Source organism: Streptomyces sp. NPDC029674 (genome assembly GCF_044903205.1).
Lineage (GTDB): Bacteria > Actinomycetota > Actinomycetes > Streptomycetales > Streptomycetaceae > Streptomyces.
Window position 1 is genome coordinate 1 of record NZ_JBJDPY010000006.1, and the last position, 55949, is coordinate 55949.

The following is a 55949-nucleotide window of genomic DNA, read 5'->3' on the forward strand; positions in this document are numbered from 1 at the left end:
CCGGGCGCGGTCACGTCGGGCTTGATCGCACCGTCGCCGACCCGCGGGCCCTGGCTGGAGAAGTCCGCCAGCTTGTCGTTGTCGTCGACCGCGCCCACGGTCAACGCCGCGTCCGCGCTGCCCGGCGAACCGACGGAGCCGGGCGATCCTGCGTTGCCCGCCGAGATGGCGAAGAGGATGCCCTTCTCCGCGGAGAGCTTGTCGACCTGCGCTTCGAGGGGGTCGACACCGGGGGTGTCGCCGCCGCCGAGGCTGAGGTTGACGACGTCGGCGCCCTCGGCGGCCGCCCAGTCCATGCCGGCGATGATCCCGGAGTCGTCTCCGTAGCCCTCGTCGTCGAGGACCTTGCCGTTGAGGAGCTTGGCGCCGGGTGCGACGCCCTTGAGCTTCCCGCCGGACTTGGCGCCCGTGCCCGCCGCGGTGGAGGCGACGTGCGTGCCGTGGCCGTAGCGGTCCTTGGCGTCCGCCGACTGCGTGAAGTTCTTCTCGCCGATCACCTGGTCCTTGAGGTCCGGGTGCGTGGCGTCGACACCGGTGTCCAGGACGGCGATCTTGACGCCCTTGCCGTCGTAGCCGGCGGCCCAGGCCTTGTCGGCGCCGATCTGCTTGACGCTCTTGTCGAGGGTCGCCTTGCGGATGCCGTCCAGCCAGACGTGGCTGATGCCGGAGGCCGCGGTGCGGGCGCCGTCCTTGCCGCTGGTGAGGGCGGCCCACAGGTCGACCGCGTCCTGCTTGGGCGTGCTGACGGCGTCGGCGTTCAGCGACTTCAGCGTCCTGCGGACGGTGGTGTCACCGGCGCCGCGGACCTCCGCCTTGGCGGCGGAGGCGGCTCCCTTGTAGCCGACGATGACCTTGAGGGCCTTCTTCTGCGCCGCGCGGTTGCGCTTCTTGTTCAGCTCCGTGACGTCGAACAGCCGCCTATCGACGGTGCCGTCGGCTATCAGGCGCTGGGCGTCGGCGGGTATCAGCAGGGTGTGCCCGCCGCTGCGCCGCACCTGTACGGGTATGTGCTCACGGCCCTTGGCGCGTTCGACTCCGACGACGCGGCCCTCGGCGTCGAGGACGGCGCGGTCACCGGTGATCAGGGTGACGCGGTCCTTGCCGACGCCCTTGACGAGTGCGCCCTCCGCCCCGGCCGACTGTCCCGCGGGTACTGGTGCCGCGGCCGCGGGGCTGGTCATGCCCGCCGCGAGAGCCACGGCGACCGCCGCGGCGACACTGGCCCCGCACGCTCTTTTCACTTGTCTGTGCAAGTCTCCCCCTGGAGGTTAAGGGGCTGCCGCCCCTCGGAGGTCGAAGTATGCCGAGGGGCGAACACCTGCTCAATAGTGGGGCGGGAGCGCAGAGTTGAGGCTGTCCGAAATTCATGCACCTTGACGGCAATTGGCCGGAACAAGGCAATTCGGGGATGGTCCGGCGGCCGGACCGGCGGCCGCCGCCGTGTGAGTGCCGGCGGCGCGCGCTCGGGTGACGCGATCAAGGTCGCGGTTGCCGCACACCCCCGCAGTGGAACCACAAGCGCCATGATCCCGACGCGACCCTTGCGCCCCCGTGGCGCGATCCGGCTGGCCTGTCTCTCCGCCGTCCTCTCCCTCACCACGGCCGCGTCGTCCGACCCGCACCCCTCGCAGTCCCGTCCCTCCGCGCACGGGAAGGGCGTGCTGAGGCAACGTACCGTCGGCCTCGACATCGCCGACCACCGCTGGCTGTGCGCCTCCGGCGGCTTCGGCCGGCCCTCCGAGCACCGCATCGATCTCTTCCCCGGCGTACGGGCCACCGTCGTCCAGGACGGCCGCGAGGTGAACGGGAACACCGTCACGTGGACCGGCCACGTCAAGGGCGCCCCGGACCGGCGGGCGGTGATCGCGGCGAGCCGGGTGTGCGGGCCTGCCGAGGAGACCCGGCCCGCCGTCGACGCCCTGGTCGACCTCGGGACGCGCACGTACCACGTCACGACCCTGCCGGGAGAGCGCCCGCGGCTACGGTTCACGGAGCAGGACCCGGGCGCGCACCACCGCCCCCGGCCCGACCGCACCGCCCTCGACGAGCGGGCCGCCCGCGCACCGCACGCTTCACTCCGGGACCTCGCCCCGGCCGATCCCGCCGCCCCCGTCGTCATCGACGTCCTGGCAGGACACACGCCCGCCGCGGTGCGGCGCGTGGGCGGCGAGGAGGCGATGGCGGCCCGCCTCGGGGTGGCCGAGTCCTATATGAACCAGGCCCTGGCCGACAGCGGCGTGGCCGCCAGCATCGACCTCGTCGCCCGTTACGACACCGGCTACCGGGGCGACCAGACGGCCGACCTCATGCTCGAGAAGCTCTCCGACGCCGGGGACCGCGACCTGGGGGCGGCCGCGCACCACCACCGGGAGCGGCTGGGCGTCGACCTGGTCACCGTCGTCAACGACGTGCCCGTCGGCTCGTCGGGCCAGGCCAGCCTGCCCACCGGGGGCCGCCTGGACAGCGAACTCGCCTATTCCGCCGTCGATGTCCAGTCCCTGGTCACGTGGTACAACCTCGGGCACGAACTCGGCCACAACCTCGGCCTGTTCCACGACCGCACCACCCTCGCCGAGCACCACGCCGGCGGCTCCTACGACCGGCTGCTCAACTCGCCCAGCGGCACCGGGTGGATCACCCCGCGCCGCGACCACTACTCCCTGATGGCCTACGGACAGAGCTGCGGCGCCCCCTGCGGCCCCGTCAACCAGTACTCGAACACCAGGAACACGATCGACGGCCAGCCGCTCGGCGACGAGAACAACGACAACGCGGCGCTGGCCCGCAGGACCGCGCCCGTCGTGGCGGGTTACCGCTCGCTGAAGGTCGCCCGTGTCCGGCACCCCCTCACACTGGAAACGAGCCCGAACGGCACGGTCCGGCCCGCCGTCCACGGCCCCTACACCCCCGGGACCACCGTCGGCCTCACGGCGGAACCGGCCGCCGGGTACCGCGTCGCCGCCTGGATCGTCGACGGCCGGCGCCACGACATCACCGAGGAGAACGTGACGCTGACGATGGACCGCCCGTACACGGTGAGCGCGGTCTTCGCCCCGGCGGCCGGGACGTGAGAGCGGCCCGCACCCGGTGGGGGTGCGGGCCGCTCGGGGACCGTGGAGTGACGAGGGATCAGACGGCGGAGCCGGCCTTCCACTGCGCCCAGTTCATGTTCCAGCCGTTCAGGCCGTTGTCCGGGGCGATGGTCTTGTCGCCGGTGTTGCGGACGTCGACGACGTCACCGGTGATCGAGTTCTCGTAGAACCAGGAGCCCGGGGTGCTCTTGTCGTTGGCGCCCTTGGCGTCCTGCAGACCGATGCAGCCGTGGCTGGTGTTGGCGCCGCCGAAGATGGAGGGCGAGCCCCAGTAGTTGCCGTGGATGAAGGTGCCGGAGCTCGACAGGCGCATGGCGTGCGGCACGTCCTTGATGTCGTACTCGCCCTTGCCGTCGCCGTCCTTGAAGCCGACGGTCGCGCCGTCCATGCGGGTCTCCTTGAACTTCTCGGAGATCACCATCTTGCCGTTGTACGTCTTGTTCTCGGGCGAGCCCGCGGAGATCGGGATGGACTTCACGACCTTGCCGTCTCGCGTGACCTTCATCGTCTTGGTCTTGGCGTCGACGATGGAGACCTGGTTGCGCCCGATCTTGAACTGGACGGTCTTCTGCTGCACTCCGTAGACACCGTCGGCACCCTCGACACCGTCGAGGTTCAGCTTCAGGGTGACGGTGGAGTTGCCCTTCCAGTAGTCCTGGGGGCGGAAGTCCAGACGGTTGTTGCCGAACCAGTGGCCGACGATCTCCTGGCCGCTGTCGGACGACACCTTGACCGCGGACTGCACTTCCTTCTTGTTCGTGATGCCCTTGTCGAAGTTGATCGACACGGGCATGCCGACGCCGACCGTGGAGCCGTCCTCGGGCGTGAAGTTCCCGATGAAGCTGTTGGCCTTAGAGACGGTCGTGAACGACGAGTTCTCGTGCGCCTTGCGGCCCTCCGAGTCCTTGGCGGTCGCCGAGATCTTGTACTTCGTGGCGCGCTCGAGCTGGCCGCTGGGCTTCCAGCTCTTCTTGTCCGCGGATATCTGGCCCTCGACGGCGGCGCCGCCGTCGGCCGGCTTCATCGTCACGTCCGTGAGCGTGCCCTCGCTGACGGTGACCTTGGCGGCGCTGTTGATGCTTGCGTTGTCGGAGCCGTTCTTCGGCGCGATCTTGATCTGGGCGGCGGAGGACTTCTTGGCCGCCGCCTCGTCGACCTGGTTCTGCGACTCCTTGCCGCCCGAGGCCTTGTCGCCGTCGTCGCCGCTGCACGCCGAGAGCACGAGCACGCCGCCCACCAGAGCGGACACGGCCGCGACGCTCCTGCGTCCGCGCCCGAGCCTGCGAGGCCTACTGTCCGTCATCACACGCATCTCCATAGTTGCCGAATCCCCGAAGTCATCCCCGGGACATCCCCGAGGGTCCCGGGATTCCCCCACAACCCCGCATAACGTCCTGCCCGGTTCGTCCCGTTCCACATCCGCGGAGAGTGTGGGGAACACCACGTCCGCGCTGCTGGACTGCCGCTGCCGGATTCCTCCGTGCCGATCACCGCGTCGATCATCGCGCTGGCTGAGACGACGGAACCCCGGGCGGCGGTTGCTGCCCGGGGTTCCCGATTCCGGTTTCTTCAACCCGAATCCGGGCTACCGCACATCGCCGTCTTCGCCATCCTCATCATCCTCGTCGTCCGCACCGTCGTAGTCCTCGTCCCCGTCCAGGTCCCAGTCCGGCGTATCGGGGTCGTAGTCGACCGGCTCGCTGCTCCACGAGGCCTGGCTGAGCTCGGTCCCCGGCACCTGGCTGACCAGGTCGAACGGGTCCACGAGGTAGGCGAGCGCCTCGGCGACGTCCTCCTGGACCGCGCTCTCCGCGTGCGCCCGCTCCTCGCCGGGCATCTGCTCGTCCTCGGCGATGCGGCCCAGGGCGGCGCCGGTCAGCTTCTCGGCGTCACCCACCTCGACCACCATTTCGACCCGCAGCCGTACAAACCGTGATGTCTCGTCTCCACTCATACGACGGAGCGTACGGCCCCCGCACCTCGCGACTTTCCCGCGACCCGCACCTTTCATTAGCATCGCCCCACACGGCCAATTCGCCAGCGCCACAAGGGGGATCCGATTCCGTGTCCGCACGCCGATCGTTGCTGACCACCGCCGCCGCGGGAGCCCTCCTCGGCGCCCTGTGCTTCGTCCCCTCCGCGAACGCGACGTCCCCCGCGACGCCCGACGCCCCCCACGAGAACCCGCCCACGCATTCGACCTCGACCTCGGCTTCCGCTGCTTCCGCTGCTTCCGCTGCTTCCGCGCATCACACGACCACGGCGTCGGCCCCCCGCCTGGCGGAGACGGGCGGCGGCTTCGACACGACCCCGTACGTCGTCGGCGGCACGGCGTTCCTGAGCCTGGGCGCGGGTTTCGTGGTCTTCTCGGTGCGCAGGGAACGGGACGGGCACTCCCTGACATGAGCGCCTCGGGCACGGGGTGGGACGACGCCGCGGTGGCGGCGGCCGGGGCGCGGGCCGGCGCGGACGTGGTCCGGGAGATGTACGGGCAGCGGCTCGACCGTTTCGACAAGGGGGCCGGGGACTTCGCCACCGCCGCCGACGTGGCCGCCGAGCAGGCGATCCTCGACGTCCTGCGTGCCGCGCGGCCGCGGGACTCGGTGCTCGGTGAGGAAGGCGGGCAGCGGGGTGCCGCCGATGCCGCGCGCCAGTGGCTGGTCGACCCGCTGTGCGGGACGTTGAACTACGCCGTCGGCACCATGCTCGTGGCCGTCAACGTCGCGCTGCGCGGCGGGGCGGCGGCGGTCGCCGACCCGTTCAGCGGCGAGGTCTTCCTCACCGACGGGGTGACGGCCCGAGTGCGGCGGGACGGGGCCGACGACGCCCCCTTGTCCCCCACGTCCGCCACCCGCCTCGTGGACGTCAACCTGGACCCGCCGTTCCCGAGCGCCCCCGGGTTCCGCGGCGTGGACCTGCTGGCCCACCCCGACTTCGTCGCACGGTTCAGGCCCCGGGCCGTGTCCTCGACGCTGGCCCTGGCCTGGGTCGCGGCCGGCAAGCGCGCCGCGTACGTCACCGACGGCGGCGACCTGTCCGAGAGCGTGCACTTCGCCGCCGGCATCGCCCTGTGCCGGGCCGCGGGCTGCGTGGTCACGGGGATCGACGGCGCGCCGCTCAGGGCCGGGGGCCGCGGACTCGTGGCGGCGGCGGACGGGGAGACGCACGGGTTGCTGATGGGGATGATGGGCGGCCGGGGTTAGAGCCTGTCTTTGAACCCCGTCGTTCGCGCTGAGCGCGGGCGCAGCGGCGGTCCGGGCGTGCGAGCGTGCGTGCCGGGCGTCGGGGCGCAGGCGGGGGTTCAAAGACAGGCTCTTAGCGGGGGCGGGGTCGCCCCGCACGACCGGGTTAGCGCGGACGAGGTCGCCCCGCACGACCGGGGCCAGCGAGGTCGAGGCCGCCCCGGACCCCTGACGCATAGGCGGACCATCCCGTCGGCGTCACGCGGACCGGCGACGGCGACGGCGACCCACGCCAGCCGCGCGACGCCCCGGTGCCGGGCACGCATCGGGCTGCGCCCGGGCCGCCCCCGTCGAGGGCACGCGAGCCGACGACGGGAAGCCACGCTGGGAGGGGGCGGGTGGGCGGGAAAGGGCCGCAACGACTCGGCGCGGGGCACGGATCGCACTGCGCCGGGCCACCCCGTCGAGGGCACACGAGCCGACGACAGCAAGCCACGCTCGGAGGGGGCGGGCGGGCGGGAAAAGGCCGTGACCACCCGGCGCGGGGCACAGATCGGGCTGCGCCACGCCGTCCGGCGCAAGGCACGGATCAACTGCGCCAGGTAGCCCCCCTCAACAGCAGGCAAGCCGGGAACGGCAAGCCCCGCTGGGAGGGGGCGGGCGGGCGGGAAAGGGCCGCAACGACTCGGTGCGGGGCACGGATCGCACTGCGCCGGGCCACCCCGTCGAGGGCACGCGAGCCGACGACAGCAAGCCACGTTGGGAGGGGGCGGGCGGGAAAAGGCCGTGACCACCCGGCGCGGGGCACGGGGGCGGGAGGGCAGGCCGTCCCGGCCGGGGCGAGAAGTCAGGCGGGCCCGGGAGGCTCCGGCCCGCCCCGCCCCCGCTAACGCCAGCGCCAGCACCCCGCTTACGCCAGCGCCCCCGTGACCGGCTCCACCGCCGCCACGAGCGCGCCCGTGCGCACGAACTCGTCCGCCGCCGCGAGGTCCGGGGCGAGGAAGCGGTCCGGGCCCGGGCCCTCGACGCCCGCCTTGCGGACCGCCTCGATGACCGCCTGCGTCGCGGGCGCCGGGGTGAGGCCCTCGCGGAGTTCGACGGCGCGCGTGGCGGCGTACAGCTCGACCGCGACGATGCGGGTCAGGTTGTCGACGGCCGTGCGGAGCTTGCGCGCCGCCGACCAGCCCATCGACACGTGGTCCTCCTGCATCGCGGAGGAGGGGATGGAGTCGGCCGACGCCGGGACGGCGAGGCGCTTCATCTCACTGACCAGCGCCGCCTGCGTGTACTGGGCGATCATCAGGCCGGAGTCGACGCCCGCGTCGTCCGCGAGGAACGGCGGCAGGCCGTGCGAGCGGTTTTTGTCGAGGAGGCGGTCGGTGCGCCGCTCGGCGATGGAGCCGAGGTCGGCCGCGGCGATGGCGAGGAAGTCCAGGACGTACGCGACCGGGGCGCCGTGGAAGTTGCCGTTCGACTCGACGCGCCCGTCGGGCAGTACGACGGGGTTGTCGACGGCGGCCGCCAGCTCGCGCTCGGCGACGAGCCGCGCGTGCGCCATCGTGTCCCGGCCCGCGCCCGCGACCTGCGGGGCACACCGCACCGAGTACGCGTCCTGCACGCGCGGAGCGTCGTCCTGGTGATGACCAGTGAGGCCCGAACCTGCCAGCACCGCAAGCATGTTGGCGGCGGAGGCGGCCTGGCCCGGGTGCGGGCGGATGGCGTGCAGCTCGGGCGCGAGGACCTTCTCCGTGCCGAGCAGCGCCTCCAGGGTGAGGGCGGCCGTGATGTCCGCCGACTTGTAGAGGTTCTCCAGGTCGGCCAGGGCCATGATCAGCATGCCGAGCATGCCGTCGGTGCCGTTGAGGAGGGCCAGGCCCTCCTTCTCGCGGAGCTCGACCGGCGCGATCCCGTGCGCGGCGAGCAGCTCGCCCGCGGGCTTCAGCTCGCCGTCGGGGCCCTCCGCGTCGCCCTCGCCCATCAGCGTCAGCGCGCAGTGGCTGAGCGGCGCGAGGTCGCCGGAGCAGCCGAGCGAGCCGTACTCGTGGACGACGGGCGTGATCCCCGCGTTCAGGACGTCGGCCATCGTCTGCGCGACTTCGGGGCGCACGCCCGTGTGGCCCGAGCAGACCGTCTTGAGGCGCAGGAACATCAGCGCGCGGACGACCTCGCGCTCCACGCGCGGGCCCATGCCGGCCGCGTGCGAGCGGACGATGTTGCGCTGGAGCTGCGCGCGGAGGTCGGGGCCGATGTGGCGGCTGGCCAGGGCGCCGAAGCCGGTCGAGACGCCGTACACGGGCTCGGGCTTCGCCGCGAGCGCGTCGACGATCTCCCGGGACCTGGCGAGCGCCGCCAGCGCCTCGGCGGTGAGTTCGATCCGTGCGTTCCCGCGCGCGACGGCGATGACGTCCGCCGCGGTCGTCCCGGAGGTCCCAAGGGCCACGGTGCCCACGCTGTGCATATCCATATTCAGCAGCGTACGGACTGAATCGCCGAGTGTCACGGGTGGGTTCCGCAGGAGCCACTTACCGCGAGGTCAGCCGCGTCCGAGCGCCCCGCGGAACGTCATCCCGTAGCGCCCCCGCAGCCTGCGGATCTCCCACACGGACAGCGCGGTCACCGAGACCGGCGCCCCCAGCATGAACGCGTAGAGCACCACGGGCGGCGCGGCCACCACCGCGTCGTCGAAGAACTGCAGGACCGCGAGGCCCCACAGCAGCACGGGCGACAGGACCGGCGGCAGGAGCTCGTGGATCGCCCCGGCGCGGAAGCAGCTGTTCACCGCGAACACGAGGAGGGCGACCGTGTAGACGAGGCCGACCAGGACGCCGACGAGGGCCGCGGCACCGGCGGCGAAGGAGAGCAGGTAGTAGAACAGGACCACCAGGAACGAGCCCTGGTTGTCGGTGAGCCCGATGCCCTCGCGCAGCACGTACAAGCAGAGCCAGACCACGCCGGCGCCCACCGCGAGTGCCGCCAGCGTGCCGAGCGGCTGGACGGACCGGCGCAGGTAGACGCGGCGCAGCGAGGCGTCGGCGAGGCCGATGAAGAGGCCGGCGGCGACGAGGATCGCGACCACCGCGAACCCCGCGGCGACCACCAGGTCCTCGATCTTCCCCACCACGAATTCCTCCCGCCCCTGCCGCAGCGGATAGGCGAAGACGAGCCACACGGTGGCGCCGAGCCCGAGCAGCGTCCGGCCGGACTGGAGCGCGGTGATGGTGCGGTCCTCGACGGCGCCGGGCCGGTCGGGGGTGCCGAAGCGGCGGGCGAGGTTCAGGGGCCGCGCGGCGACCCCGCGAACGCTTCGCGCCGGGGGCTGGGGAGCGGTTGGGGCGCGCCGGCCGGTGCCATACGCCGCCGAGCTCCCGCCGTACGTCCCGTACTGCCCGTCGTACGTCGCCGAGTTCCCGTCGTACGTCCTGCGTTGCCCGTCGTACGTCCCGTACTGCCCGTCGTACTGGCCGTACCCGTTCCTCTGATCGCTCAACGCCCGCTCCCCCGCGCGGTCTTGTGCGGTCCCGCGTACCGCGCGTCCCGGCTCCCGGGCGCGGGACACCCTAACTGATCATGCTCATGCTGCCGGGAGCCCGCACGGGTCTAGCCGGGGGAGCGCCGTCCCCTGAACCGCCGCCGCTCCCCCGCTCGGGGCGCACCCGGGGGCGAGTCGGCGAGCCGGACGACCGGGTCGTCCGCGCCCTCGCGCCCGGCCACTACCGGCTTCGCCGCGCGCGCGGCCTTCGCGCGGTACTGCGCCGCGTCGGCGAGGCGGAAGAGGCGGCGGGCCGAGCGCACCGGGCCGATCGGGTCCCCGGTCGACGCGACACCGCAGGCGACCCCGTCGCCCAGCTCCAACTCGGCCGCGCGCACACAGAGTTCGTCGGCGGCCCGCACCACCTCGTCGGCCGTGGGCCCGACCGAGAGGAGGCAGAACTCGTCGCCGCCGAGGCGCGCCGCGAGCGTTCCCGGCAGCATCGCGCCGCAGAGGGAGAGGACGGAGCCGAAGCGCTCCAGGAGACGGTCGCCGACCGCGTGCCCCTGGGTGTCGTTGACCCGCTTGAGCCCGTTCAGGTCGCAGACGACCAGGCTCACCACGGCACCGTCGGTGAGGTGCCGCTCCACCGCCTGGTCGAGCCGCAGGTCGACCGCGCGGCGGTTGGCGAGGCCCGTCAGCGCGTCCGTGTAGGCCAGCCGGCGCGCCTCCTCCAGGCGCTCGGTCTGGGCGATCCCGGCGGCCACCACGGCGGCGAGGACCGTCGCGAAGTCGGCGTCGGCGCGGCCGAAGACGGGTGCACCGGGCGGGCGCGCCACGTACAGCTCGCCCCACGCCCGCCCGTGCAGCACGACCGGCGCGACGACGCAGCAGCCGCGGCCCCTGCGGCGCAGCGCGGCGACACGCTGGTGGCAGTAGCCGGGCGCGCGGGAGTCCGCGGGGCCCTCGGCCGTCTCGACCCAGGCGTGCGGTTCGCCGCCGCCCGCCCAGTGCTCGTGCAGGAACTCGGTGATCTCCGGGAACCGGTTCACGGGGTACGCCTCGTTCTCCGGGAACTCGACCTCGCCCTGGACGCGCTGCCCGGCGTTCACCAGGACCCGCAGCCGGCCCAGTTCCCGCTCCCAGACGGACAGCGCGGCGAAGCTTCCGTTCAGCGCGCGGCAGGCGCCGGCGGCGGCCGCCCGCCAGGACTCACGCGGAGTCTGCGCGGCGGCCATTCCCTGCGCCAGCTCCACCACGGCCCGCAGCCGGACGTCCTCTCCCATTTCCCCAGGTTAGGAGGTTTAGGGCATTTTGGAACTTTGGGGCAGTTCACTCCCCGGGCCACTCCGGCTTCCGCTTCTCGTTGAACGCCGCGACGCCCTCCGCCCGGTCCCCCGAGAACGCCACCGTGCGCCAGGCCGCGTCCTCGACCTCCAGGCCCGCCCGCAGGTCGAGGCCGTGCCCGAGCCGCAGGGCGCGCTTGGCCGCGCGCAGGCCGACGGGCGAGTTGGCGGCGATGCGGGCGCCGAGCGCCAGCGCCTCCGTACGGGCCTCGCCCTCCGCCACCAACAGGTCGACCAGGCCCAACTCCCGTGCCTCGGCGGCCTCCACGCGGCGCGCCGAGAAGATCAGTTCGGCGGCTCGGGCGGCGCCGACGCGGCGCGGCAGGAGCTGGGTGCCGCCGCCGCCCGGGATGACGCCGACGGACACCTCGGGGAGCCCGACGACCGCGGTCGGGTCGGCGACGATCATGTCGCAGGAGAGCGCGAGCTCGAACCCGCCGCCGAGCGCGAAGCCGTGCACGGCGGCGACGGTGGGCATGGGCAGCTCCAGTACGCCGGTGTAGGAGGCCCGGGTCGTGGGGCGCTGGCGGCGCAACTCGGCGTCGCTGAACGAGTTCCGCTCCTTCAGGTCGGCGCCCACGCAGAAGGCGCGCTCGTGCGTGGAGGTCAGGACGACGACGCGGGCGTCCGGGTCGTCGCAGAGCGCGGCGCAGGCGGCGGCGATGGAGCGGGCCATCTCCGAGGAGACGGCGTTCATCGCCTTGGGGCGGTCCAGGACGAGCTCGACGACGTGGCCGTGCCGCCTGACCGCCACGTACTCCCCGTACCGCTGCTCGTCACCCATGACGCCTCCTCCACCTCCGGTTAACGACCGTTACCCGGGGATCATGTCAGGCGGGGGCGGCTCCGGAAAGGGGTGGGCGGACGCCCTAGGAGCCGCGGCGGGCCAGCAGCCACGGTTCGACGATGCCGAGGCCGCGGACGGGCCGCTGCCACATCGGCTGGAGCGCGAAACGGTAGGTGGGCGGCTCCTCGCCCTCCTTCTCGGCCACGGCCGCCGCCTCCGCGGCCTCCGTCTCGGAGGCGGGCGCGTCGCCCGTCCGCGTCAGCTCCTCCGCGAGCGCGCCGTCCACGAGGACCGCGTCGCGAGGCGCTATCGACGTCAGCCTGCTCGCGAGGTTCACGGTCGTGCCGAAGACGTCGCCCATGCGGGTCGTCACGGTGCCGAAGGCGATGCCGACGCGCAGCTCCGGCATCGTCTCGTCGTTGGCCATGGTCTCGATGAGCCGCAGCGCGATCTCCGCGGCGACGCCCGCGTCGTCGGCGGCGTACAGCACCTCGTCGCCGAGGGTCTTGATGAGCCGTCCGCCGTGCGCGGCGACGAGGTCCGCCGCGGTGGTCTCGAAGGCCTCGACGAGCTCGCCGAGCTCCTCCTCCTCCATGCGGCGGGTCAGCCGGGTGAAGCCGACGAGGTCGGCGAAGCCGACGGCGAGCCTGCGGTCGACCATCTCCTCGTCGTCCGCGGCCTGCACGACGCGTCCCGTGGCCGCGGCGAGCTGCCTGCGCCACACGTAGACGAGGAACTCCTCCAGCTCGGGCAGGAGCAGCTCGACCAGCGGATACGTGACTTCCGTACGCGTCATTCCGGGCTCGGGCGGCTCCGTCAGGCCCTCCAGGAAGGAGTCGATCTGCCACTCCGCGAGCCGGGCCGTGGTCTGGCCCGTCGACCTGGCCACCTGTACGGCCATGGCCTCGCTGAGCAGCCCGGCCTCGACCAGACCGGCGAGCCGCCGCAGGGCGAGGACGTCCGCCTCGGTCAGCGCCTTGGCCTGGCCGATGTCGGGAAAGCCCATGGCCCGCCAGAAGCGGGACGCCAGCTCCATCGAGACGCCCGCGCTGCGCGCCGCCTGGAAGGGCGTGTAGCGGCGGTCGGCGCCGAGGATCAGCTGCTCGAGGCGGAGCGCGAGCGGGTCCCGCTCGGCGTCGTCCTCGCTCTTCCCGTCCACCTCGGGGACTCCAGAGACGTCTCTCGCACCGTCCGGCACCGCACCCTCCGCCCCGCCGTCACGGGCGGCCACGGAGCCGGGGGTACGGCCGGACCCGTCGTCGGGGGCGGGGTGCACGCCCTCGCCGAAGCCCGTGTCGTCGCCGGTCACGCCTGCTGCCCTTCCGATCTGCCGCGGTCAGGTATCGACCGGCGTCAACTTTACGGCAGGTGTGCCGCAGCTCACTCCCGACTCCCGGGACCGGCGCCTTGACGCCGACGATCCCATCCCCGCGCCCCCCTGAGCACCGCCACCCGTCCGGCGCCCCGGCCCCGCGCCGTCCGGCCCCCGCACGCCCGCCGTGGCTGGTCGCGCAGTTCCCCCGCGCCCCTGGAAAGCGTGCCGTCACCCGCCCGGCGCTGTGTCGCGTATGCCGCGCCATGCCGGTTAGCCCGTGCACGCCCGCCGTGGCCCGGTCGCGCAGTTCCCCGCGCCCCTGGCAAGCGTGCCGTCACCCGCCAAGCGCTGCACCGCGTGTGCCGCGCCGTGCCGGTTGGCCCCTGCACGCCCGTCGTGGCCCGGTCGCGCAGTTCCCCGCGCCCCTGGAAAGCGTGCCGTCACCCGCCAAGCGCTGCACCGCGTGTGCCGCGCCATGCCGGTTGGCCCCCGCACGCCCGTCGTGGCCGATCGCGCAGTTCCCCGCGCCCCTACAAAGCGCCGTCACCCGCCCAGCGCCCCGCACCCCGCACCACCTGCAAAGCACCGTCACCCGCCCAGCGCCCCGCACCCCGCACCCCGCACCACCTGCAAAGCGTGCCGCCGCCCGCCCTACCCCGCCGGGCGCAGATGCACGATGTCCCCCGCTCCCACCGGCTGCTGTACGCCCTCCTCCGTGGCCAGGACCAGGCGGCCGTCGCCGTCTACGGCTACTGCCTCGCCCAGGATGGAGCGGTCGCCGGGGAGTTCCGCGCGGACTCGGCGGCCGAGGGTCGCGCAGCCGGCGGCGTAGGTTTCCTGGAGGCGGGAGGCGGCCGGGTCGCCTCCCGCGGCGCGCCAGTCGCCGTACCACTGTTCCAGGGAGCGCAGCACGGCCCGCAGCAGCGGGTCGCGGTCCGTGGCCTTCGCGCCGGCCAGGGCGAGCGAGCCCGCCGTCGGCACGGGCAGCTCGTCCTCGTGGAGGGTGACGTTGAGGCCTACGCCGATGACGATGCCGCCGCCAGAGGCGGAGCCGGCCCGCTCCGCGAGGATGCCGCCGGCCTTGCGCTCCTGGTCGCCGACAGTCACCAGGAGGTCGTTGGGCCACTTGAGTGCCGTGTCGACGCCTGCTGCCCGCGAGACGCCCGTGGCGACCGCGACCCCGGTGAGCAGCGGCAGCCAGCCCCACCGTTCGACCGGCACGTCGGCGGGCTTGAGCAGCACGGAGAAGAACAGGCCCGAGCGGGCGGGCGCGGACCAGCGGCGGTCGAGGCGGCCGCGGGCCGCGCTCTGCTCCTCGGCGACGAGGACGGCCCCCTCGGGGAGCTCGTCCGCGCGGGCCGCGAGGTCGGAGTTGGTGGAGCCGGTGGAGGGGACGACCTCCAGGGAGGTCCACAGGGCGCCGTCCCGCACCAGGGCGCGCCGCAGCGAGGCGGCGTTCAGGGGCGGCCGGTCGAGGTCGGACCAGCGGTTGTCTTCAGCATCTGGCGGCGTCATGCAAGCCACCTTAGGTGTGGTAAACGCCGCACTGCCGAACCGTATCCGCGCCGATACGCTACGGGTCAGTAGCCAGCCGCACAGCCGTAGACAAGCACCTTTGAGCAGGCAGGGAGCCGCATCCCGATGTCCGAGCCGGAACAGCCCAACGTGCCCGCGTCAGACCGCACCGCCGAAGACGGCGCCACCGACATCCATACGACCGCGGGAAAACTTGCCGACCTGCAGCGCCGCATCGAGGAGGCCAAGCACGCGGGCTCGGCCCGCGCGGTCGAGAAGCAGCACGCCAAGGGGAAGCTGACGGCGCGCGAGCGCGTGGAACTCCTGCTCGACGAGGGCTCCTTCGTCGAGCTCGACGAGTTCGCGCAGCACCGGTCGACCAACTTCGGCCTGGAGAAGAACCGGCCGTACGGCGACGGCGTGGTGACCGGTTACGGCACCGTCGACGGCCGCCCGGTCGCCGTGTTCTCGCAGGACTTCACCGTCTTCGGCGGCGCGCTCGGCGAGGTCTTCGGGCAGAAGATCGTCAAGGTCATGGACTTCGCGCTGAAGACCGGCTGCCCGGTCATCGGCATCAACGACTCCGGTGGCGCCCGCATCCAGGAGGGCGTCATGGCCCTCGGGATGTACGGCGAGATCTTCCGCAGGAACACGCACGCGTCCGGCGTCATCCCGCAGATCTCCCTGGTCGTCGGGCCGTGCGCGGGCGGCGCCGTCTACTCGCCCGCCATCACCGACTTCACGGTCATGGTCGACCAGACCTCGCACATGTTCATCACCGGGCCCGACGTCATCAAGACCGTCACCGGTGAGGACGTCGGCTTCGAGGAGCTGGGCGGCGCCCGCACGCACAACTCGACGTCGGGCGTGGCCCACCACATGGCGGGCGACGAGAAGGACGCCATCGAGTACGTCAAGTCCCTGCTGTCCTACCTGCCGTCCAACAACCTCAGCGAGCCGCCCGCCTTCCCCGAGGAGGCCGACCTGGCGCCCACGGACGAGGACCTGGCGCTGGACACGCTGATCCCGGACAGCGCCAACCAGCCGTACGACATGCACGGCGTGATCGAACACGTCCTGGACGACGGCGAGTTCTTCGAGACGCAGCCGCTGTTCGCGCCGAACATCCTCACCGGCTTCGGCCGCGTCGAGGGCCACCCGGTGGGCATCGTCGCCAACCAGCCGATGCAGTTCGCGGGCTGTCTCGACATCGACGCCTCCGAGAAGGCCGCGCGGTTCGTGCGCACCTGCGACGCGTTCAACGTGCCGGTCCTGACCTTCGTGGACGTGCCGGGCTTCCTGCCGGGCGTCGAGCAGGAGCACACGGGCATCATCCGGCGCGGCGCGAAGCTCATCTACGCGTACGCGGAGGCCACCGTCCCGCTGATCACGATCATCACGCGCAAGGCCTTCGGCGGCGCGTACGACGTGATGGGCTCCAAGCACCTGGGCGCCGACCTGAACCTCGCGTGGCCGACCGCGCAGATCGCGGTGATGGGCGCGCAGGGCGCGGTGAACGTGCTACACCGCCGCACCATCGCCGCCGCCGGTGACGAGGCGGCCCAGGAGGCGGCCCGCGCCCGGCTCATCCAGGAGTACGAGGACGCGCTGCTCAACCCGTACACGGCGGCCGAGCGCGGCTACGTGGACGCGGTGATCATGCCGTCGGAGACCCGGTCCCATCTCGTACGCGGTCTGCGTCAGCTGCGCACGAAGCGGGAATCCCTCCCTCCGAAGAAGCACGGCAACATCCCCCTGTAGGACGCGATCAGTAAGGAGCCCTCGTGATCAAGGTCGTACGGGGCAACCCCACCCCGGAGGAGCTCGCGGCCGCCCTGGCGGTCGTCCAGGTGCGCGCCGCGGCGGTCGCCGGTCAGCCGTCCGGCGCGCCCGCGCTGCCCGACTCCTGGGCCGACCCCGCGCGCGTGGCCCGGCACCGGCTGCCCGCCCCGTCCCCGACGGCGTGGGGCCGTACCTACTGGCCCGGATAGCCGCCGGACGGGTACCTCGGGCCGGGAACCTGAGTATGCGTACTCAGGCGTCCCGGCCCGCCCGGTCGCACTATCGACTGCATGCTGTGGTCGGATCCGGAGGACAACCCTCCGAAGGACATGCGGGACCTTCAGGCGAGGATGCGCCGCACGGGACTGGTCCTCGCCCTCGCGATGGTGATCGCGATGTTCGTCCTCGGCATCCACTGAGTGCGCTCGGCATCTACTGAGTGCGCTCGCCATCCGCTGAGTGCGTTCGTCCGCACGCGCTCGCTACGCTGACCGCATGAGTGATCAGCCCCGCCGTCTCGTCCTCGCCTCCCAGTCGCCCGCCCGGCTCGGCCTGCTCCGCCAGGCGGGGCTCGCCCCCGAGGTGATCGTCAGCGGCGTCGACGAGGACAAGGTGTCCGCGCCCACCCCCGCCGAGCTCGCGCTCGCCCTGGCCGAGGCCAAGGCGTCCGTGGTCGCCGCGCGGCCCGAGGCGAAGGGCGCGCTGGTCGTCGGCTGCGACTCGGTCCTCGAGCTGGACGGCGAGGCGCTCGGCAAGCCCGCCGACGCCGAGGAGGCCACCGCCCGCTGGAAGTCCATGCGCGGCCGCGCGGGCGTGCTCCAGACCGGCCACTGCGTGTACGACACCGCCTCCGGCCGGTACGCGTCGGCGACGGCGTCGACCGTGGTCCGCTTCGGCGAGCCCTCCGACGACGAGATCGCCGCCTACGTGGCGACCGGCGAACCGCTGCACGTGGCGGGCGCGTTCACCCTGGACGGGCGCTCGGCGCCGTTCGTCGACGGCATCGAGGGCGACCACGGGAACGTCATCGGCCTCTCGCTGCCGCTGCTGCGCCGCCTGCTCGCGGAACTGGGCGTCGGGATCACGGAGTTGTGGCGGAAGTAGACAGCAGGGGCTGGGACTGCGACTGCTGCGCCTTCCTCTCGTACGCCACGAGCGGCAGGACGATCAGGCCGAGCACGACCATCATGAAGGCGAACGCGGCCCAGCCGACCAGGCCGACGGTGAGGGCGCCGAGCACGCCGTGCACGACGGCGCAGCTGATCAGGAGCGTCCGCCCGAAGGTGCCCGGCGCGCGGTCGCGCACGGCGGTGCGGGCCAGGGTGAGGGCGCACAGCGCCAGATAGCCGCCGAAGAGGGCGCCGGCGATCCAGGTCGACACGGACATCGCGTGCGGGTCGAGGCCCGCCAGGGACATGTCCTGGTTGTCGACGACGAGGCCGAGGAACCAGTTGAGGAGCGCGATGCCGACCGCCTCCGCGAGGAGAACGATCGCGCCAACCCAGGCCATCGGTCTGCGCGCCACGGCGCCCACCCTCTTCCGCTTGCTGTTACCGCCAGTACGTCCGAGCCATCGCGAACGCTACTAACCGGTAGAACGGGGGACAAGAGCCGTGCCGCAGGCAAAGAATCATTGGGCCATTCGTAGGGACTCCACAAAGAAAGCCCCGCCTCCGCAGCGCTGACTCACAGAGACCTTGGCCACATCGGAGGGCTACGCTGCCGGGGAGGGACCCTGCGTACCGCGGTACGACAAGGGATTTCACGAACCTAGCCGGTCTCGAGTCACACTCCGTGTGGGCAAGCTCACCATTGGGGACGGGTCGTAAGCCCGTGTCGGCAGTCCCTAAACTCGGCTTGTTTCAAGGAGGGAGCCATCGTGCGCAAGGTGCTCATCGCCAACCGTGGCGAAATCGCTGTCCGCGTTGCCCGGGCATGCCGGGATGCGGGGATCGCGAGCGTAGCCGTCTACGCAGACCCTGACCGGGACGCGCTGCATGTACGGGCAGCCGATGAGGCGTTCGCGCTGGGCGGTGACACTCCGGCCACCAGCTACCTGGACATCTCCAAGGTGCTGGCCGCGGCCAAGGACGCGGGGGCGGATGCCATCCACCCCGGCTACGGCTTCCTTTCGGAGAACGCCGACTTCGCGCAGGCCGTCATCGACGCGGGCCTGAACTGGATCGGCCCCCCGCCGCAGGCCATCCGTGACCTGGGCGACAAGGTCGCCGCGCGGCACATCGCGCAGCGCGCGGGTGCCCCGCTGGTCGCGGGCACCCCCGACCCGGTCTCCGGCGCCGAGGAGGTCGTGGCGTTCGCGGAGGAGAACGGCCTGCCGATCGCGATCAAGGCGGCGTTCGGCGGTGGCGGGCGCGGGCTGAAGGTGGCCCGCACCCTGGAAGAGGTCCCGGAGCTGTATGACTCCGCGGTGCGCGAGGCGGTGGCCGCCTTCGGCCGCGGCGAGTGCTTCGTGGAGCGCTACCTGGACAAGCCGCGGCACGTGGAGACCCAGTGCCTCGCGGACAAGCACGGCAACGTGGTGGTCGTCTCCACCCGTGACTGCTCGCTGCAGCGCCGCCACCAGAAGCTCGTCGAGGAGGCGCCCGCGCCGTTCCTGACCCCCGAGCAGAACGAGCAGCTGTACGCGGCCTCCAAGGCGATCCTGCGCGAGGCGGGCTACGTCGGCGCGGGCACCGTGGAGTTCCTCGTCGGTGTGGACGGCACGATCTCCTTCCTGGAGGTCAACACCCGTCTGCAGGTGGAGCACCCGGTCACCGAGGAGGTCGCCGGCATCGACCTGGTCCGTGAGATGTTCCGCATCGCCGACGGCGAGGAGCTCGGCTACGGCGATCCCGAACTGCGCGGTCATTCCTTCGAGTTCCGCATCAACGGTGAGGACCCGGGCCGCAACTTCCTGCCCGCGCCGGGCACCGTCACCACGTTCGCGCCGCCCTCGGGCCCCGGTGTCCGCCTGGACGCGGGCGTGGAGTCCGGCTCGGTCATCGGCCCGGCCTGGGACTCGCTGCTGGCCAAGCTGATCGTCACCGGTGCCACCCGTGAGCAGGCGCTGCAGCGTGCCGCCCGCGCACTGGAGGAGTTCACCGTGGAAGGCATGGCCACCGCCATCCCCTTCCACCGTGCCGTGGTCAAGGACCCGGCGTTCGCGCCCGAACTGACCGGCTCCACCGGCCCGTTCACGGTCCACACCCGCTGGATCGAGACGGAGTTCGTCAACGAGATCAAGCCGTTCACCGCGGCCGCGGACACCGAGACGGACGAGGAACCGGGCCGCGAGACGGTCGTCGTCGAGGTCGGCGGCAAGCGCCTGGAGGTCTCGCTGCCCTCCTCCCTGGGGATGACCATCGCGCGCACCGCGGCGGCGGGCGGCGCCCGCCCCAAGCGGCGCGCGGCCAAGAAGTCCGGCCCGGCCGCCTCCGGTGACACCCTCGCCTCGCCCATGCAGGGCACGATCGTCAAGGTCGCGGTCGAGGAGGGCCAGGAGGTCAACGAGGGCGACCTGATCGTCGTCCTGGAGGCCATGAAGATGGAACAGCCCCTCAACGCGCACCGCTCGGGCACCATCAAGGGCCTCACCGCGGAGGTCGGCGCCAGCCTCACCTCCGGCGCGGTCATCTGCGAGATCAAGGACTGACCCCGTTCCTCGATCGCCGGACGGGCTGGATTTCAAGCCCGTCCGGCGATTGAGGACGAACTCGGCGGAGCCGGTGACCGACGGTGCTCCGGTGCGGAGCCGTCGCCCCCGCAACCGCCCCCGCCCGCCCCGCGTCCTTTCCCCCGTAGAACCGAAGACCACGGGGGGACTTCAGTGACACGTACGGGGGACGTACTGTGCCTGCTGGCCGCGGCAGGCGTCAGCGCAGGCACCGGCTGGCTCGCGGCCACCGCCGACACCGGGCAGCGCTACGAGGCGGGACTCGTCCTGGGCCTCGCCGTCGGCCTCTCCGTGGCGCTCCTGCGCCGCTTCACCGAGCTGCCGCTGGGCAGACGCCGCCCCTACGCCTTCGCCCTGCCGCTGCCCGCGCCCGACTGGCGCGCCCCGCTGCCGGACCCGCACGGCGATCCCGAGGCCCTGCTCCCGCACGCCGAGCAGCGGGCCGAGCTGCTCAGCGACGCGTCCGCGCTCGGCGACACGCTCTGCCACACCTGCTCGCTCGCACCGGAACTCCACGCCGAGCTCGGCTCCTTCGCCGTCACGGCGGCCATCCAGGCGAGCAACTCGGTGATCCTCCCCATCGGCGACGGACCGCGGTCCCCGGACCCGGCGTACGACGCCGCGCACGCGCTCGGGGAGCTCGTGGCGGGCATCGAGTTCAGCCGCATCGGGATGCGCGCCCTGGAGGCGCTGGTGACGGAAGAGCCGCTGCGGCCGGACCCGCCCTGCTACTTCAACCCGCTGCACGAGCGCGGCCACGCGCGCGTGAAGCTGCCCATCGCTCCGGAGGGCACCGAGGAGGTCGCCGCCTGCCACGGCTGCGCGCGCGAGCCCGCGCCGCTCCTCGTGCCGTCGGCGGCGGGCCCGGTGCCGTACTACGAAAGCGACGCCGTCGACCCGCGCTGGCGGCTGCTCGGCTACGGCGCGGCGACGCCGGACAACGGCGCCACGATGATCGCCGCGGCCCGCGACGGCTTCCGCCCCAGCCCCGCCGGCTACCGCACGAAGGTGAGTTGATGATCATGGGTGACCTGGTCGCGGGGGTGCTGACCGGACTCGCCGTGGGCAGCGGCGTCACGTATCCGCTGGTGCTCTGGCTGGTACGGAATCTGCGCGGCGGCGCCCTGCCGCCGCACCGGCGCGAGCGCAGGGCCAGGGCGGAGCTGGACGCCTTCTTCGCCCGCCGGTAACCCCGACCGGCCGATCGCGCTCCGCGGGCAGTGGCATCCTTGAGGGACGCGTACGTTCACGAAGGGTGCGGGGATGACGACCGGCATGAGCCAGCACGCGAGAGCGCCGCGGCAGGCGGCACAGTCGGCGCGCACCATGCGGGCCGACGCCCGCCGCAACTACGACCGGCTGCTCGCCGAGGGCCGCGCCGCCTTCGCCGAGCACGGCACGGGCGCCTCCCTGGAGGACGTGGCACGCCGCGCGGGCGTCGGCATCGGCACGCTCTACCGGCACTTCCCCAACCGGCACGCGCTGATGAGCGCCGTCTGGGAGGACGCGGTGAGCGACCTCCTCGCGCGCTCGCACGCCCTGCTCGACGACCCGCAGCCTTGTTCGGCACTGGTGGCGTGGCTGCGCGCCATCATCACTCATGCGGGTGAGTACCGCGGCCTGTCGAGCGCCCTCATGTCGGCGTCGCACGACGACACTTCGGCGCTCGCACGGTGCAGCAAGCCGATGCGCGAGGCGGGCGCGGCGCTGCTCGCCCGCGCCCAGGAGGCAGGGGCGGTGCGCCCCGACGTCTCCATCTCCGACCTGCTCCAGCTGACCAACGCGATCTCACTGGCGGCCGAGGAGACCCCGGACGACCCGGAGCTCGCCGACCGCCTGCTCACGCTGACCCTGCGGGGCCTGAAGGCCGACGGGCAGGCCACGGCGTAACACCGTGCCCCCGTCCGCTCCCGGCCCCGCCCGGTTCAGCGGCGGCGCAGGTCCGCGACGCGCGCGGCCCGCTCCCCGGGCGGCTGCTCCCCGAGGATCGCACTGCGCAACTGCTGGCCCGGGCCCGCCCCGTGGGTGCGACGCTGCCCCGGCAGGGGCATGTCCCGGCGCGGCTGGCGCCCCGCAGGGACGGAATCGACACCCGGCCCGGCGTTAGGGCCGGCGGCACCGCCGGCCACCGCGATCTGCACACCCTGGTCGGCCAGGGCCTGCAGTTCCGTGGCGGCACGGTCGTCGTGCCCCGGTGGTTCGTCCGTGACCAGGCGGGTGATGACGTCCGTCGGCACCGTCTGGAACATCGTGTCGGTGCCGAGCTTGGTGTGGTCGGCGAGGACCACGACCTCGGCCGCCGCCTGGACCAGCGCACGGTCCACGCTCGCGGAGAGCATGTTGGACGTGGAGAGGCCGCGCTCGGCGGTCAGACCACTGCCCGAGAGGAACGCGCGGGACACCCGCAGCCCCTGGAGGGACTGCTCGGCCCCGCTGCCCACGAGGGCGTAGTTCGAACCGCGCAGGGTGCCGCCGGTCATGACGACCTCCACCCGGTTGGCGTGGGCCAACGCCTGTGCCACCAGAAGGGAGTTGGTGACGACGGTCAGACCGGGCACCCGCGCGAGCCGTCGGGCCAGCTCCTGCGTGGTCGTACCCGCCCCGACGACGATGGCTTCGCCTTCTTCGACGAGACCCGCCGCGAGATCGGCGATTGCCGTCTTCTCGGCGGTCGCGAGATGTGATTTCTGCGGAAAGCCGGACTCCCGCGTGAATCCGCCCGGCAATACCGCACCGCCATGTCGGCGGTCGAGGAGTCCTTCTGCCTCCAGCGCGCGCACGTCCCGCCGTACGGTCACTTCGGAGGTCTGGACGACGCGGGCGAGCTCACGGAGCGATACCGCCCCGTTGGCCCGCACCATTTCGAGGATCAATTGGCGACGTTCTGCAGCGAACACGAAACTGACAGTAACCCCAACGACCGTCTGCTTTCAGCAGTTTGCGCCGAATTACAGAAGTTGTTCGCACAGCAGGACAGGAAGTGGTATAGGTGCTTACTCGCTGTGCCTATGCCGCGCGAATGGGCGACAACAGTGCGTGACCTGCGAGGAGTTGATTCAGGCCGCCGTCCCGATCAGCCCTCGCCCGCCGTCTTCCGGGTGTGGAGCTGACGTGCCACCTCGGCGATCGACCCCGAAAGCGACGGGTACACGGTGAACGCATTCGCGATCTGCTCGACCGTCAGATTGTTGTCGACCGCGATCGAGATGGGATGGATCAGTTCCGAAGCGCGCGGCGCGACGACCACACCGCCGACCACGATCCCCGTTCCCGGCCGGCAGAAGATCTTGACGAAACCGTCGCGGATGCCCTGCATCTTCGCGCGCGGATTGCGCAGCAGCGGGAGTTTGACGACGCGTGCGTCGATCTTTCCGCCGTCGACGTCGGCCTGGCTGTAGCCGACGGTGGCGATCTCCGGGTCGGTGAAGACGTTCGCCGACACGGCCTTCAGGTTCAGCGGCTGCACCGCGTCGCCCAGGAAGTGGTACATCGCGATGCGCCCCTGCATGGCGGCGACGGAGGCCAGCGCGAAGATCCCGGTCACGTCACCGGCCGCGTACACGCCCGGCGCCGACGTCCGCGACACCTTGTCGGTCCAGATGTGCCCGGACTCCTTCAGCTTGACCCCGGCCTCCTCCAGGCCCATGCCGCTGCTGTTCGGGATGGCGCCGACGGCCATCAGGCAGTGCGTGCCGGAGATGACGCGCCCGTCGGCGAGCATGACCTCGACCCGGTCCCCGACCCGCTTGGCGGAGGCGGCACGCGAACGGGACATCACGTTCATCCCGCGGCGCCGGAAGACGTCCTCCAGGACGGCGGCGGCGTCCGGGTCCTCACCGGGCAGCACGCGGTCACGGCTGGACACAAGCGTGACGTTCGACCCGAGAGCCTGATAGGCACCGGCGAACTCGGCACCGGTGACACCCGACCCGACCACGATGAGCTCCTCGGGCAGCTCGTCGAGGTCGTACACCTGCGTCCAGTTCAGGATCCGCTCGCCGTCGGGCTGCGCGTCGGGCACCTCGCGCGGGTGACCGCCGGTCGCGATCAGCACGGCGTCGGCGACGAGGGTCTCCTCGCTCCCGTCGGCGGCCCGCACCACGACCTTCCGCGACCCGTCGGTGTCCTGCTGCCCTTCGAGCCGCCCACGGCCGCGCATCACACGCGCACCGGCCCTCGTCACCGACGCGGTGATGTCGTGGGACTGCGCGAGCGCGAGACGCTTCACACGGCGGTTGACCTTGCCCAGGTCCACACCCACCACGCGCGCGGGGCTGTCGATGTGCGGGGTGTCGTCCGCGACGATGATCCCCAGCTCCTCGTACGAGGAGTCGAAGGTGGTCATCACCTCGGCCGTGGCGATCAGAGTCTTGGACGGCACGCAGTCGGTGAGCACCGACGCCCCGCCCAGACCGTCGCAGTCGACGACGGTCACCTCCGCGCCGAGCTGGGCGGCCACGAGCGCCGCCTCATATCCGCCGGGTCCGCCGCCAATGATCACGATCCGAGTCACGTACTCCATTGTCCCGCACGCTTCAAGGTGATCACGCGCCGGGGCCCTCCGTCCGTGCGAGGACCCCCCGTCCGGGCGGTCCTTCCTCTTCAGGAGGGGCGTACTTGATTGCTGCCGTACCCTCGACGTCATGTCGCTCTACGCCGCGTACGCCGGCAATCTGGATCCGCGGCTCATGTCACGCCGCGCCCCGCACTCACCGCTGCGCGCGACCGGCTGGCTGAACGGCTGGCGGCTCACCTTCGGCGGGGAGCACATGGGCTGGGAAGGCGCGCTCGCCACCCTCGTGGAGGCCCCGCGCTCCCAGGTCTTCGTCACGCTCTACGACATCGCCCCCATGGACGAGGACTCCATGGACCGCTGGGAAGGCGTCGGGCTCGACATCTACCGGCGCATGCGGGTCCGCGTCCACACGCTGGAGGCAGAGGAACCGGCCTGGGTGTACGTACTCAACGGTTACGAGGGCGGGCTCCCCTCGGCGCGCTACCTGGGCGAGCTCGCGGACGCCGCCGAATCGGCCGGAGCCCCCCACGACTACGTGATGGAACTCCGCAAACGCCCCTGCTGACGTCACCGGTCACCCTTCTCGTCGGAAACGACAAGACAACGATCGGAATCCCGTGAGCATCGTCATCTACGCGCGTAGGCCATAAACGGCTACTCTCGTCCGCGTGAACGCTTCAGTTATTCCGGACGACATCCAGGGCGACCCCTACGCCTCCGCCGACGCCGCCGCCGCGCGCCTGCGCGAGCTGACGGGCGCCGAGACCCACGACGTCGCGCTCGTGATGGGCTCCGGCTGGGCGCCGGCCGTCGACGCGCTGGGCGAGCCCGAGGCCGACTTCGCCGTCACCGAGCTGCCCGGCTTCCCGCCGCCGGCGGTCGAGGGGCACGGCGGCCGCATCCGCTCCTTCAAGATCGGCGACAAGCGCGTCCTGGTCTTCCTGGGCCGCACCCACTACTACGAGGGCCGTGGCGTCGCCGCCGTCTCGCACGGCGTCCGCACCGCCGTGGCCGCCGGCTGCAAGACCATCGTGCTCACCAACGGCTGCGGTGGCCTCCGCGAGGGCATGCGCCCCGGTCAGCCGGTGCTGATCAGCGACCACCTCAACCTGACGGCGACGTCCCCGATCGTCGGCGCGAACTTCGTCGACCTCACGGACCTGTACTCGCCGCGTCTGCGCGCCCTCTGCAAGGAGATCGACCCCTCCCTCGAAGAGGGCGTCTACGCGCAGTTCCCCGGCCCGCACTACGAGACCCCCGCGGAGATCCGCATGGCCCGCACGATCGGTGCGGACCTGGTCGGCATGTCCACCGTCCTCGAGGCCATCGCGGCCCGCGAGGCGGGCGCGGAGGTCCTCGGCATCTCCCTCGTCACGAACCTCGCCGCGGGCATGACGGGCGAGCCCCTGAACCACGAGGAGGTCCTCCAGGCGGGCCGCGACAGCGCCACCCGCATGGGCGAGCTCCTCGGCAAGGTGCTGGGCCGCATCTGACGGGCGGGGGCGCCTGGCTGGGGCGGGTACCGCCTGCGCCGTCCCGCTGGGGTAGGAGCACCAAGCCCGCCGCTCCGCGGCGGATGCATCCCACCCACCCACCCGTTTGCCCCGCGACGTCCTGCGGGGGTAGGGGCGGGTGGGCCGGGGTGCTCCGCGCCGTTCTGCGGGGGTAGGGGCAGGTGGGTGGGGGTGGCCCTGCGCTTGCTGACGGCGGGTGGGCGAGGCTGCTCCGCGCCCTCCTGCGGGAGTTGCGGACGGATGGACCGGGATGCTCCGCGCCGTCCTGCGGAAGTTGCGGACGGCGGGTGGGCAGGGATGCTCCGCGCCGTCCTACCGGAGTTGCGGACGGCGGGTGGGCGGAGATGCTCTGCGCCGTCCTGCCGGAGTTGCGGACGACGGGTGGACGGGGCGGCTCCGCGCCGTCCTACCGGAGTTGCGGACGGCGGGTGGGCGGAGATGCTCCGCGCCGTCCTGCCGGAGTTGCGGACGCCGGGTGGACGGGGCGGCTCCGCGCCGTCCTACCGGAGTTGCGGACGGCGGGTGGGCAGGGATGCTCTGCGCCGTCCTGGGGAGTCGCGGACGGTAGGCGGGCGGGCGGGGCGTTTAATGCCGGCCCTCCGGTGGGACCAGAGGAGGCGGCGGACAGTGGTTCTGCCGTACTGACCAGGCCAGCGAGTCGCAGCGCCGGGGCACCACGGGCGACCGACCGGCCCGTAGTGCAGGAGGGCCGCCCCCACCGGACCGCAGGCGCAAGCGCGCCGGAGGGGGTGGGGGGGTATGTGCGAACGGAGCACCGAGCACACTGTGGCGTCTTTGGACTTGAGGCGCGACGCAGGGATAGCGAGTACGCACATACCCCCGCGCCCCCGCCCCCGAGCCGGACAATAGGCGCGACCCGCACGCGCCCAAGGCGCCCCACCCACAACCGACCCACCGCGCAAACCCCGCCCAAGGCCCCCGGCCCCCGCCAGACGACCCGTACACCAGCGACATGAGCGACATGAGCGACAGCAGCGACACGAGAGGCTGAAGAAATCGTGCAGGACACCTCTGAACTCATCGCGCGGGCCCAGGCCTGGCTGGCCGAGGACCCGGACCCCGAGACCCGCGAGGAGCTCGGCAAGCTCATCGACGCGGAGGACGTCGACGAGCTGACCGCACGCTTCGCCGGCACCCTCCAGTTCGGCACCGCAGGCCTCCGCGGCGAACTCGGCGCGGGCCCCATGCGGATGAACCGCTCCGTGGTGATCCGCGCCGCCGCCGGCCTCGCCGCGTACCTGAAGGCCAAGGGAGAGACCGACGGCCTCGTCGTCATCGGCTACGACGCCCGCCACAAGTCCGCCGACTTCGCCCGCGACACCGCCGCCGTGATGACGGGCGCGGGCCTCAGGGCCGCCGTCCTGCCCCGCCCCCTCCCCACCCCCGTCCTCGCCTTCGCCATAAGGCACCTGGGCGCGGTCGCGGGCGTCGAGGTCACCGCCAGCCACAACCCGCCGCGCGACAACGGCTACAAGGTGTACCTCGGCGACGGCTCCCAGATCGTGCCGCCCGCCGACGCGGAGATCGCGGCGCAGATCGACGCCGTCGCGAGCCTCCACGACGTCCCCCGCCCCGAGACCGGCTGGGAGACCCTCGACGAAGCCGTCCTGGAGGCCTACCTGGCCCGCACGGACGCCGTCCTGTCCCCGGAGTCCCCCCGCACCGCCCGCGTCGTCTACACGGCGATGCACGGCGTCGGCAAGGACACCCTCCTCGCCGCCTTCGCCCGCGCCGGTTTCCCGGCCCCCACCCTCGTCGCCGAGCAGGCCGAGCCGGACCCGGACTTCCCCACGGTCGCGTTCCCGAACCCGGAGGAGCCGGGCGCGATGGACCTGGCCTTCGCGACGGCGGCCCGCACCACCCCCGCCCCCGACCTGATCATCGCCAACGACCCGGACGCGGACCGCTGCGCCGCCGCCGTCAAGGACGGCCCGGGCGACGCGGACTGGCGGATGCTCCGGGGCGACGAGGTGGGCGCCCTCCTCGCCACCCACCTCGTCGACCGCGGAGCGCGGGGCACGTTCGCCGAGTCGATCGTCTCCTCCTCGCTGCTCGGCCGGATCGCCGAGAAGGCGGGACTCCCGTACGAGGAGACCCTGACGGGCTTCAAGTGGATCGCCCGCGTCGAGGGCCTGCGCTACGGCTACGAGGAGGCGCTCGGCTACTGCGTCGACCCCGAGGGCGTACGCGACAAGGACGGCATCACGGCGGCGCTCCTCCTCACTGAGCTGGCCTCCGAACTCAAGGAGCGGGGCCGCACGTTCCGCGACCTCCTCGACGACCTGGCCCTGGAGCACGGCCTGCACGCCACCGACCAGCTGTCGGTCCGTGTGGAGGACCTGTCGGTCATCGCGGACGCGATGCGCCGCCTGCGCGAGCAGCCGCCGACGGAGCTCGCGGGCCTGCCCGTGACGAAGGCCGAGGACCTGACGCGGGGCACGGAGACGCTGCCGCCCACGGACGGCCTGCGCTACACGCTGGACGGCGCCCGCGTCATCGTCCGCCCGAGCGGCACGGAGCCGAAGCTCAAGTGCTACCTGGAGGTGGTGGTCCCGGTGTCGTCCAGGGCGGACCTCCCGGCGGCCCGCACCCGGGCGACGGACACGCTCGCCGCGATCAAGCGCGACCTCTCGGCGGCAGCAGGAATCTGACGTACTTCAGGAGCCGCGGCGCACGCCACGAGGGACAGGTCCAGGACCACCCCTCCGAGTGATTCCGCTGACGCAACTGCCGCAGTGACCCGGTGCGCTGCCGGTCCCCCAGGAAGGGACGACCGGTAGCGCACTTTCACGTTCCGGGAGCCGCCGCAGTGCCGTACGGATTCTCCGAGCCCTCGACCGCCGCCCCGACCCGCGTCCCCGCGTCCAGGAGCCCGCACGACGGGGCGCCGCCGCCCCGTGGGCCGGTCGCGCACCTGGGCCGCGCCCTGCGCCGCGCCGCGCCCGCCCTCGCCGCGTACACGGCCGTACGCGCGCTCGGCCTGCTCGTGTTCACCCTGTGGGCGCACCGCGACGGCCGGGGCGTGCGGCATCTGCTCATGGAGTCCTGGGACTGCGACTGGTACCTGAGGATCGCGAGCGACGGCTACGCCCACGAGCTGGGCACCCGGATCGACGGCAACAACCTCGCCTTCTTCCCGCTGTACCCGTCGCTCATCAGGGCAGGCGACGCCCTGCTGCCCTGGCTGCCGAGGGGCGCGGCGGGCCTGTCGGTGTCGGTGGCCGCGTCGCTCGTCGCCGCGTGGGGGATCTTCGCGGTGGGCGACCGGTTGTACGGCCGCAGGGCCGGGACCGTCCTGGCGGTCCTGTGGGGCAGCCTGCCGGTGGCCCTGGTCCAGTGGATGGGCTATACGGAGTCCCTGTTCACGGCCCTCTGCGCCTGGTCGCTGTACGCGGTGCTCAGCGGGCGCTGGCTGTGGGCGGGCTCCCTGGCCGCCCTCGCGGGTCTCACCCGTCCCACGGGGGTGGCTCTCGCCGCGGCGGTGTCAGTGACGGCACTGCTCGCCCTGCGCCGCTCCTTCGCCGTCCGCCCGCTCCTGGGCGCCTTCCTCGCGCCCCTCGGCTGGCTGTCGTACGTCGGCTGGGTGGGCCTGCGCCTGGGCCGCTGGGACGGTTACTTCGCCGTACAGAAGCTGTGGCGCAACGAGTGGGACGGCGGTGTCGAGACGCTGCGGCGGATGCGGGACCTGTTCCTGGCCGAGCGTCCCGCGCTGTTCGTGGCGATGGTGACGGCGGTCCTGCTGGGCTCGGTCGTGCTCTTCGTCCTGTCGGCGGGCGACCGGCAGCCGCTGCCCCTGCTGGTCTTCAGCGGTCTGCTGCTCCTGATCGTGCTGGGCAGCAGCGGCGTCTACTTCCCGCGGGCCCGCTTCCTGCTGCCGGGCTTCCCGCTGCTGCTGCCGGTCGCCGTGGCACTGACACGCGCGAGGACCCACGTACTCGTGACCCTCCTGACCGCGGCGGGGCTCACGTCGGCGGTGTTCGGCGGCCACATGCTCCTTGGGTGGCACGGCCCTCCGTAGACACCGCGGACGCCGGGGATACCACCCGCGCGCGGGTCTCAGGCCACCGCGAACAGCACCGCGAGCAGCACCGCCCCGGCCAGGCACGGCGCGAGGATCTCGTACGCCCAGCGCACCACCGGCTCGCCCTGCGCGGACTCCGCGTCGGCCCGGTGCTCGGCGAGTTCGCGGAGGTCGTCCATGGCCTGGTCGCCCGGGCTGCGGGTGGACGGTGCGGTGGGGTCGAGGAAGGGGCGGCCGCCCATGGGGTCGCCGGCCGCGGCGGCCTGCGACTGCCTGCGCGCCGCCTTCTTGCGGCCGCGCAGCGAGACGGGGATGGCCCAGAGCTGGTACTTGGCGCCGGCGTTGCTGAGCACCTCGTTGGAGTAACCGGAGCGGAGCGTCGCGACGGAAGCCCACGGCAGCGTGACGGTCCTGAAGGGGTTGCGGACGCGGAGCCGGTCGTCGTTGGCGTACACGACGGGCCGCACGGTGAACGCGACGACCAGCGGCACCGCGAAGAGCAGTCCGGCGAGCGCGAGCCACGGGGTGCGGCCCTCGCCGCGGATCACCGCGTCGATGCCGAGCCAGGCGCCCAGGGCGAGCAGCAGGACGCCGCCGGCGATACCGGCGGGCGACCGGAAGGTGCGGTCCTTGTACGCGGGCTCCGCCACGGGCTCCTGGGGGCCGCTCACACCCTGACGCTTCTGAGGGTCGCTCATACCCTGATTCTGCCTGAAGCCCGGGGGTGGCCCCGGGGCACCACCCCCTGTACAGCAGCTACGCGCGTAGATATGCTCCCCTCGTGACCATGCCCACTGCATTCGCTGACGTGACCGCGTCCGACAGCACGCTCCGCCGCTTCCTCCACGGGCTGCCCGGCGTCGACGCGGTCGGCCTGGAGGCGCGCGCCGCCTCGCTCGGTACCCGTTCGATCAAGACCACGGCGAAGGCGTACGCCATCGACCTGGCCATCTCGATGATCGACCTGACGACGCTGGAGGGCGCCGACACCCCGGGCAAGGTCCGGGCGCTCGGCGCGAAGGCCGTCAACCCCGACCCCACGGACCGTGGCACGCCGCGCACCGCGGCCGTCTGCGTCTATCCGGACATGGTCGCCACCGCCAAGGAGGCCGTCGCGGGCAGCGGCGTGAAGGTCGCGTCCGTCGCGACCGCCTTCCCCGCGGGCCGCGCCGCCATCGAGGTGAAGCTCGGTGACGTGCGCGAGGCGGTCGCGGCCGGCGCCGACGAGATCGACATGGTCATCGACCGGGGAGCCTTCCTCTCCGGGGACTACATGACGGTGTTCGAGCAGATCCGCGCCGTGAAGGAGGCCTGCGGCACCGCCCGCCTGAAGGTCATCTTCGAGACCGGTGAGCTGTCGACGTACGACAACATCAAGCGCGCCAGCTGGATCGGCATGATCGCGGGCGCCGACTTCATCAAGACCTCGACCGGCAAGGTCGGCGTCAACGCCACCCCCTCGAACACCCTCCTGATGCTGGAGGCCGTCCGCGACTTCCGCGCGCAGACCGGGGTGCAGATCGGCGTGAAGCCCGCGGGCGGCATCCGCTCGACCAAGGACGCGGTGAAGTTCCTCGTCCTGGTGAACGAGACGGCGGGCCCCGACTGGCTGGACAACCACTGGTTCCGCTTCGGTGCCTCGTCGCTCCTCAACGACCTGCTGATGCAGCGCCAGAAGCTGGCCACCGGCCGCTACTCCGGCCCTGACTACGTGACGGTGGACTGACCCATGACCTCCACTCCTTTCGAGTACGCACCCGCGCCGGAGTCCCGCTCCGTCGTCGACATCGCCCCCTCGTACGGCCTGTTCATCGACGGCGAGTTCACCGAGGCCGCCGACGGCAAGGTCTTCAAGACGGTCTCGCCGTCCACCGAAGAGGTCCTCTCCGAGGTCGCGCAGGCCTCCTCCGAAGACGTCGACCGCGCGGTGCAGGCCGCCCGCAGGGCCTTCGAGAAGTGGTCCGCGCTGCCGGGCGCCGAGCGCGCCAAGTACCTGTTCCGCATCGCCCGGATCATCCAGGAGCGCAGCCGCGAGCTGGCCGTCCTGGAGACCCTCGACAACGGAAAGCCGATCAAGGAGACCCGCGACGCGGACCTCCCGCTGGTCGCCGCGCACTTCTTCTACTACGCGGGCTGGGCCGACAAGCTCGACCACGCCGGGTACGGGAAGAACCCCGCGCCGCTCGGCGTCGCCGGCCAGGTCATCCCCTGGAACTTCCCGCTCCTGATGCTGGCCTGGAAGATCGCCCCGGCGCTCGCGACCGGTAACACGGTCGTCCTGAAGCCCGCCGAGACCACGCCCCTGAGCGCCCTGTTCTTCGCGGACATCTGCCGCCAGGCGGGCCTCCCCAAGGGCGTCGTCAACATCCTCCCCGGGTACGGCGACGCGGGCGCTGCCCTGACCGCCCACCCGGACGTGAACAAGGTGGCCTTCACCGGCTCCACCGCCGTCGGCAAGGCCATCGCCCGCCAGGTCGCGGGCACCGACAAGAAGGTCACGCTCGAGCTGGGCGGCAAGGGTGCGAACATCGTCTTCGACGACGCCCCCATCGACCAGGCCGTCGAAGGCATCGTCACCGGCATCTTCTTCAACCAGGGCCAGGTCTGCTGCGCCGGTTCGCGCCTCCTCGTGCAGGAGTCGATCCAGGAGGAGCTGCTCGACTCGCTCAAGCGCCGCCTGTCGACGCTGCGCCTCGGCGACCCGCTCGACAAGAACACCGACATCGGCGCCATCAACTCCGCGGAGCAGCTGGCCCGCATCACCGCGCTCGCCGAGACCGGCGAGGCGGAGGGCGCCGAGCGCTGGTCGCCGGCGTGCGAGCTCCCCACGTCCGGCTACTGGTTCGCGCCGACGCTGTTCACGAACGTGACGCAGGCGCACACCGTCGCCCGCGACGAGATCTTCGGCCCGGTCCTGTCCGTGCTCAGCTTCCGCACGCCGGACGAGGCCGTCGCCAAGGCCAACAACACGCAGTACGGGCTCTCCGCCGGCATCTGGACGGAGAAGGGCTCCCGCATCCTCGCGGTCGCGAACAAGCTCCGGGCGGGCGTCGTCTGGGCCAACACGTTCAACAAGTTCGACCCGACCTCGCCCTTCGGCGGCTACAAGGAGTCGGGCTTCGGCCGCGAGGGCGGCCGCCACGGTCTGGAGGCGTACCTCGATGTCTGACAAGTCCGAGCAGCAGCGACTTGGCGTCTTCAAGACCTACAAGCTGTACGTGGGGGGCAAGTTCCCCCGCAGCGAGAGCGGCCGGGTGTACGAGGTGACCGACACGAAGAACACGTGGCTGGCCAACGCGCCGCTGGCGTCCCGCAAGGACGCGCGTGACGCCGTCGTGGCCGCCCGCAAGGCGCAGGGCGGCTGGGCCGGCGCGACCGCGTACAACCGCGGCCAGGTGCTCTACCGCGTCGCCGAGATGCTCGAGGGCCGCCGCGACCAGTTCGTACGGGAGGTGGCGGACGCGGAGGGCATCTCCAAGCCGAAGGCCGCCGCCCAGGTCGACGCGGCGATCGACCGCTGGGTCTGGTACGCGGGCTGGACCGACAAGATCGCCCAGGTCGTGGGCGGCGCCAACCCGGTCGCGGGCCCGTTCTTCAACCTGTCGACGCCGGAGCCGACCGGCGTGGTCGCGGTCCTCGCGCCCCAGGAGTCGTCGCTCCTCGGCCTGGTCTCGGTCGTCGCCCCGGTGATCGCGACGGGCAACACGGCCGTCGTCATCGCCGCCGAGAAGTCCCCGCTGCCCGCGCTCTCGCTGGGCGAGGTCCTCGCGACCTCGGACGTCCCCGGCGGCGTGGTCAACATCCTCACCGGAAAGACCGCCGAGATCGCGGCCCCGCTCGCCGCCCACCAGGACGTCAACGCGATCGACCTGACGGGCGCGGGCGCCGACCTCGCCCTCGATCTGGAGATCGCGGCGGCGGACAACCTGAAGCGCGTCCTGCGTCCACAGCCTGTGGACACGGACTGGGCCGCCGACCCCGGCACGCACCGCCTGACGGCCTTCCTGGAGACCAAGACGGTCTGGCACCCGACGGGTTCGCTGGGCGCGTCCGGCTCGGCCTACTAGCTCCCCAGCCACTCCGGTACCGCGGAGCCCCGGCCTCCTCCGTCCAGGGGGCCGGGGCTTCGTCGCGTTCAGGGTGCGAGGCCGAGTCTGACCGCGATGCCGTCGAGGACGCAGTCGAGCCCCGTCTCGAACTGCCAGGCCGCGTCGTCCTTGCGCCCCGCCGCCAGCGCGTACCGCCGATAGGCCGGGTACCTGCCGGTCTCCATCAGGTACTTCATCTGCGGCGCGAGCCCTTGCCGCGTCTCGTCGCCGCTGGTCCAGTCGTTCTCCCGCATGTACTGGCGCAGCGCCACCTCGGACTGGCTGACGCCGTGCACGTAGGCGCCGACGGTGCGGAAGGCGGCCATGGTCGTGTCGGCGTCGAGACCGTGCCGCTCCAGCGCCGCGAGCTGGCGTTCCGCCATCGCCATCCGGTTCGGCGTCAGCGCGAAGTGCGGGGTGGGGAGCTGGGCGAGCCAGGGATGGTCCAGCATCAGGAGCCGGCTGGCGACGGCGTACGCGCGCAGCACCTCGCGCCAGCCGGTCACCTCCGCGGGCACGGTGATCTCGGCCGTCACCCGGTCGACCATCAGCGCCCACAGGTCGTCCTTGCCGGAGACGTGGCGGTACGCGGCCATGGGCGCGACGCCCAGCTCGGTGGCGAGGCGGCGCATGGTGACGGCGGCGAAGCCCTCGGCGTCGGCGACCTGTACGGCGACCGCCGCGATCTTCTGCGGTGTCAGCGCGGCACGCTGTGTGGCCGCCGGGCGCTCCACGCGCTCCCAGAGCGAGACCTCGGGGCCGCTTCTCTTCTGTGTGGCCATGCGTACACCGTATCCCTAGTAGACGCCGTACACATCGGTGTGTACGTTGTACGCACAGAGTACGCCGTACACATTCCGGGGGAACCCCATGAACGCAAACACTCCCAACCCGGCCCCGCTCCGCGTCGCCGTCCTCGTCGGCAGCACCCGCGAGGGCCGCTTCGCCCCCGTCGTCACCCAGTGGATCAAGGGCCACCTCGACCAGCGCGCCGACATGAGCGCCGACGTCGTCGACCTGGCCGAGACCCCGCTGCCCACGGTCCTCCCCGCCTTCGGACAGCCGCCCGCAACCGCCATCACGGAAGCCCTCGCCCTGGTCAGCCCGCGTCTGGCGGCGGCCGACGCCTTCGTCTTCATCACGCCGGAGTACAACCACAGCTACCCGGCGTCCCTGAAGAACGCCATCGACTGGCACAACGAGGAGTGGCACGCCAAGCCGATCGGCTTCGTCTCCTACGGCGGCGTCTCCGGAGGCCTGCGCGCGGTCGAGCACCTCCGTGTCGTGATGGCCGAGCTGAACGCGACGACCATCCGCAACACCGTCAGCCTGCACAACGGATGGGGCCTGTTCGACGACGAACAGCGGATGACGGAACCCGCGAGCGACGCCGCCGTCAAGGTCATGCTCGACCAGCTCGCCTGGTGGGCGCTGGCACTCCGCGACGCCAAGGCCGAGCGCCCGTACGCCGCCTGACGTCACGTCACGTCACGTCATGTCACGTCACGTCACGTCACGTCACGTCACGAACACGGGGAAGCCATGACCCAGCCCACGAACCAGCGCACCGAACCCGCCGCGCCACCCGCGCAGGAACCGGCGGACGCCCCGGAGCTCCCGTCGCGCCTCGTCATCCTCGGGCTCCTGCTCGGCATCATCCTGGCGACGCTCGACGGCACCATCGTCGGCACCGCGCTCCCGACCATCGTCGGCGACCTGGGCGGCCTCGGTCACTTCTCCTGGGTGGTGACCGCGTATCTGCTCACCACCGCCGTCTCCACCCCGATCTGGGGCAAGGTCGGCGACCTGTACGGCCGCAAGGGCAGCTATCTGACCTCGATCGTGGTCTTCCTCGTCGGCTCCGTGCTCTGCGGACTCGCCCAGAACATGGACCAGTTGATCGCGTTCCGCGCCCTCCAGGGGCTCGGCGCGGGCGGTCTCTTCGTAGGGGCGCTCTCCCTCCTCGGGACACTGCTCCCGCCCGCCGAGGCCGGGCGCTCGCAGGCGATGATCGGCGTGCTGCTGCCGGTCGCGATGATCGGCGGCCCGCTGCTCGGCGGCTTCCTCACCGACCAGCTGGACTGGCGCTGGGTCTTCTACGTCAACGTGCCCGTCGGCGCCGCCGCGCTCCTGATCGTCGGCTGCCTCGTCAAGCTGCGCGGCGAGCGCAGCGCGGCCCGGATCGACTACGCGGGCACCGCCCTCCTGACGGCCGGCATCCTGGCGCTGACGCTGCTCGGCACGTGGGGCGGCTCGACGTACGACTGGATGTCCCCGCAGATCACCGGTCTCGCGCTGCTCGCGGCGGTCTCGCTCGCCGCGTTCGTGCGGGTCGAGCGGCGCGCCCCTGAACCGATCGTCCCGCCCCGCCTGTTCCGCGACCGCAACTTCACGCTCGCGCAGGCCCTCACCTTCCTCGTGGGCGCGGCGATGCTGGGCGCGGCGAGCTATCTGCCGCAGTACATGCAGTTCGTGCGCGGCATGTCGTCGACGGAGAGCGGTCTGCTGCTGCTTCCGCTGATGCTGGGCATGATGGGCGCGCAGCTGTACATCGGCCGGGCCGTCGCCGACGGCGGCGGGTACCGGGCGTATCCGATCGTGGGCGGCGCCGTCGCGACCGCGGGCGCCCTGGCGCTCCTGACGGTCGGCGTGGACACGGCCACGGCGGTGGCGTCCGCGCTGACGTTCGTCCTCGGTGCGGGTCTCGGCTGTCTGGCGCAGCCGTCGCTGCTGATCACCATGAACAGTGCGGAGCTCCGCGACATGGGCGCGGCCGGCGGCACCAACGCGCTCCTGCGCACCATCGGCGGTTCGCTGGGCGTCGCGGTGCTCGGCTCGGTCTACACCGGCCGGCTGACCGACACCGTCACGGACCGGCTCGGCCCGGACGGCGAGCGCCTCGCGGGCGGCCACGAGCTGACCCCCGCGGTACTGGACGGCCTCCCCGAGCCGGCGCGGGACGCCTTCCGGGCCGGGGTCACGAGCGGGCTGCACGGCGTGATGATCGGCACGGCCGCGCTCTGCGCGGTCACCTTCGCGGCCGCCTGGCTGATCCGCGAGGTGCCGCTGCGCTCCCGGGCCGACCCGGAAGGCACGCCCTAGCTCACTGGCGGGGCAGCAGCCCGCCCACCACCGGCAGCTCACCCAGGGACGCGCCGCTGGCCAGCGGGCCGGTGGCGAACGCGGTGCTGACCGGCTTGAAGTCGGCGACCTGCGTGCCGAGCGTGTTGCTGAGCGGGTCGACGCTGGTGTTGGCCAGCGGGTCCAGCTGGAGGTCCCTGATCGGGGCGAGCCCGCCCTTCGTCGAGTGCTCCAGCGCCGTCGTGAGGCCCTTCAGCGGACTGCCCGCGTCGATGTCACCGAGCGGCGCGGCACTGGCGACCCCCGTGCCGCCCACACCGAGGGCGGCTCCCGCGGCGGTGACGGTGAGGCCGACGCGCAGCAGTGCGCGCGAGCGGGCCCGGGGGGACTTGCTTACTGCGTGTCGTGCCATGGGTAGCGCCCACATCCGTAGGTGGTGAGTAATCAGGCGAGCACATAGAGTAGTTGAGCGGCGGCGCGCGCACCAAAGGCCGACTCGCCGGACGGGCTACGCAACCTCCCGTCCCGGTTGATAATGACTCCCGACCACGCTGACGAGCCGTGTCGGGAGATGCGGTCCACCCCAGGTGCAAAGGTTCACAGAATTGGGCTCCCATCCCCCGATACCGACCCGCGTCGTGCTGCTGACGGGCCCCTCCGGCTCGGGGAAGTCGTCGTTCGCCGCCCGCTCCGGGCTGCCCGTCCTGTGCCTGGACGACTTCTACAAGGAGGCGGACGACCCCACGCTGCCGCAGGTGCCGGGCAGCGCGGACATCGACTGGGACTCCCCGCTCTCCTGGGACGCCGACGTGGCGGTCGCCGCCATCGAGGAGCTGTGCCGGACGGGGCGCACGAGGGTTCCGGTGTACGACATCGCCACCAGCTCGCGCGTGGGCGAGGAGGCGCTGGACATCGAGCGCACGCCGCTCTTCATCGCTGAGGGCATCTTCGCCGCGGACATCGTGGAGCGGTGCCGGGAGCTCGGCGTGCTCGCCGACGCGATCTGTCTGCGGGGGCGGCCCTCGACGACCTTCCGGCGGAGGCTGCTGCGGGACCTGCGGGAGGGCCGCAAGTCCGTGCCGTTCCTGCTGCGGCGCGGCTGGCGGCTGATGCGGGACGAGCGCGCCATCGTGACCCGGCAGACCGCGCTGGGGGCGCACCCGTGCGGGAAGGACGAGGCGCTCGGCCGGGTCGCCGCCGCAGCGGCGGGCCGGTGCGTGAAGGCGCGGGCCGAGGCGTCGTAAGCGGGTCGTGATCGGTACGCGCCGGGAACCTGAAAAGCAGAAGGACCGGAAAGACCCCCCGGCCTTCCGGTCCTCTACTTGATTCCCCCGTGTTCCCCCGTACTTCCCCCGTGCTACCGCCGCGCCCCCCGGAACGACGGCCCCCGTGCTTCCCCCCTGGGGCCCGGATGCGGCTGACGCCGCGGGCCCCGATCCTCAGGCGACCAACTCGCCGAAGGACTCCTCCTGGTCACGGCCGAAGCTGAGGACCTCGTCCTCGCGCAGCCGGCGGAGCGACCGCCAGATGCTGGACTTCACCGTGCCCACGCTGATGTCGAGGATGTCCGCGATCTCGGGGTCCGTACGACCCTCGTAGTAGCGGAGCACGAGCATCGTCCGCTGCAGTTCGGGAAGGCGGGCCAGGGCCTGCCAGAGAACCGCGCGCAGCTCCGTGCCGCGCATCGCGTCCGTGTCGCCCACCGTCTCCGGCAGCTCCTCGGTCGGGTACTCGTTCAGCTTGCGGCGGCGCCACGCGCTGATGTGCAGATTGGTCATGGTGCGGCGGAGGTAGCCCCCGACCGCGGCCTTGTCGCTGATCCTGTCCCACGCCCGGTACGTCGAGAAGAGGGCGCTCTGGAGCAGGTCCTCGGCCTCGAAGCGGTCGCCGGTCAGGTGGTAGGCGGTTGCGTACAGGGAGGCGCGGCGTTCCTGTACGTAGGCGGTGAACTCCGCCTCCGACAGGGACTTCCGCTCCCCCGAACCCTCCCCGTACGCGGCTCCCCCGTGAGCCCCGTGTCCCCCCTGGCAGGTGTCAACCACCGTCATGTACGCGGTGTGCTGACGCCCGGTGCCGCGAGCGCACCCCCGCCCGCTCACGGCACCGGACTTCTCAGATCCCCGCCCGACATCGTGCAGACGCGTGACAACTGCGCTTGAGCTGGTGCTGTGCAGCGTATTCATCTCGCGCCCCCCGTCGGTGGAGTCCGGCTTCTTGCGTGTGACCAGAACTCTGCCGGACCCACTTCATGACGGTGTCCGCCGACTGTCACAGGCCTGTCACAGGGCCCGGGGACGTCTTCCACCTGTGAAGGTCACGTGTGAGTGGGGCCTTCTACCCGCTCATTGCGGGCGCGGGGAGGCTCCAGCAGTCGTACTGGGGCCGTGACATGGGACAGAATGACGTCTGTGCCTTCCCTGTTGCTGATCGAGGACGACGACGCCATCCGGACGGCCCTGGAGCTTTCGCTGACGCGCCAGGGGCACCGGGTGGCCACTGCTGCCACCGGCGAGGACGGCCTGAAACTGCTCGGTGAGCAGCGGCCGGACCTGATCGTGCTGGATGTGATGCTGCCGGGCATCGACGGTTTCGAGGTGTGCCGTCGCATCCGGCGCACCGACCAGCTGCCGATCATCCTGCTGACCGCGCGCAACGACGACATCGACGTGGTCGTGGGCCTGGAGTCCGGCGCCGACGACTATGTGGTCAAACCCGTGCAGGGGCGGGTCCTGGACGCGCGGATCCGCGCGGTGCTGCGGCGCGGCGAGCGGGAGGCCAACGACGCGGCGACGTTCGGTTCGCTCGTCATCGACCGGGCCGCGATGACCGTGACGAAGAACGGCGAGGACCTGCAGCTCACGCCGACCGAGCTGCGGCTGCTCCTGGAGCTGAGCCGCAGGCCCGGCCAGGCCCTGTCGCGGCAGCAGCTGCTGCGGCTGGTGTGGGAGCACGACTACCTCGGTGACTCGCGGCTCGTCGACGCGTGCGTGCAGCGGCTGCGCGCCAAGGTCGAGGACGTGCCGTCGTCGCCGACCCTCATCCGCACGGTGCGCGGCGTCGGTTACCGGCTGGACACTCCTCAGTGACCAAACCGCACGACAAGCTCCGCGGCTGGGCCGCGGCGCGCAAGGCGATACTGGCGGGGCTGCGCTTCACGAGCCTGCGGCTGCGGCTCGTGGTGGTGTTCGGGCTCGTGGCGCTCACCGCCGCCGTCACCGCGTCCGGCATCGCGTACTGGCTCAACCGCGAGGCCGTGCTCACGCGCGCGCAGGACGCGGCGCTCAAGGACTTCCGGCAGCAGATGCAGAACCGCGCGGGCGCGCTGCCCGCCGACGCGTCGCAGGACGAACTGCAGGCGGCGGCCGAGCAGATGGCCAACAGCGGCCAGCGTTACAGCGTGCTCCTGGTCGCCGAGAAGAAGGGCGGCGGCCAGATCGTCGGCTACTCCGACCTGGACGCGTTCACGCTCGCCAAGGTGCCGGGTTCGCTGCAGAAGGCCGTGAACAAGAAGCAGCCGCTCACCTCCGGCAACAAGAGCCCGTACCACCTGTACTGGCAGCGGACCGTGAACCACGGCACCCCGTACCTGGTGGGCGGCGCCACGGTGATCGGCGGCGGCCCGACCGGTTACATGCTCAAGTCGCTGGAGCCGGAGGCGAAGGACCTCAGTTCGCTGGGCTGGTCGCTCGCCATCGCGACGGGGCTCGCGCTGATCGGCTCCGCGCTGCTCGCGCAGGCCGCCGCGACGACCGTGCTGAAACCCGTGCACCGGCTCGGTGTCGCCGCGCGGCGGCTCGGCGAGGGCAAGCTGGACACGCGGCTGCGGGTGTCGGGCACCGACGAACTCGCCGATCTTTCCCGTACGTTCAACAAGACCGCGGAGAACCTGGAGAAGAAGGTCGCCGACATGAGCGCCCGCGAGGAGGCGTCCCGGCGCTTCGTCGCCGACATGTCGCACGAGCTGCGCACCCCGCTGACCGCGATCACCGCCGTGACGGAGGTCCTGGAGGAGGAGCTCGACGCGGAGACCGGTTCCGTGGACCCGATGATCGAGCCGGCCGTACGGCTCGTGGTGAGCGAGACCCGCCGCCTGAACGACCTGGTGGAGAACCTGATGGAGGTCACCCGCTTCGACGCGGGCACCGCGCGCCTCGTCCTGGACGACGTCGACATCGCCGACCAGATCACCGCGTGCATCGACGCGCGCGCCTGGCTGGACGCGGTCGAGCTCGACGCCGAGCGCGGCATCACCGTCCGGCTCGACCCGCGCCGCCTCGACGTGATCCTGGCGAACCTCATCGGCAACGCCCTCAAGCACGGCGGCTCCCCGGTGGAGGTGTCGGTCCGTCTGGAGGACGAGAAGCTGGTCATCTCCGTACGCGATCACGGCCCCGGCATCCCGGAGGACGTGCTGCCGCACGTCTTCGACCGGTTCTACAAGGCGAGCGCGTCCCGGCCGCGGTCCGAGGGCAGCGGCCTGGGCCTCTCCATCGCCCTGGAGAACGCGCACATTCACGGCGGCGAGATCACCGCCGCCAACGCTCCGGAGGGCGGCGCCGTCTTCACGCTGTGGCTGCCGCAGCACGACGACGCCGACGCCGAGGACGAGGACGCCGAGCGCGCCGAAGGGGACCAGGCATGAACGGGCGACGGATCCGCGCCGTGGCCGCCGCCGCGGGGCTCACCGCCGTGCTCGCCGGGTGCGGGATCAGGTCCACCGAGGTGCCGACCGACTACGGCGCGGCACCGTCGCGGGTGCCGTGCGTGATGTCGGGCTCCGGCATCGCCTCCCGGTCGGGCAGCGGTGTGCCGGTGGAGGTCTATCTGGTGTGCGCGGCCCAGCTGGTGAACGTCGACCGCAGTCTCCAGCTCCCCACCGACAAGGCGACCACCGACCGGGTCCGGATCGCCCAGGCGCTCCTCGACGAGCTGGCGACGTCCCCTTCGGAGCCGGAGAAGCAGGCGGGCTTCGCCACCGACGTGCGCGGCGGCACCACGGTCTCCGGGCCGCGCAAGGGCGACCCGGAGGACGCGCTGCGGCTGAGCTCTTCCCCGGAGGACCTGTCGGCGTTCGCGCTGGCCCAGATCGTGTGCACGCTGGCGGGCAACACGGTGTCGGGCGATCACGCGGTGGTCATGGGCGGCCCCGGGAGCAGCCCGCTGCGGAGCTACGAGTGCACCGCTGAGGTCCGGTCCCGGCCCGGCACGGTGGCGCCACCGATGAAAACCGTCGAGTAGCCGTCGGCGGGTACGCGGAACCGATCCTGCCGCCTCTGGCGTCTTGGGGGGCGTGCGTCAAGGCTCGGGCGGCCACGGTGCCGCCATCCGCTTCCGTGCGGCGGGGGGATTCCTCCTCGTCGCACATCTTCTGCTCGTCGGGTGGATCACGCTGCGTCCGCTGGACGTGCCCTGGGTGAGCGCCGCGAATCTGCGGCCACTCGCCGGGATCAAGGCGGATCTGGCGCTGGGCGGCCTCCAGGCGGCCCGGCGGATCGGTGAGAGCGTGCTGCTGCTCGCCCCGCTCGGCGTGCTGCTGCCGCTGGCCGGCGGCCGTCTCATGGTCTCGCCGTGGGGTTCGCTGGTCCGCACGGTCGCCGCCGGAGCACTGCTCTCGCTCGGCATCGAGCTGTTGCAGACCGGGGTCCCCGGGCAGGTCGTCGACATCGACTCGCTGCTCCTGAACACCCTCGGGGTGGCTGTCGCGCATCTGGCGGTGGTGCCCGCGGTCCGGGCCAGGATCCGTCGCGGCGACGACGGGAGGACCCGTGCGGCCCTTCCCCGGGAGGACGTGTCTCAGGGGTCGACCCCGACGATTCCCAGGGTCGGTATCGCACCGTAGAGCGATGCTTTGACCTACTTCGCGTACGTACTGTCGACGTATCGGGGCACACACAGAGAGAGGCCCCGTACCCACCGTTCGCGAAGGAGCCCGACATGACCGCCCTTGCCCGCCCCACCCACGGCCGGATGATCGGCGGAGTGTGCGCAGCCCTGGCCAAGCGCTTCGGCACCTCCGCGACGACGATGCGCGTGATCTTCGTGGTCTCGTGCCTGCTGCCCGGACCGCAGTTCGTGCTCTACATCGCCCTGTGGTTCCTGCTGCCGTCGGAGAGCAAGGCCCGTCAGGCCTGGTGAGCGACAACGCGATGGGGCGCCCCTCCGGAGAGGGGCGCCCCATCGGCGTATGCGCGGTGGCGGGTCAGCCGAGCGGCAGGCCGTTGAGGCCGGTGCCGCCCAGCGGCAGGCCGCCGAGCAGGCCAGCGACGGGGGAGGTCGGGCCGCCCGGCTTGGGACCGGCGGCCTTGCCGAGCGCGGGCTGGGTGGCGTTCAGGCCGCTGCCGAGGGCGTTCTGCCCGGCGGCCAGGGACTCGGTGGCGCCGGCGGCGGGCACGACCGAGGAGACGGGGCCGAGGGCGGCCGTGGGGTCGGCGGCGGGGGCGGCGTTCGCGGCACCGGCGCCCGCGGCGGCGAAGGCGGCGCCCAGAGCGGCGACACCGAGGGTCTTGGCGGCTGACTGCTGCTTCATCTTCAATGCGTCCTTGCGTCTTTGCTCAGGGATTTGAGCGGCGGATCGAGGAGGGGGGTTGCGCGGTTCAACGACCGTACGCAGCCCCGATCACGGCCCGAGCGCGAAGGAAAGCGGCCGGGAAGAAAATATCCCGGCCGCCGATCCGTCCCGCCGACGCGGACGAATTGCCTCAGCTCCCGACAGAAGCGCTGGTCGAGGCGGTCTGCCGGAACAGCCATTCGGACTTCAGCTCGGCATAGCCGGGCTTGATCACGTCGTTGATCATGGCGAGGCGTTCATCGAAAGGAATGAATGCTGATTTCATCGCATTGACTGTGAACCACTGCATGTCGTCGAGCGTGTAGCCGAACGTGCCGACCAGGTGCTCGAATTCGCGGCTCATGCTGGTGCCCGACATCAGGCGGTTGTCGGTGTTCACCGTCGCGCGGAAGTGCAGCTTGCGAAGCAGCCCGATGGGGTGCTCCGCGTAGGAAGACGCCGCCGCCGTCTGGAGGTTGGACGTCGGGCAGAGCTCCAGCGGGATCCGCTTGTCACGCACGTACGAGGCGAGGCGGCCGAGCTTCACGGTGCCGTCGTCGGCGACCTCGATGTCGTCGATGATGCGCACGCCGTGGCCGAGGCGGTCGGCACCGCACCACTGCAGGGCCTGCCAGATCGACGGCAGGCCGAAGGCCTCGCCCGCGTGGATCGTGAAGTGGTTGTTCTCGCGCTTGAGGAACTCGAAGGCGTCGAGGTGGCGGGTGGGAGGGAAGCCCGCCTCTGCGCCCGCGATGTCGAAGCCGACCACTCCGAAGTCGCGGTAGCGGTTGGCGAGTTCGGCGATCTCCAGGGCGCGGGCGGCGTGCCGCATGGCGGTGAGGAGCGCGCCCACGCGGATGCGGTGGCCGTTGGCCCTCGCGCGGCGCTCGCCCTCGCGGAAGCCTTCGTTGACCGCCTCGACGACCTCTTCGAGGGTGAGGCCGCTCTCCAGGTGCTGCTCGGGCGCGTACCTGATCTCGGCGTAGACGACGCCGTCCTCGGCGAGGTCCTCGGCGCACTCGGCGGCGACGCGCTTGAGGGCGTCCTTCGTCTGCATCACCGCGCAGGTGTGGGCGAAGGTCTCCAGGTAGCGCGGCAGGGAGCCGGAGTCGGCCGCCTCGCGGAACCAGATCCCGAGCTTGTCGGGGTCGGTCTCGGGCAGGCCCTCGTACCCGCAGTCGCGGGCGAGGTCGACGATCGTGCCGGGGCGCAGGCCGCCGTCGAGGTGGTCGTGGAGGAGCACCTTCGGGGCGCGGCGGATCTGCTCGGCGCTGGGCGTTTCACGGTCCGTGTGACCGGTCGTGTGTGTCTGGCTCGTCATTTCGGCACTCTAGCGCCTACGCGCGTAGAACTCACTGGTCGATACGTAACAGTGACCCTGCGGACGGGTGGCGTACACCATGGCTTCTGACACTGTTCTGTCATGGCACAGCAAGGGACCGCGGGGCCGGCGGGCGCGGCCAGGCTCGGGCGCGCGATCGGGACGGCGCCCTCGGCGGTGGGCGGCGCGGTGCTCCTGCTGCCCGGCGGCGCCGAGACCTCCACGCGCAGACCGTCACCGCTGGCGGGCGTCGGCCTGCGCGCGCTGCGCCGCAGACTGGCCCACGACGGGCGCGAGGCGGGCCTCGTCACGCACGTCGTGCGCTACCGCTGCCGGGGGTGGAACGGCGCGCAGGCGGAACTGGCCCGCGACACGGCCTGGGCGGCGGACGAGGTCGTACGTCGCTACGGGGACGTCCCCGTCTGTCTCGCCGGAGTGGACATGGGCGGCCGTGCGGCGCTGCGCGCGGGCGGGCACGAGGCCGTCAACTCCGTTCTCGCGCTGGCGCCCTGGCTGCCCGAGGACGACGTGGCCGCGCCGCCCGAGCCGGTGAAGCACCTCGCGGGGCGGCGGGTGCTCATCGTGCACGGCACGAACGACGAGCGGACCGACCCCGAGCTGTCGTTCCGGTTCGCGGAGCGGGCGAAGAAGGCGAACCGTGACGTGTGCCGGTTCGAGGTCCACTCCGACGGGCACCGCTTGCAGCAGCACCAGTCGGAAGTCCTGGCACTGGCCTCGGACTTCGTGCTGGGCACGCTGTTCGGGGCGGGGTTCGCCCGGCCGCTGGAGGACGCGTTGGCGGCGCCGCCGCCGCTGGGGCTGCGGATGCCGCTGGCCGCCGGCTTCGGGCAGTCCCTTCGGAGGTGACCCCGTGACGGGGCTCTGTCCGTCACCGGCTTCGCCGAGTTCGTCCTCAATCGCCGGACGGGCTCATACCCGCCACCAAGTTGCCCTTCCTGCTCAGCAGGAACTTCTTGAACGCCGCCACCGGTGGGGTGTCCGGGTGGCCGCCCAGCCAGGCCACGCCGATCTCACGCACCGCCCGCTGCCCGGTCACCGTCAGCTCCACGACTCCGGGGCGGGGCACGGCGGGCGGCGGCAGCAGGGCCACGCCGAGGCCCGCCGCGACCAGGCCGCGCAGCGTCTCCGCCTCCTCGCCCTCGAAGGCCACACGGGGCTTGAAGCCCGCCTCCCGGCAGAGGTCGTCCGTGATGCGGCGCAGGCCGTAGCCCGGCTCCAGGGTCACGAAGGCCTCCTCGGCGGCCTCGGCGAGGCGGACCCGCTTGCGGGTGGCCAGCCGGTGGTCGTCGGGCACGACCAGGCGCAGGCGCTGCTCGTCGAGGCGGCGGGCGACCAGGTCGGGGGCGTCGGGCACGGGTGAGGTGAGGCAGAGGTCGAGCTCGCCTGCGCGCAGCCGCTCGATCATCGCCTCGCCGTAGTTCTGGACGAGGCTGAAGCGCACGCGCGGGTGGTCGGCGCGGAAGGCGCGGATCAGTCCGGGCACCGTCTCGGAGCCCATCGTGTGCAGGAAGCCGAACGCGACCTTGCCGGACTCCGGGTCGGCGTCCGCGCGCACCGACTCGGCCGCGCGCTCCACCTCGCCGAGCGCCCGCTCGACGGAGGTGAGGAAGGTGCGGCCCGCCGGAGTGAGGGAGACCGTGCGGCCGCGGCGGGCGAACAGGTCCACGCCGAGGTCCCGTTCGAGCCGGACGAGGGCGCGCGACAGCGTCGACTGGGGGATCCGCATCTGCTGGGCGGCGCGCGTGACGTGCTCGGTCCTGGCGGCTCCCGCGAAGTACGCGAGGCGAGGAGCGAGCAGCGTCACGATGTCCTCCACGTCACTGTTCTGTGACACGCGCGGCTGTGACCTGTGCTGATGCTGCATGGGAACGATTATGGCGATTCCATGCATTGGACGCATCAAAAAACCGGCCGTACGTTCGTGGCATGCCTCCTGCCAGTAGCGGGGCGACCGCCACCCATGCGGCCGCCCTCACCCCGTCGTCCCCCGCCGCCGACTCACGTCTGACCCCGGGCGGACCCGGCTACCGCAGGATGAGCTTCGCGCTCTTCCTCGCGGGCGTCGCCACCTTCGCCCTCCTCTACTCCACGCAGGCCCTCCTGCCGCTCGTCTCCGCGGACTTCGGCGTGAGCGCGAGCACGGCCAGCTGGACGGTGTCGGCGGCCACGGGCGCACTGGCTCTTCTCGTCCTTCCGCTGAGCGCGCTCAGCGAGCGCTACGGGCGGCGCGCGGTGATGACGGCCTCGCTGACCGTCGCCGTCGCCGTCGGACTCCTGGTCCCCTTCGCCCCGTCGGTCGAGGTGCTGATCGCGCTGCGTGCCGTGCAGGGCGCGGCCCTCGCCGGGCTTCCCGCGTCCGCGATGGCGTTCCTCGCCGAGGAGGTGCGGCCGAAGGCGCTGGTCGCCGCGATCGGCATGTTCGTGGCGGGCAACTCCATCGGCGGCATGAGCGGGCGCATCGTCACCGGCTGGGTCGCGCAGGCCTGGGGCTGGCGGGCGGCGCTGGCCGTCGTGGGTGCCGTCGCGGTGCTGTGCGCGGTCGCCTTCCGCGTGCTGCTGCCCGCGCCCCGGCACTTCACGCCGGGGCCGCTCAGCCCCAAGTCCCTCGTGCGCACGGTGCGTACGCACCTGTCGAACCCGCTGCTGTGCAGGCTGTACGTGATCGGGGCGCTGTTCATGACCGTCTTCGGCGCGGTCTACACGGTGATCGGATACCGGCTCACCGAGGCGCCGTTCTCACTGCCGCAGGGTGTCATCGGCTCGATCTTCCTGGTCTACCTCGTCGGTACGGTCTCCTCGGCGGCCGCCGGGAAGCTGGTGGCCCGGCTCGGGCGGCGCGGGGCGCTGTATCTGGCGGTGAGCACGACGGCGGGCGGACTGCTCGTCTCCCTCTCCTCCTCGCTGGTGCTCGTCCTGCTGGGGCTCGTACTCATCACCGCCGGTTTCTTCGCGGGCCACGCGGTCGCGTCCTCCTCCGTGAGCCGTACGGCCACGACCGGGCGGGCGCAGGCGTCGGCGCTCTACCAGTCCGCGTACTACCTGGGTTCCAGCGCGGGCGGCACGCTCGGCGCGGTCGCCTTCCACGCGGGTGGCTGGGCCGGGACGGTGGGGCTCGGCGTGCTGGCCGTGCTCGGCGTCGTGTCGGTGACGGTGTGGGGCTCGCATGTCGCGCGTACGGAGCGGCGGCGCGGCCTTGTCGCGCGCTCCTGCTGATTCGACCTGCGGGTTTTCCTACTCCGGGGGCCGTTGTCAGTGGGCTGCGGTAGCTTCCGATGTGTGGGGCCTCACATCGGGTCCCGCTCGGAAGCCAGGGGTGGGTGGGGATGAGCGACAGCGCAGGGACGACGACCGAGCTGGACGTCACGCTGGAGAAGCACCGGGTCGAACTGACCGGGTACTGCTACCGGATGCTGGGCTCGGCCTTCGAGGCCGAGGACGCCGTGCAGGACACGATGGTGCGGGCCTGGCGCAGCTTCGACAAGTTCGAGGGCCGCTCCAGCATCCGCTCCTGGCTGTACCGCATCGCGACGAACGTCTGCCTGGACATGCTGAACGCGGGCAACCGCCGCGCCCGCCCCATGGACCTGACCGCCGCCGCCCCGCTGGCCCAGGCCGCGCTCAACCCGCGCCCGGACAACACCTGGCTGGAGCCGATGCCGGACGCCCGCGTGCTGCCGTCCCTGCACGACCCCGCCGAGGCCGCGGTCGCGAAGGAGTCCGTGCGCCTCGCGTTCGTAGCCGCCCTGCAAAGCCTGCCGCCCAAGCAACGCGCCGTGCTGATCCTGCGCGAGGTCCTCGCCTGGAAGGCCAACGAGGTCGCCGAGCTGATCGACACCTCCGTCGCCTCGGTGAACAGCGCGCTGCAGCGGGCCCGCGCCACCCTCGCCGAGCGGCCGGCGGACGACACGGCCGTCTCCGACCCGCTCGACGAGGAGCAGCAGAAGCTCCTCGACCGCTATGTGACGGCCTTCGAGGGGTACGACATGGCGGCGCTCACCGCACTGCTCGCCGAGGACGCCGTCATGACGATGCCGCCGTTCGACCTGTGGCTGCGCGGTACGGCGGACATCACGGGCTTCATGTCCACGATGGGCGCCGCGTGCGCCAACGGCCGTCTGCTGCCGGTGAACGTGAACGGCACGCCGGGCTTCGCGCAGTACAAGCCCGACCCCGACAACGGTGGCTTCATGCCCTGGTCGATCCAGGTCGTCGAGATCTCAGAGGGCCGTATCGCCGGCTTCCACTGCTTCCTGGACACCCAGCGGTGGTTCCCGCTGTTCGGAGTTCCCCTCCATCTCGACGACTAGCCCACAGAGTTCGACGAGCCCGACGAGCCCGATCAGCGCCAGCAGCCCCGGGGTCGGATTCCTGAGCCGGATCCGGCTCCCGGCCCTGCGGGCGGCGAGGTGCAGGCGGGCGATCGCGTCGACGGTGGTGAGGTCGGCGGTGGTGACGGCACCGACATCACAGACGACATCGCCCGCCCCACCGCCACCGGGCCCGTGCCGGGCGGCGGCCACCCGCTCGCACAGGCCCGGGATGTCACCCGGCCGCACGGGGCCCTCGATACGGATGAGGTTCTCTTCGGGAGCAGTCACGCAGGGTTGACCGCGGGGGCGGGCGGAACTCATCGGTGGGGGCGGCGGCGTCTTCGGTGGGCCTGCGCCTTCGATGGTCACCGGGGCCGCCCGGCTTTTAGCGGAGTGTGGCGCCTCCGGACCGCCAGTAAAGGGCGCTCCGCTGCGCTACGCGTCGGCTCCGCCGATTCCGCTTCGCTCCACCCTTGACTGCCGCTCCTCCACCGCACGCAAACCTTGACCCGGACGGCCAGGGGTGGGGGCTGCGGGATCGCGGGGCGGGACCATCCCCTTTCATCGCCGGGTGCGGACCGGCTCAACGTGAGCGGACGCCACGGTCGGGGCTCGGCCAGCCGCCCGGCTTCGCCGCTCGGGTCATCCCCTTTCGCTGCCGGGTGCGGACCGGTCCATCGTGGGTCGACGCCACGCTTGGGGCTGGCCCGGCTTCGCCGCTCGGGTCATCAGCTTTCGGTGCCGGGTGCGGTCCGGCCCATCGTGAGTGCCCGTCACGGTCGAGGCGCCGCCACCGGCTTCTCCGCTCGGGTCATCGGCTCTCGCTGCCGGGTGCGGAGCGGTCCAACGTGAGTGCCCGTCACGGTCGGCGCTCGGTCTCCCCCGTTGCCACCCTGGTCGGGGACCTACTTTGGGAAAGTTGCGAACCGGGTCGGCGCGCGCCCCCCTCTCACACCTCGCGCGCCTGTCGCTCGTACCCATCCGGGCCGCGAATGGGGCATAACGGGCCCGCACGCCGGGGGCGTATTGGCTGTGCAGGGGGGCGCGCGGCACACGCATTCGCAACTTTCCCAAAGTAGGTGCCGCCGAGCGGCGAAGCCGGGGCCGCTGGCCGAGCCCAGACGGTAACGGGCACCCGCGATGGGCCGGACCGCACCCGGCAGCGCAAGGGGATGACCCGAGCGGCGAGGCCGGGCGGGTGGCCGCGCCCAAACCGCAACGGGCACCCACGATGGGCCGGTCCGCACCCGGCAGCGCGAGGGGATGACCCGAGCGGCGAGGCCGGGCGGGTGGCCGCGCCCAAACCGCAACGGGCACCCACGATGGGCCGGTCCGCACCCGGCAGCGCGAGCGGGTGGCCCGAGCGGGGAGTCCGTTCGTATGCCTGACCGGTTGGCGGAGCGCGGGGTGTGGCAGGGGGGCGCGCGCCGATCCGGTTCACTACTTTTCCAAAGTAGGTCCCCGACCGGCGCCGCCACGCCGAAGGCCGAAGACCGTGCCCCAAGCGTGGCGCGGCACACGATGAACCGGTCCGCGCCCGGCGGCGAGAGCCGATGGCCCGAGCGGCAAAGCCGGGGCCTGGCCGCGCCGAGAACGTGGCATCCGCCCACGATGGGCCGGTCCGCACGCGGCAGCGCGAGCCGATGACCCGGGCTGAGAGGCCGGGCGGCTGGCCGAGCCCAGACCGTGGCGGGCACCCACGATGGGCCGGGTCGCACGCGGCAGCGAGAGCCGATGACCCGAGCGGAGAAGCCGGGCGGCTGACCGAGCCCTCACCGTGGCTCCCGCCCACGATGGGCCGGGCCGCACCCGGCCGCGAGAGGGGATGGCCCGAGCGGCGAAGCCGTGGGCCGCGCCTCGACCGTGACGGGGACTCACGTTGGGCCGGTCCGCACCCGGCAGCGAAAGGGAATGACCCGAGCAGAGGGGTCCGTCGCCCCACCCCTGGCCGTCCGGGTCAACGTCAACCTGCGGTGGAGGGACGGCAGTCAAGGGTGGAGCGGAGCGGAATCGGCGCAGCCGACGCGACGTAGGAGCGCCCTTTACTGGTGGCCCGGAACCGCCACACTCCGCAAAAACCGGGCGGCCCCGGTGACCATCGAAGGCGCAGGCCCACCAAAGTCACCGCCCCACCCTGACCACCGCGCCGCTAGCCGATCCGGTCCAGGACGATCGGGGTCGGCGAGAAGGACGTCCCCGCCGGCGCGATGTCGTACGAACCCTCCACCGACTCCAGCGCGTACGCGAACCGCTCCGGCGTATCGGTGTGCAGGGTCATCAAGGGAGCCCCCGCCTCGACGGAGTCGCCCGGCTTGGCGTGGAGTTCGACGCCCGCGCCCGCCTGGACCACGTCCTCCTTGCGCGCACGGCCCGCGCCGAGACGCCAGGCGGCGACACCGACGTCGTACGCGTCGAGACGGGTGAGGACACCGGACGACGGGGCGGTGATCACATGCTGCTCGCGTGCCACGGGCAGCTCCGCGTCCGGATCGCCGCCCTGCGCCGCGATCATGCAGCGCCACACGTCCATCGCCGAGCCGTCGGCCAGCGCCTTCGCGGGGTCGGCGTCCGTCAGGCCCGCCGCGTCGAGCATCTCGCGGGCGAGGGCGAGGGTGAGTTCGACGACGTCGGCCGGGCCGCCGCCCGCGAGGACCTCCACCGACTCGCGGACCTCGAGGGCGTTGCCCGCCGTCAGGCCGAGCGGCGTCGACATGTCGGTGAGCAGGGCCACCGTGCGGACACCGCTGTCGGTGCCCAGCTCGACCATGGTGGAGGCGAGTTCGCGAGCGTCGTCGAGGTTCTTCATGAAGGCGCCGGTGCCGACCTTCACGTCGAGGACGAGCGAGCCCGTGCCCTCGGCGATCTTCTTCGACATGATGGAGGAGGCGATCAGCGGGATCGCCTCGACCGTGCCGGTGACGTCGCGCAGGGCGTAGAGCTTCTTGTCGGCGGGGGCGAGGCCGTCGCCCGCCGCGCAGATGACCGAGCCGACGCCGTCGAGGACGCTCAGCATCTCCTCGTTGGAGAGCAGCGCGCGCCAGCCGGGGATGGCCTCCAGCTTGTCGAGGGTGCCGCCGGTGTGGCCGAGGCCGCGGCCCGACAGCTGCGGGACGGCCGCGCCGCACGCGGCGACCAGCGGGGCGAGCGGCAGTGTGATCTTGTCGCCGACGCCGCCGGTGGAGTGCTTGTCGGCGGTGGGGCGGGAGAGCGAGGAGAAGTCCATGCGCTCGCCGGACGCGATCATCGCGGCGGTCCAGCGGGCGATCTCCTTGCGGTTCATGCCGTTGAGCAGGATCGCCATCGCGAGGGACGACATCTGCTCGTCGGCGACCGTGCCGCGGGTGTACGCGTCGATGACCCAGTCGATCTGCTCGTCGCTGAGCTCGCCCCGGTCGCGCTTGGTGCGGATGACGGAGATGACGTCCATGGCATGTCCTTCCAGCAGTTACGGCGTCGTACCGGCCAGACTCTACGCGCATAGAGCAAGGCCATGGAGAAGGCCCCCGCCAACAGGCGGGGGCCGGGGCTCAGTTGAGGTGCTGCGGTCCGAACGCGTCCGGCAGCATGTCCGCGAGCGTGCGCACGCCCGACGCGGTCTCCAGGAGCAGCTCCGGGCCCCCGAACTCGTACAGCAGCTGGCGGCAGCGCCCGCACGGCATCAGGATCTCGCCCTTGCCGTCCACGCAGGTGAAGTGCGTGAGGCGGCCGCCGCCGGTCAGCTGGAGCTGCGAGACCAGGCCGCACTCGGCGCAGAGGCCGAGTCCGTAGGAGGCGTTCTCCACGTTGCAGCCGGAGACCGTTCTGCCGTCGTCGACCAGGGCCGCGGCACCGACCGGGAAGCCCGAGTAGGGGGCGTACGCGCGGGACATGGCCTCGCGCGCGGCCTCCCGCAGGGAGTCCCAGTCGGTGTCCGTGGCGGCAGTCGTCACTTTCCTTGGCCCTTCCGGTACGGCATTCCGTCCGCCTTCGGCATCCGCAGCCGCTGGGCGGAGAGCGAGAGGACCAGCAGGGTCACCACGTACGGGGTGGCGGTGACGACCTGGTTGGGCACCTCGTCGGTCAAGCCGTACCACAGGAACATCAGCGCGGAGACGGCCGCGGTGATCACCGCGGGGACGTACCGCTTGCGCCACGCGAGGTAGATCGCGCCGATGACCAGCAGGATCGCGATGAGCAGGAGCAGCGCGTGGACGTTGGTGCCGCCACCCCGGAGCTTCAGGCTGTCGGTGTAACCGAACAGGCCCGCGCCGAGCGCGAGTCCGCCCGGCATCCAGTTGCCGAAGATCATCGCGGCGAGGCCGATGTAGCCGCGGCCGCCGGTCTGGCCCTCCAGGTAGATGTTGGAGGCGACGAGGGAGAGGAAGGCACCGCCGAGACCGGCGAGGCCGCCGGAGATGACCACGGCCAGGTACTTGTACTTGTAGACGTTGACGCCGAGGGACTCGGCGGCGATCGGGTTCTCGCCGCAGGAGCGCAGGCGCAGGCCGAACGACGTGCGCCACAGGATCCACCAGCTCAGCGGAACCATCGCCACCGCGATCACCGTCAGCGGCGACAGGTCGGTGAACAGGCCGCCGAACAGGCCGGCGAGGTCGGAGACCAGGAACCAGTGCTTGCCGTTGAGGTCGGCGAGCCAGTCGGAGAGGCCCGGCACGGAGAAGTTGCCGAGCGATTCGACGGGCGGCGACTGCTTCGACGTACCGCCCTCCTCGCCCTCGAAGGCGAAGGTGGCGAGGTAGCGGGTGGCGCCGAGGGCGAGGATGTTGAGGGCCACGCCGGAGACGATGTGGTTGACGTTGAAGGTGATCGTCACGATGGCGTGCAGCAGGCCGCCGAGCGCGCCGCCGAGGATGCCGAAGAGGACGCCCACCCACGGGCCCCACTGGAAGCCGGCCCAGGCGCCGAACCAGGTGCCGAGGATCAGCATGCCTTCGAGGCCGATGTTGACGACGCCCGCGCGCTCGGCCCAGAGACCGCCGAGACCGGCGAGGCCGATCGGCACGGCGAGCTTGAGTGCCGTGGACATCTGGCCGGTGGACGTGATGCCGTCGGCGCCGGTGATCATGCGGACCACCGAGGTCAGCACCAGGACACCGGCGATGACCAGCAGGAGGACGGGGAGCGAGATGCGGCGGCGGCCCGGTGTGGGCTGCTGGGCCGAGGGCTTGGCGACGGTTGCCGAGCTCATCGGGCAGCCACCTCCTTCACTGAGTCGTTGTTGCCGTTGTTGCCGTTCGCCCGGGCGGCGGCGGCCAGTTCCTCACCGACGCGGCGCTGCTGACGGCGCAGGCCCCAGCGGCGCACCTCCTCGTAGGAGACGACGACCGCGATCACGATGAGGCCCTGCATGATCACCGCGATCTCCTTGTCGTACGCCTCCGGCTGGGCGTAGTCGAGGGCGGGCGAGGCCTTGTCGAGGAAGGCCCAGAGCAGCGCCGCGAAGGCGATGCCGACGGGGTTGTTGCGGCCGAGGAGCGCGATGCCGATGGCGGTGAAGCCGAGGCCCGCGGGGAAGGAGAGGCTGTACGTGTGGGTGTCGCCGAGCAGGATCGGCAGGCCCGCGAGGCCCGACACCGCGCCGGAGATCAGCATCGCGCTGAGCACCATGCGCTTGGCGTTGACACCGGAGGCCGCGGCGGCCGACTCGGAGGCGCCGGTGGCGCGCAGGTCGAAGCCGAACCGGGTGCGGTTGAGGACGAGCCAGTACAGGACGCCGGCGAGGACCGCGACGACCACGAAGCCGTAGATCTCGCCGCCCGCCACCTTGATGCCGGGGAACCAGCCGGACTTCTCCATGACGCCGGTGGTCTGGTTGTTGCCGACCGGGACGCCGAAGTTCTCGGTGAGGGTGAGGTAGGCGATGACGCTCGTCGCGATGGCGTTGAGCATGATCGTGGCGACCACCTCGCTGACGCCGCGGGTGGTCTTGAGGACGCCCGCGATGCCGGCCCAGAAGGCGCCGGTGAGCATGGCGACCAGCATGAGCACGGGGATCTGCAGGAAGGACGGCAGCGCGAGGTGCGTGCCGACGACCGCGGTGATCATCGCGGCGAGGCGGTACTGGCCGTCCACACCGATGTTGAACAGGTTCATGCGGAAGCCGATGGCCACCGCGAGCGCCGCCAGGTAGTACATGCCGGCCTGGTTGAGGATCAGCACCTGCACGTCGGAGAAGGTGGCCTGCTCCAGCATCAGGGTGTACGGCTCGATCGGGCTCTTGCCGGAGGCGAGCAGCACGACCGAGGTCAGCGCCACGGCCGCGATCAGCGCGATGACCGGCCCGGCCACCGCGAGGAGCACGCGCTCCTTGTCGAACTTCTTCATCGGGCCTCGTCCTCCGGGGCGTCT

The 55949-nt window shown here is 72.1% G+C and carries 54 protein-coding genes (1 of these 54 running past the window's edge); 29 read left to right on the forward strand and 25 right to left on the reverse strand.

From position 1 onward, the window contains the following. A partial coding sequence (locus ACI2L3_RS15610) for a S8 family serine peptidase (RefSeq protein ID WP_404752919.1) occupies positions 1–1181 on the reverse strand: 1181 nt, incomplete at its 3' end. A gap of 342 nt (positions 1182–1523) precedes the next feature. On the opposite strand from ACI2L3_RS15610, the gene ACI2L3_RS15615 reads away from it, so the two are divergent. Continuing rightward, positions 1524–3071: a reprolysin-like metallopeptidase gene (locus ACI2L3_RS15615; RefSeq protein WP_404752920.1), complete on the forward strand. Its 1548-nt coding sequence runs from the start codon at positions 1524–1526 to the stop codon at positions 3069–3071. A 58-nt stretch (positions 3072–3129) separates the two neighbouring features. On the opposite strand, the gene ACI2L3_RS15620 is transcribed toward ACI2L3_RS15615, so the two are convergent. Beyond that, positions 3130–4395 (reverse strand): Ig-like domain-containing protein, encoded by a 1266-nt coding sequence (locus ACI2L3_RS15620; RefSeq protein ID WP_404752921.1) that lies wholly within the window; start codon positions 4393–4395, stop codon positions 3130–3132. A 282-nt stretch (positions 4396–4677) separates the two neighbouring features. Beyond that, positions 4678–5046 (reverse strand): hypothetical protein, encoded by a 369-nt coding sequence (locus tag ACI2L3_RS15625; protein ID WP_404752922.1) that lies wholly within the window; start codon positions 5044–5046, stop codon positions 4678–4680. A gap of 110 nt (positions 5047–5156) precedes the next feature. Between ACI2L3_RS15625 and ACI2L3_RS15630 the strand changes: the two genes are divergently transcribed. Both ACI2L3_RS15630 and ACI2L3_RS15635 read left to right on the forward strand, forming a co-directional pair. Beyond that, a complete protein-coding gene (locus ACI2L3_RS15630; protein ID WP_404752923.1) occupies positions 5157–5498 on the forward strand; it encodes a hypothetical protein in 342 nt (113 codons plus the stop codon). Beyond that, the gene (locus ACI2L3_RS15635) at positions 5495–6295 is read left to right on the forward strand and encodes an inositol monophosphatase family protein (RefSeq protein WP_404752924.1); all 801 of its coding nucleotides are present in this window, start codon (positions 5495–5497) and stop codon (positions 6293–6295) included. The genes ACI2L3_RS15630 and ACI2L3_RS15635 overlap by 4 nt, the downstream gene beginning before the upstream one ends. An 889-nt stretch (positions 6296–7184) precedes the next feature. Here the strand turns inward: ACI2L3_RS15635 and hutH are convergent. The 6 genes from hutH to ACI2L3_RS15665 all read right to left on the reverse strand — a co-directional run bounded on the left by hutH (position 7185) and on the right by ACI2L3_RS15665 (position 14706). Next, positions 7185–8738 carry a histidine ammonia-lyase gene (gene hutH / locus ACI2L3_RS15640; RefSeq protein ID WP_404752925.1) on the reverse strand — a complete coding sequence of 518 codons (1554 nt, stop codon included), beginning with the start codon at positions 8736–8738 and terminating at the stop codon, positions 7185–7187. Positions 8739–8807: 69 nt separating this feature from the next. Next, complete coding sequence (locus ACI2L3_RS15645; protein ID WP_404752926.1) at positions 8808–9761, reverse strand: hypothetical protein; 954 nt, start codon at positions 9759–9761, stop codon at positions 8808–8810. A gap of 110 nt (positions 9762–9871) precedes the next feature. After that, on the reverse strand, positions 9872–11029 hold the full coding sequence (locus tag ACI2L3_RS15650) for a diguanylate cyclase domain-containing protein (protein ID WP_404752927.1): 1158 nt from the start codon (positions 11027–11029) through the stop codon (positions 9872–9874). A 46-nt stretch (positions 11030–11075) separates the two neighbouring features. Continuing rightward, on the reverse strand, positions 11076–11873 hold the full coding sequence (locus tag ACI2L3_RS15655) for an enoyl-CoA hydratase/isomerase family protein (RefSeq protein ID WP_404752928.1): 798 nt from the start codon (positions 11871–11873) through the stop codon (positions 11076–11078). A gap of 85 nt (positions 11874–11958) precedes the next feature. Next, positions 11959–13035: an adenylate/guanylate cyclase domain-containing protein gene (locus ACI2L3_RS15660; protein WP_404753296.1), complete on the reverse strand. Its 1077-nt coding sequence runs from the start codon at positions 13033–13035 to the stop codon at positions 11959–11961. Positions 13036–13842: 807 nt separating this feature from the next. Next, complete coding sequence (locus ACI2L3_RS15665; protein WP_404752929.1) at positions 13843–14706, reverse strand: biotin--[acetyl-CoA-carboxylase] ligase; 864 nt, start codon at positions 14704–14706, stop codon at positions 13843–13845. A 126-nt stretch (positions 14707–14832) separates the two neighbouring features. Between ACI2L3_RS15665 and ACI2L3_RS15670 the strand changes: the two genes are divergently transcribed. The 4 genes from ACI2L3_RS15670 to ACI2L3_RS15685 all read left to right on the forward strand — a co-directional run bounded on the left by ACI2L3_RS15670 (position 14833) and on the right by ACI2L3_RS15685 (position 17592). Next, entirely contained in the window at positions 14833–16467 is a 1635-nt protein-coding gene (locus ACI2L3_RS15670) for an acyl-CoA carboxylase subunit beta (RefSeq protein WP_404752930.1), read from the forward strand. 23 nt (positions 16468–16490) lie between these two features. After that, on the forward strand, positions 16491–16697 hold the full coding sequence (locus tag ACI2L3_RS15675; RefSeq protein ID WP_365365909.1) for an acyl-CoA carboxylase subunit epsilon: 207 nt from the start codon (positions 16491–16493) through the stop codon (positions 16695–16697). A gap of 81 nt (positions 16698–16778) precedes the next feature. Further along, positions 16779–16907 (forward strand): morphogenic membrane protein MmpB, encoded by a 129-nt coding sequence (mmpB, locus tag ACI2L3_RS15680; protein ID WP_362998787.1) that lies wholly within the window; start codon positions 16779–16781, stop codon positions 16905–16907. A gap of 76 nt (positions 16908–16983) precedes the next feature. Further along, positions 16984–17592: a nucleoside triphosphate pyrophosphatase gene (locus ACI2L3_RS15685; RefSeq protein ID WP_404752931.1), complete on the forward strand. Its 609-nt coding sequence runs from the start codon at positions 16984–16986 to the stop codon at positions 17590–17592. On the opposite strand, the gene ACI2L3_RS15690 is transcribed toward ACI2L3_RS15685, so the two are convergent. Further along, on the reverse strand, positions 17570–18013 hold the full coding sequence (locus ACI2L3_RS15690; RefSeq protein WP_404752932.1) for a hypothetical protein: 444 nt from the start codon (positions 18011–18013) through the stop codon (positions 17570–17572). The genes ACI2L3_RS15685 and ACI2L3_RS15690 overlap by 23 nt on opposite strands. Before the next feature lie 354 nt (positions 18014–18367). On the opposite strand from ACI2L3_RS15690, the gene ACI2L3_RS15695 reads away from it, so the two are divergent. The 4 genes from ACI2L3_RS15695 (at position 18368) to ACI2L3_RS15710 (ending at position 22051) form a co-directional block, all read left to right on the forward strand. After that, the gene (locus ACI2L3_RS15695) at positions 18368–20140 is read left to right on the forward strand and encodes an acetyl/propionyl/methylcrotonyl-CoA carboxylase subunit alpha (protein ID WP_404752933.1); all 1773 of its coding nucleotides are present in this window, start codon (positions 18368–18370) and stop codon (positions 20138–20140) included. 174 nt (positions 20141–20314) lie between these two features. After that, on the forward strand, positions 20315–21178 hold the full coding sequence (locus ACI2L3_RS15700) for a hypothetical protein (protein WP_404752934.1): 864 nt from the start codon (positions 20315–20317) through the stop codon (positions 21176–21178). A 5-nt stretch (positions 21179–21183) separates the two neighbouring features. Beyond that, positions 21184–21351, forward strand: a complete 168-nt coding sequence (locus ACI2L3_RS15705; RefSeq protein WP_404752935.1) for a hypothetical protein — start codon at positions 21184–21186, stop codon at positions 21349–21351. Positions 21352–21487: 136 nt separating this feature from the next. Next, positions 21488–22051 (forward strand): TetR/AcrR family transcriptional regulator, encoded by a 564-nt coding sequence (locus tag ACI2L3_RS15710; protein ID WP_404753297.1) that lies wholly within the window; start codon positions 21488–21490, stop codon positions 22049–22051. A gap of 35 nt (positions 22052–22086) precedes the next feature. Here ACI2L3_RS15710 and ACI2L3_RS15715 read toward each other — a convergent pair whose 3' ends face one another. Continuing rightward, entirely contained in the window at positions 22087–23058 is a 972-nt protein-coding gene (locus ACI2L3_RS15715) for a DeoR/GlpR family DNA-binding transcription regulator (protein WP_404752936.1), read from the reverse strand. Positions 23059–23234: 176 nt separating this feature from the next. Further along, complete coding sequence (locus ACI2L3_RS15720; protein WP_404752937.1) at positions 23235–24683, reverse strand: NAD(P)H-quinone dehydrogenase; 1449 nt, start codon at positions 24681–24683, stop codon at positions 23235–23237. Positions 24684–24804: 121 nt separating this feature from the next. On the opposite strand from ACI2L3_RS15720, the gene ACI2L3_RS15725 reads away from it, so the two are divergent. From ACI2L3_RS15725 to ACI2L3_RS15740, 4 genes are all read left to right on the forward strand, one after another. Next, positions 24805–25242, forward strand: coding sequence for a gamma-glutamylcyclotransferase (locus ACI2L3_RS15725; protein ID WP_365365929.1), 438 nt, complete (start codon positions 24805–24807; stop codon positions 25240–25242). Positions 25243–25345: 103 nt separating this feature from the next. After that, complete coding sequence (locus tag ACI2L3_RS15730) at positions 25346–26170, forward strand: purine-nucleoside phosphorylase (RefSeq protein WP_404752938.1); 825 nt, start codon at positions 25346–25348, stop codon at positions 26168–26170. 1040 nt (positions 26171–27210) lie between these two features. Beyond that, a complete protein-coding gene (locus ACI2L3_RS15735; RefSeq protein WP_404752939.1) occupies positions 27211–28863 on the forward strand; it encodes a phospho-sugar mutase in 1653 nt (550 codons plus the stop codon). A gap of 158 nt (positions 28864–29021) precedes the next feature. After that, positions 29022–30230, forward strand: coding sequence for a hypothetical protein (locus ACI2L3_RS15740; protein ID WP_404752940.1), 1209 nt, complete (start codon positions 29022–29024; stop codon positions 30228–30230). Positions 30231–30268: 38 nt separating this feature from the next. Here the strand turns inward: ACI2L3_RS15740 and ACI2L3_RS15745 are convergent, their stop codons facing one another. Further along, positions 30269–30931, reverse strand: a complete 663-nt coding sequence (locus tag ACI2L3_RS15745; RefSeq protein ID WP_404752941.1) for a PH domain-containing protein — start codon at positions 30929–30931, stop codon at positions 30269–30271. A gap of 89 nt (positions 30932–31020) precedes the next feature. On the opposite strand from ACI2L3_RS15745, the gene deoC reads away from it, so the two are divergent. From deoC to ACI2L3_RS15760, 3 genes are read left to right on the forward strand one after another with little or no spacing between them, the layout of a single operon-like run. After that, entirely contained in the window at positions 31021–31959 is a 939-nt protein-coding gene (gene deoC / locus ACI2L3_RS15750; protein ID WP_404752942.1) for a deoxyribose-phosphate aldolase, read from the forward strand. Positions 31960–31962: 3 nt separating this feature from the next. Beyond that, positions 31963–33402 (forward strand): aldehyde dehydrogenase family protein, encoded by a 1440-nt coding sequence (locus tag ACI2L3_RS15755; protein WP_404752943.1) that lies wholly within the window; start codon positions 31963–31965, stop codon positions 33400–33402. Then, positions 33395–34300 carry an aldehyde dehydrogenase family protein gene (locus ACI2L3_RS15760; protein WP_404752944.1) on the forward strand — a complete coding sequence of 302 codons (906 nt, stop codon included), beginning with the start codon at positions 33395–33397 and terminating at the stop codon, positions 34298–34300. Before ACI2L3_RS15755 ends, ACI2L3_RS15760 begins: the two co-directional genes overlap by 8 nt. Before the next feature lie 68 nt (positions 34301–34368). On the opposite strand, the gene ACI2L3_RS15765 is transcribed toward ACI2L3_RS15760, so the two are convergent. Next, on the reverse strand, positions 34369–35103 hold the full coding sequence (locus ACI2L3_RS15765) for a TetR/AcrR family transcriptional regulator (RefSeq protein ID WP_404752945.1): 735 nt from the start codon (positions 35101–35103) through the stop codon (positions 34369–34371). 88 nt (positions 35104–35191) lie between these two features. Here ACI2L3_RS15765 and ACI2L3_RS15770 point away from each other — a divergent pair, with 88 nt between their 5' ends. Both ACI2L3_RS15770 and ACI2L3_RS15775 read left to right on the forward strand, forming a co-directional pair. Beyond that, positions 35192–35797, forward strand: coding sequence for an NADPH-dependent FMN reductase (locus tag ACI2L3_RS15770; protein ID WP_404752946.1), 606 nt, complete (start codon positions 35192–35194; stop codon positions 35795–35797). A 66-nt stretch (positions 35798–35863) separates the two neighbouring features. Next, positions 35864–37423 (forward strand): MDR family MFS transporter, encoded by a 1560-nt coding sequence (locus tag ACI2L3_RS15775; RefSeq protein WP_404752947.1) that lies wholly within the window; start codon positions 35864–35866, stop codon positions 37421–37423. A 1-nt stretch (position 37424) separates the two neighbouring features. On the opposite strand, the gene ACI2L3_RS15780 is transcribed toward ACI2L3_RS15775, so the two are convergent. Beyond that, positions 37425–37814 carry a hypothetical protein gene (locus ACI2L3_RS15780; protein ID WP_404752948.1) on the reverse strand — a complete coding sequence of 130 codons (390 nt, stop codon included), beginning with the start codon at positions 37812–37814 and terminating at the stop codon, positions 37425–37427. A 193-nt stretch (positions 37815–38007) separates the two neighbouring features. Here ACI2L3_RS15780 and ACI2L3_RS15785 point away from each other — a divergent pair, with 193 nt between their 5' ends. Next, on the forward strand, positions 38008–38646 hold the full coding sequence (locus ACI2L3_RS15785) for a uridine kinase (RefSeq protein ID WP_404752949.1): 639 nt from the start codon (positions 38008–38010) through the stop codon (positions 38644–38646). Between the two features lie 195 nt (positions 38647–38841). On the opposite strand, the gene ACI2L3_RS15790 is transcribed toward ACI2L3_RS15785, so the two are convergent. Continuing rightward, positions 38842–39585 carry a SigE family RNA polymerase sigma factor gene (locus ACI2L3_RS15790; protein ID WP_404752950.1) on the reverse strand — a complete coding sequence of 248 codons (744 nt, stop codon included), beginning with the start codon at positions 39583–39585 and terminating at the stop codon, positions 38842–38844. A 225-nt stretch (positions 39586–39810) separates the two neighbouring features. Between ACI2L3_RS15790 and afsQ1 the strand changes: the two genes are divergently transcribed. From afsQ1 to ACI2L3_RS15815, 5 genes are all read left to right on the forward strand, one after another. Continuing rightward, entirely contained in the window at positions 39811–40488 is a 678-nt protein-coding gene (gene afsQ1, locus ACI2L3_RS15795) for a two-component system response regulator AfsQ1 (RefSeq protein WP_033264947.1), read from the forward strand. Continuing rightward, the gene (locus ACI2L3_RS15800; RefSeq protein ID WP_404752951.1) at positions 40386–42044 is read left to right on the forward strand and encodes an ATP-binding protein; all 1659 of its coding nucleotides are present in this window, start codon (positions 40386–40388) and stop codon (positions 42042–42044) included. Before afsQ1 ends, ACI2L3_RS15800 begins: the two co-directional genes overlap by 103 nt. After that, positions 42041–42640: a hypothetical protein gene (locus ACI2L3_RS15805; RefSeq protein WP_404752952.1), complete on the forward strand. Its 600-nt coding sequence runs from the start codon at positions 42041–42043 to the stop codon at positions 42638–42640. The genes ACI2L3_RS15800 and ACI2L3_RS15805 overlap by 4 nt, the downstream gene beginning before the upstream one ends. A 52-nt stretch (positions 42641–42692) precedes the next feature. After that, the gene (locus tag ACI2L3_RS15810; RefSeq protein WP_404752953.1) at positions 42693–43241 is read left to right on the forward strand and encodes a VanZ family protein; all 549 of its coding nucleotides are present in this window, start codon (positions 42693–42695) and stop codon (positions 43239–43241) included. A gap of 95 nt (positions 43242–43336) precedes the next feature. Next, entirely contained in the window at positions 43337–43537 is a 201-nt protein-coding gene (locus ACI2L3_RS15815) for a PspC domain-containing protein (RefSeq protein WP_404752954.1), read from the forward strand. Positions 43538–43601: 64 nt separating this feature from the next. On the opposite strand, the gene ACI2L3_RS15820 is transcribed toward ACI2L3_RS15815, so the two are convergent. Together ACI2L3_RS15820 and ACI2L3_RS15825 are read right to left on the reverse strand one after the other, a co-directional pair. Then, a complete protein-coding gene (locus tag ACI2L3_RS15820) occupies positions 43602–43928 on the reverse strand; it encodes an ATP-binding protein (protein ID WP_404752955.1) in 327 nt (108 codons plus the stop codon). A gap of 172 nt (positions 43929–44100) precedes the next feature. After that, positions 44101–45270 carry an adenosine deaminase gene (locus ACI2L3_RS15825; protein WP_404752956.1) on the reverse strand — a complete coding sequence of 390 codons (1170 nt, stop codon included), beginning with the start codon at positions 45268–45270 and terminating at the stop codon, positions 44101–44103. A gap of 102 nt (positions 45271–45372) precedes the next feature. On the opposite strand from ACI2L3_RS15825, the gene ACI2L3_RS15830 reads away from it, so the two are divergent. Then, entirely contained in the window at positions 45373–46137 is a 765-nt protein-coding gene (locus ACI2L3_RS15830; protein ID WP_404752957.1) for an alpha/beta hydrolase, read from the forward strand. A gap of 46 nt (positions 46138–46183) precedes the next feature. Here the strand turns inward: ACI2L3_RS15830 and ACI2L3_RS15835 are convergent, their stop codons facing one another. After that, a complete protein-coding gene (locus ACI2L3_RS15835) occupies positions 46184–47155 on the reverse strand; it encodes a LysR family transcriptional regulator (protein WP_404752958.1) in 972 nt (323 codons plus the stop codon). A gap of 62 nt (positions 47156–47217) precedes the next feature. On the opposite strand from ACI2L3_RS15835, the gene ACI2L3_RS15840 reads away from it, so the two are divergent. After that, on the forward strand, positions 47218–48504 hold the full coding sequence (locus ACI2L3_RS15840) for an MFS transporter (protein WP_404752959.1): 1287 nt from the start codon (positions 47218–47220) through the stop codon (positions 48502–48504). A gap of 110 nt (positions 48505–48614) precedes the next feature. Beyond that, the gene (locus ACI2L3_RS15845) at positions 48615–49598 is read left to right on the forward strand and encodes a sigma-70 family RNA polymerase sigma factor (RefSeq protein WP_404752960.1); all 984 of its coding nucleotides are present in this window, start codon (positions 48615–48617) and stop codon (positions 49596–49598) included. Here ACI2L3_RS15845 and ACI2L3_RS15850 read toward each other — a convergent pair. From ACI2L3_RS15850 to ACI2L3_RS15875, 6 genes are all read right to left on the reverse strand, one after another. Next, a complete protein-coding gene (locus ACI2L3_RS15850; RefSeq protein WP_404752961.1) occupies positions 49509–49889 on the reverse strand; it encodes an STAS domain-containing protein in 381 nt (126 codons plus the stop codon). The two genes, ACI2L3_RS15845 and ACI2L3_RS15850, sit on opposite strands and share 90 nt — an antisense overlap. Positions 49890–51750: 1861 nt before the next feature. Beyond that, positions 51751–53028, reverse strand: coding sequence for a thymidine phosphorylase (locus ACI2L3_RS15855; RefSeq protein WP_404752962.1), 1278 nt, complete (start codon positions 53026–53028; stop codon positions 51751–51753). Between the two features lie 100 nt (positions 53029–53128). Continuing rightward, positions 53129–53530, reverse strand: coding sequence for a cytidine deaminase (locus ACI2L3_RS15860; protein WP_404752963.1), 402 nt, complete (start codon positions 53528–53530; stop codon positions 53129–53131). Further along, a complete protein-coding gene (locus ACI2L3_RS15865) occupies positions 53527–54789 on the reverse strand; it encodes an ABC transporter permease (RefSeq protein ID WP_404752964.1) in 1263 nt (420 codons plus the stop codon). The genes ACI2L3_RS15860 and ACI2L3_RS15865 overlap by 4 nt, the downstream gene beginning before the upstream one ends. Beyond that, positions 54786–55925: an ABC transporter permease gene (locus ACI2L3_RS15870; protein ID WP_404752965.1), complete on the reverse strand. Its 1140-nt coding sequence runs from the start codon at positions 55923–55925 to the stop codon at positions 54786–54788. The genes ACI2L3_RS15865 and ACI2L3_RS15870 overlap by 4 nt, the downstream gene beginning before the upstream one ends. Further along, positions 55922–55949: the 3' end of an ABC transporter ATP-binding protein gene (locus ACI2L3_RS15875; protein ID WP_404753298.1), read on the reverse strand. Its footprint extends 1529 nt past the window's final position; the window shows 28 of its 1557 coding nt (coding positions 1530–1557); the start codon falls outside the window, past its right edge; it ends in the stop codon at positions 55922–55924. The genes ACI2L3_RS15870 and ACI2L3_RS15875 overlap by 4 nt, the downstream gene beginning before the upstream one ends.

Excerpts from the sequence above, each read along its gene's own strand:
- ACI2L3_RS15615 (WP_404752920.1), top strand. The coding sequence starts at position 1,524 with ATGATCCCGACGCGACCCTTGCGCCCCCGTGGCGCGATCCGGCTGGCC.
- ACI2L3_RS15620 (WP_404752921.1), bottom strand. The coding sequence starts at position 4,395 with ATGACGGACAGTAGGCCTCGCAGGCTCGGGCGCGGACGCAGGAGCGTC.
- ACI2L3_RS15625 (WP_404752922.1), bottom strand. The coding sequence starts at position 5,046 with ATGAGTGGAGACGAGACATCACGGTTTGTACGGCTGCGGGTCGAAATG.
- ACI2L3_RS15635 (WP_404752924.1), top strand. The coding sequence starts at position 5,495 with ATGAGCGCCTCGGGCACGGGGTGGGACGACGCCGCGGTGGCGGCGGCC.
- hutH (WP_404752925.1), bottom strand. The coding sequence starts at position 8,738 with ATGGATATGCACAGCGTGGGCACCGTGGCCCTTGGGACCTCCGGGACG.
- ACI2L3_RS15650 (WP_404752927.1), bottom strand. The coding sequence starts at position 11,029 with ATGGGAGAGGACGTCCGGCTGCGGGCCGTGGTGGAGCTGGCGCAGGGA.
- ACI2L3_RS15655 (WP_404752928.1), bottom strand. The coding sequence starts at position 11,873 with ATGGGTGACGAGCAGCGGTACGGGGAGTACGTGGCGGTCAGGCGGCAC.
- ACI2L3_RS15665 (WP_404752929.1), bottom strand. The coding sequence starts at position 14,706 with ATGACGCCGCCAGATGCTGAAGACAACCGCTGGTCCGACCTCGACCGG.
- ACI2L3_RS15670 (WP_404752930.1), top strand. The coding sequence starts at position 14,833 with ATGTCCGAGCCGGAACAGCCCAACGTGCCCGCGTCAGACCGCACCGCC.
- mmpB (WP_362998787.1), top strand. The coding sequence starts at position 16,779 with ATGCTGTGGTCGGATCCGGAGGACAACCCTCCGAAGGACATGCGGGAC.
- ACI2L3_RS15685 (WP_404752931.1), top strand. The coding sequence starts at position 16,984 with ATGAGTGATCAGCCCCGCCGTCTCGTCCTCGCCTCCCAGTCGCCCGCC.
- ACI2L3_RS15705 (WP_404752935.1), top strand. The coding sequence starts at position 21,184 with ATGGGTGACCTGGTCGCGGGGGTGCTGACCGGACTCGCCGTGGGCAGC.
- ACI2L3_RS15710 (WP_404753297.1), top strand. The coding sequence starts at position 21,488 with ATGCGGGCCGACGCCCGCCGCAACTACGACCGGCTGCTCGCCGAGGGC.
- ACI2L3_RS15720 (WP_404752937.1), bottom strand. The coding sequence starts at position 24,683 with ATGGAGTACGTGACTCGGATCGTGATCATTGGCGGCGGACCCGGCGGA.
- ACI2L3_RS15725 (WP_365365929.1), top strand. The coding sequence starts at position 24,805 with ATGTCGCTCTACGCCGCGTACGCCGGCAATCTGGATCCGCGGCTCATG.
- ACI2L3_RS15745 (WP_404752941.1), bottom strand. The coding sequence starts at position 30,931 with ATGAGCGACCCTCAGAAGCGTCAGGGTGTGAGCGGCCCCCAGGAGCCC.
- deoC (WP_404752942.1), top strand. The coding sequence starts at position 31,021 with ATGCCCACTGCATTCGCTGACGTGACCGCGTCCGACAGCACGCTCCGC.
- ACI2L3_RS15755 (WP_404752943.1), top strand. The coding sequence starts at position 31,963 with ATGACCTCCACTCCTTTCGAGTACGCACCCGCGCCGGAGTCCCGCTCC.
- ACI2L3_RS15760 (WP_404752944.1), top strand. The coding sequence starts at position 33,395 with ATGTCTGACAAGTCCGAGCAGCAGCGACTTGGCGTCTTCAAGACCTAC.
- ACI2L3_RS15765 (WP_404752945.1), bottom strand. The coding sequence starts at position 35,103 with ATGGCCACACAGAAGAGAAGCGGCCCCGAGGTCTCGCTCTGGGAGCGC.
- ACI2L3_RS15770 (WP_404752946.1), top strand. The coding sequence starts at position 35,192 with ATGAACGCAAACACTCCCAACCCGGCCCCGCTCCGCGTCGCCGTCCTC.
- ACI2L3_RS15775 (WP_404752947.1), top strand. The coding sequence starts at position 35,864 with ATGACCCAGCCCACGAACCAGCGCACCGAACCCGCCGCGCCACCCGCG.
- ACI2L3_RS15780 (WP_404752948.1), bottom strand. The coding sequence starts at position 37,814 with ATGGCACGACACGCAGTAAGCAAGTCCCCCCGGGCCCGCTCGCGCGCA.
- ACI2L3_RS15790 (WP_404752950.1), bottom strand. The coding sequence starts at position 39,585 with ATGAATACGCTGCACAGCACCAGCTCAAGCGCAGTTGTCACGCGTCTG.
- ACI2L3_RS15805 (WP_404752952.1), top strand. The coding sequence starts at position 42,041 with ATGAACGGGCGACGGATCCGCGCCGTGGCCGCCGCCGCGGGGCTCACC.
- ACI2L3_RS15815 (WP_404752954.1), top strand. The coding sequence starts at position 43,337 with ATGACCGCCCTTGCCCGCCCCACCCACGGCCGGATGATCGGCGGAGTG.
- ACI2L3_RS15820 (WP_404752955.1), bottom strand. The coding sequence starts at position 43,928 with ATGAAGCAGCAGTCAGCCGCCAAGACCCTCGGTGTCGCCGCTCTGGGC.
- ACI2L3_RS15825 (WP_404752956.1), bottom strand. The coding sequence starts at position 45,270 with ATGACGAGCCAGACACACACGACCGGTCACACGGACCGTGAAACGCCC.
- ACI2L3_RS15830 (WP_404752957.1), top strand. The coding sequence starts at position 45,373 with ATGGCACAGCAAGGGACCGCGGGGCCGGCGGGCGCGGCCAGGCTCGGG.
- ACI2L3_RS15835 (WP_404752958.1), bottom strand. The coding sequence starts at position 47,155 with ATGCAGCATCAGCACAGGTCACAGCCGCGCGTGTCACAGAACAGTGAC.
- ACI2L3_RS15840 (WP_404752959.1), top strand. The coding sequence starts at position 47,218 with ATGCCTCCTGCCAGTAGCGGGGCGACCGCCACCCATGCGGCCGCCCTC.
- ACI2L3_RS15845 (WP_404752960.1), top strand. The coding sequence starts at position 48,615 with ATGAGCGACAGCGCAGGGACGACGACCGAGCTGGACGTCACGCTGGAG.
- ACI2L3_RS15855 (WP_404752962.1), bottom strand. The coding sequence starts at position 53,028 with ATGGACGTCATCTCCGTCATCCGCACCAAGCGCGACCGGGGCGAGCTC.
- ACI2L3_RS15865 (WP_404752964.1), bottom strand. The coding sequence starts at position 54,789 with ATGAGCTCGGCAACCGTCGCCAAGCCCTCGGCCCAGCAGCCCACACCG.
- ACI2L3_RS15870 (WP_404752965.1), bottom strand. The coding sequence starts at position 55,925 with ATGAAGAAGTTCGACAAGGAGCGCGTGCTCCTCGCGGTGGCCGGGCCG.